The organism is Pseudomonas sp. NyZ201, assembly GCF_049860765.1.
In the GTDB taxonomy this organism is placed as follows: Bacteria; Pseudomonadota; Gammaproteobacteria; order Pseudomonadales; family Pseudomonadaceae; genus Aquipseudomonas; species Aquipseudomonas bharatica.
Genome location: NZ_CP187557.1, coordinates 2138125 through 2190000 on the forward strand (window position 1 = coordinate 2138125; position 51876 = coordinate 2190000).

A 51876-nucleotide genomic window follows, 5' to 3' on the forward strand; every position below is an offset into this window, starting at 1 on the left:
TCGGTGGCGGCGATCGACTCGCTCAATACCATCGTCAACAGCGACGGGCATCTGAAGGCCTACAACACCGACTACATCGCGGTGCGGCACTTGATCGAGGCGCATGGGCTCGATCGCCAGTGGTCGCTGGCGTTGCGCGGCAGCGGCGGGATGGCCAAGGCGGTGGCCTGTGCGTTCCGGGATGCCGGGTTCAGCAATGGCACCATCGTCGCTCGCAATGAAGAGGCAGGGCGACGCCTGGCGGGGAATTGTGGTTATGAGTGGCGGGCGGAGGTCGGGGATCTGCGTCCGGCGTTGCTGGTGAACGTGACGCCGATCGGCATGGCCGGTGGTGTGGAGGCGCAGGAACTGGCGTTTTCCGAAGCGCTGATCGATGCCGCCCGGGTGGTCTTCGATGTCGTGGCGATGCCGGCGCGCACGCCCTTGATCCTGGCCGCCGAGGCGCGCGGCAAGCGGGTGATCACCGGGCTGGAGGTGATTGCCTTGCAGGCGCTGGAGCAGTTCGTGCTGTATACCGGCGTGCGGCCGACGCGGGAACAGGTGGAACTGGCGGTGGCTTTCGCCCGGATTTAGAGGGTGCTCTTTCGGGCCTTATCGCTGGCAAGCCAGCTCACACAGTGTCCGCGGCGCAGCTCAGATCCCCGTGGGAGCTGTCAGCGATGAGGTCAAAAAGAGCACCCCATCGCTGGCCAGCTTCTACAGGTAATGAGATTGACACTGAACCTTGTGGGAGCCGGCGTTGCCGGCGATGAGGCCGGTCGGATCAATTCATTGCTCTAGCCGTGCCAGGCGTTCTTCCAGTGCCGCAATCCGCGCTTCCAGGGCTTCGATGCGTTCCGCCGAAACCCCGCTGGCGACCCGCTCCGGCCCTTGCTGGCGCGCCGCCAGGATCGCTTCGATCTCGGCCGGGTCCCCCAGCGCATGGGTGTAGCGATCTTCCCGCTGCCCCGCCTGCTTCGGCACGTGCAGGGCCAGGTCCCGGGCAACCAGGCGCTCCAGCTGGTGCTGCACTTCATCGGTGTCGGCGAACTCATGCATGCGCTGGCTACGGGTCAGCAGTTCGTTCAGGGTCTGTGGCCCACGCAGGAACATCAGCCCCATCAGGATCAACTGTGCCGGCACCAGCTCCAGGGCCTTGTCCACCCGCTGTTCCCAGCGGTCGGCGCGGCTGCCCATCTGCAGGCGCACCAGGCCCTGGCCCTCGAGGTTGCGCAGGCTCTGGCCGATCTGGCCCTGGGTCAGGTTCATCACCGGTTCGCGGCTGGTTTTCTGGTTGCAGGCCAGCATCAGCGCATTAAGGGTCAGGGGATAGGTTTCCGGGCTGCTCGCCTGTTTCTCGATCAGCGAGCCGAGGATGCGCACTTCGGCGGGGGTGAATCGGGCAGTGGCGGAAGAATCGTGCTCGTCGGACATGGCCCTGTCTCTTTGCGTGAAAAGGGTCATAGCCTAGGGGCGCAGGCGGGTAAAACACAAGCGACCGATGGCTTGAGGCCATCGGTCGCGAACGGGATCAGGCGCGCCGGGCTTCGGCTTCGCAGGCCGCGGCGGTGAACAGCACGTCGGTGGAGGAGTTCAGCGCGGTCTCCGCCGAATCCTGGAGCACGCCGATGATGAAGCCCACGGCGACCACCTGCATGGCGACTTCGCTGGGAATGCCGAACAGGCTGCAGGCCAGCGGGATCAGCAGCAGCGAACCGCCGGCCACGCCCGAGGCCCCGCAGGCGCAGACTGCCGCGACCACGCTGAGCAGCACGGCGGTCGGCAGGTCGACGTTGATGCCCAGGGTATGCACGGCCGCCAGGGTCAGCACCGTGATGGTGATCGCCGCACCGGCCATGTTGATGGTGGCGCCGAGGGGAATGGACACCGAGTAGGTGTCTTCATGCAGGCCGAGCTTCTCGCTGAGGGCCAGGTTGACCGGGATGTTCGCCGCCGAACTGCGTGTAAAGAAGGCGGTAATCCCGCTTTCGCGCAGGCACAGCAGGGTCAGCGGGAACGGATTGCGGCGGATCTTCCACCACACGATCAGCGGGTTCATCACCAGGGCCACGAACAGCATGCAGCCGATCAGTACGGTCAGCAGGTGCAGGTAGCCGAGCAGCGCGTCGAGGCCCGACTGCGCCAGGGTCGAGGCCACCAGGCCGAAGATCCCCAGCGGGGCGAAGCGGATCACCACGCGCACGATCATGGTCACGCCGTTGGACAGGTCATCCAGCACGCTGCGGGTGGTGTTGCCCGAGTGACGCACGGCGATGCCCAGGCCGATGGCCCACACCAGGATGCCGATAAAGTTGCCGTTGACCAGGGCGTTGACCGGGTTGTCCACGGCACTGAGCAGCAGGCCCTGAAGCACTTCTGCAATGCCGCCGGGTGCACTCATCTGCGCTTCGCCGGTGTTCAGCACCAGGGTCGAGGGGAACAGCATGCTCGCCACCACCGCGACCACCGCTGCGCCGAAGGTGCCCCACAGGTACAGGGCGAGAATCGGCCGGATGTGGGTTTGCTGGCCCTGCTTGTGGTTGGCGATCGAGGCCATGACCAGCACGAACACCAGGATCGGCGCCACCGCCTTCAGGGCGCTGACGAAAACCTTGCCGACGAAGGCCAGGTTGGCCGCGACCCCTGGCGCGATCAACGCCAGGGCGATCCCGGCGACCAGGCCGATGACGATTTGCAGCACCAGGCTGGTGCGATTGAGCAGAGTGAGGACGGGCAGCATAAGGGTTGTTTCTCGGTCTTGGCAGACGCCGGCAAGGCCGGCCGGAAAAAGGGCGGAACTCTAGCATAGAGTGCCTGCCCCAACCCAAGGTGCCGTCCGGCGGTAGGTCTGCCGGCGCTGTCGCTGTTACCATGCGCGGCCGTTTCGAGCCGACGCGCTCACCGTTGGAGCCTGGATGTTCTTGCCCATTCTGTTGCTGGCCGCGGCCGGTTTCACCGTATTGACCACCGAATTCCTTATTGTCGGCCTGTTGCCGGGGATCGCTCGCGACCTGGGCGTCAGCGTGCCCCGTGCCGGATTGCTGGTGACCCTGTTCGCCTTCACCGTGGCCGCTTGCGGCCCCTTCCTGACCGCCTGGTGCGCGCGTTTCCAGCGCAAGCGCCTGTTCGTCGGGGTGTTGCTGCTGTTCGCTGCGTCCAACCTGCTGGCAGCGCTGGCGCCGAACTACTGGGTGATGGCGCTGGCGCGGCTGGTTCCGGCCCTGGGGCTGCCGGTGTTCTGGTCGCTGGCCAGCGAAACGGCGGTGGATATCGTCGGCCCGGCCTATGCCGGTCGGGCGATCAGCAAGATCAGCTTCGGCGTGGTCTGCGCCATGGTCTTCGGCATTCCCCTTGGTACGCTGCTGGGGGATGCCTGGGGCTGGCGCGCCGCTTTCGGCGTGCTGGCCCTGCTGGCATTGGCCAAGGCCCTGTTACTGTGGCGCTTTCTGCCGCATACCCCGCGCAAGAGCGAGGCCACCTCGCTGCGCAGCCAGTTTGGCGTGCTGCGCGGGCGCCTGCTGCAAGGGCATGTGCTGTTGTCGGTGCTGGTGTTCAGCGGCATGTTCACCGCCTACACCTACCTGGCAGACCTGCTGGAGCGCCTGGCCGGCTTCGACGGCAAGCTGGTCGGCTGGTACCTGATGGGCTTCGGTGCGGTGGGCCTGATTGGCAACAGCCTGGGGGGGCGGGCGGCTGATCGTCATCCGTTGCTGGCGTCGGCAGGCTTCAGCGCGCTGCTGGTGATCGCCTTGCTGGTGGTGGTACCGGCGATCGGCTCGCCGGTCGGCCTGATCCTGGCCCTGGCCTTGTGGGGCTCGACCCAGGCGGCGCTGTTCCTGGTCAGTCATGTCCGGGTGATCAAGGCTTCACCCTCGGCACCGGCTTTCGGCGCCTCGTTGAATATCGCCGGGGGCAACCTTGGCATTGGCCTGGGCGCAGTGATCGGCGGCCTGGTGATCGATCATCTGGGCCTGGGCAGTGTCGGTCAGGTCGCCGCGCTGCTGATCGGCCTGTCGGTGGCCCTGGCCCTGTGGCTGAGCCGCTTCAAGCCAGTGGCCAGTTGAACAGCTCGCGGCGCGCACCCTCGGTGATGGCGACGATGCCCGGATGCTTGACCTTGCGCTCCACCGAGATGGCATAGAACGACTCGGTCACCGCGTCGGTCTGGCCGATCAGTTCGACGCCGTACTGCCGACACACCTCCTCGGCAATCACGCTGGGCGCGATGAATATGCCGCTGCCGGACTTGCCGAAGGCCTGCATCAGCGCGCTGTCATCGAATTCACCGACGATCCGCGGCTGCAATTGCTGCTCGGCGAACCAGCGCAGCAGGCGGTTGCGCACCATGGTCTCCTGGCCGGGAATCAGCAACGGCGCGTGCTGCAGGCAGGCGGGGAAGGGCAGCGGCTGGCGCCCGGCCAGTTCCGGGGTGGCGAGAAAGCTGATGCCGCACTCGCCCAGTTTCTGGCTATAGCCCTTGATGTCCAGGTGGCCGGGCATCGGGCTGTCGGAAATCACCAGGTCCAGGCGCTGGATCGCCAGGTCGGCGAGCAGGCGCTCCAGCTTGTCTTCGCGGCAACTGATGCGCAGCGGTTCGGCCAGTTCCATGGTCGGGGCGATCAACCGGTAGACAATGGACTTGGGCACCACGTCGGCCACCCCGACGCGGAACAGCACCTGCTGCTCGTTGGGTTGTGCGCGCAGCATGGCTTCCAGCTCGCCGCCGATCTGGAACATCTGCTCGGCGTAGGACAACGCCTGGCGCCCGGTCTCCGTCAGCTCCAACTGGCGCCCGACCCGCTGGAACAGCTCGATGCCATAGGTCTGCTCGAGCAGGCTGATCTGCCCGCTGATGGTCTGTGGCGTCAGGTTCAGCTGTTCGCAGGCGCGCACGATACTGCCGGTGCGGGCCACGACCCAGAAGTAATGGAGCTGGCGGTAATTGAGCACGGCAAATCCCGATTCGAAAAAACAGAAGTATAACCGCTGAAAATACGAATTTTTCTGAAGTTTTCCGCTCTCTAGAATGCCTCCCATTGCGGCGCCATGTTTCGCGCGCCGATGCCATTGCAGTGAGGACGACATGCTCTATCTCAAATCCATTGGTACACCGCTGGTGCTGGTCATGGCCCTGTTCGCCCTGGGTGGCTGCGAACAGGCTGAAAAATCCGCCCAGCAGATGCTCAACCAGGCGGCCGAATCGGCCAAGCAGGCCATCGACAAGACCAACGAAGCGGCCCAGCAGGCGCTGAGCGAAGCCACCGGTTCGGAAAAAACCGACAAGGAAGACAGCAAGGACGCCGACGGCCAGAAAATCTGACCTATTTTTCAATAACCCCCTCTCAGGACCTGATTCATGGAATACCTGCTGGAACTCGCTGCAAGCCCGACCGCCTGGGTCGCCCTGGCCACCCTGGTGGCGATGGAGATCGTCCTTGGTATCGACAACCTCATCTTCATTTCCATCCTGACCAACAAGCTGCCCGTGGAGTACCGCTCCAAGGCCCGCCGCATCGGCATCTCCATGGCCCTGGTGATGCGCCTGGCGCTGCTGAGCACCGTGGCCTGGATCGTGCAGCTCACCGAGCCGGTGATCGACATCCTCGGCAAGAGCTTCTCGTGGAAGGACATGATCCTGATCGCCGGCGGCCTGTTCCTGCTGTGGAAAGCCACCAAGGAAATCCATGAGAGCGTGGATCCACGGGCCAAGGAAGAATCGGCAGCCTCGTCTACCATTACCCTGGGCTTTGCAGCGGCCATCGGTCAGATCCTGTTGCTGGACATCGTCTTCTCCATCGACAGCATCATCACTGCCGTGGGCATGACCGAACACCTGCCGATCATGATCATTGCGGTAATCAGTGCCGTGATCGTGATGCTGGTAGCCGCCGACCCGCTGGCCAAGTTCATCAACGACAACCCGACCGTGGTGATGCTGGCACTGGGCTTCCTGATCATGATCGGCATGACCCTGATCGCCGAAGGTTTCGGTGCCCATGTGCCGAAAGGCTACGTGTATGCAGCGATGGCGTTCTCCACCGCGATCGAGGTACTCAACATCATGTCGCGCAGGGCTCGCCAGCGCCGTGAGGCCAGCGAGGGTTGATCAACCGGATCTGTTGCGTGCTGTAGTTTGGGGGCTCCTTCGGGAGCCCCTTTTTTATGGGCAGGCGGCTGGCGGATCAGTGCGCGTTGGCGTGACGCCGGCCAGCCCGGCGATGGGCTGGTGCGGCAGGCCTGGTCGCTGCATGCGGATCCTGGTGGTGCAAATGGTGGCGGCGGGCGATTCGCAGTACACCCCACAACATGGCAGCGGCTACGCTCAGCCAGGCTGCGATCAACATGAAGATAGCCATGGTCAGGCTCATGGGTGCCTCCTTCTTCAGTACAGGCGGGACCTGTAACTCAGACACCTGATAAGTCTAGACGGTCAGTTATTTCAGGCTATTGACCGAAGGTCCAAGTGCTAGACCGCTTTGTTCCAAGCCCGGCGCGGGCTATACCGATGCCGTCCGTCGGCCTATGATCGGCCCTTTGACCCTGTCGAGCGAGGACCCATGCCGATCCTTTCCATTGCCCCGCGCCGCCTGATGCTGGCCTTTCTCCTGGCCGCCGGCCTGGCCGGGTGTGCCAGCCAGCCGTCTTCCGAACTCAGGCAATTGCCCCAGCGGGTCGAGCTGAGTTCCGTGCCGTTCTTCCGTGGCAACGCCGACCAGAGTGCCCCGATGGCGCTGGCTGCGTTGCTGTCGCAGCAGGGCGTGCGGGTGACGCCGGGGCTGCTGGGCCTGCCGAAACAAGCCGAAAAGCTCCAGGCCGGGGTTGAGACCACGGCGCGTCAGTACGGCATGCTGGTCTATCCGCTGGATCACAGCCTGGCCGCGCTGCTGAGCCAGGTCGCCGCGGGCTATCCGGTGCTGGTGCGTTTCCAGGAGGGCTCGGCCTTCTGGAGCGAGCCGCGCTACGGGCTGCTGGTGGGCTTCGATCGGTATAAGCAACGGGTATTGCTGCGTGCGGGCAATAGCCGAAGGCTGCTGATGGACTTCGATGCGTTCGAGTCGGCGTGGAAGAAAGAGGGCAGTTGGGCGGTGCTGGTGCAGCAGCCAAGGCAGTTGCCGGCCGGGGTGGATCGGCAGCGCTGGTTGAAGGCGGCCAATGACCTGGCCCAGGCGGGGCAGGAGCAGGCGGCGCGGCAGGCGGTCGAGGCGATCGGGCGCTGAGCCTTGTGTTGCTCTTGAGGGCCGCATCGCTGGCAAGCCAGCTCCTAGAACGAAGCATAACTCTTTGATTTGCAGGGACCGTGTGGGAGCGGGTTCACCCGCGATTGCTATTGTGAATTCACTACCGCAATCGCGGGTAAACCCGCTCCCACAGGGTACGCGTCGTGCTTTGGAACTGTTCTCTGCGCGACAGCGCAGCCCGAAAGGCTGGGCGGACTCCCACAGTGTTGGGAGCTGGCTTGCCAGCGATAGGGCCGGGACTGACAGCAGGGATAAACCTGCTGCCAGCAGCAATTAAACCCCCAGGCGATCCCGCAGGCTGTAGTACCAGGCGCCGATCGCACTGAACGGCACGCGGAACATCTGGCCACCCGGGAACGGGTAGTGCGGCAGCTCGGCAAAGGCATCGAAACGCTCGGCCTGGCCACGCAGCGCCTCGGCCAGTACCTTGCCGGCCAGGTGGGTGTAGGTCACGCCGTGGCCGCTGCAGCCTTGCGAGTAGTAGATGTTGTCGCCAATCCGGCCAACCTGCGGCAGGCGCGACAGGGTCAGGAGGAAGTTGCCGGTCCAGGCGAAGTCGATCTTCACGTCCTTCAACTGCGGGAAGGCCTTGAGCATCTTCGGCCGGATGATCGCTTCGATGTTCGCCGGGTCACGCGCGCCGTAGACCACGCCGCCGCCGAAGATCAGGCGCTTGTCGCTGGTCAGGCGGTAGTAGTCGAGCAGGTAGTTGCAGTCCTCGACGCAGTAGTCCTGCGGCAGCAGGGTACGCGCCAGTTCGTCGCTCAGCGGTTCGGTGGTGATCACCTGGGTGCCGCAGGGCATGGACTTGGCCGCCAGCTCCGGGACCAGGCCACCGAGGTAGGCGTTGCCGGCGACGATGATGAACTTGGCCCGCACGCGGCCGTTGGGCGTATGCACCACCGGGTTGGCGCCGCGCTCGATGCGCACGGCTGGGGATTGTTCGTAGATCTTGCCGCCCAGGGATTCCACGGCGGCGGCTTCGCCCAGCGCCAGGTTCAGCGGGTGGATATGACCGCCGCTCATGTCCAGCATGCCGCCGACATAGTTATCGCAGGCCACCACTTCGCGGATGCGCTTCTGGTCCATCAGTTCCAGCTGGGTGTGGCCGAAGCGTTCCCACAGTCGCTTCTGCGATTCCAGGTGGCCCATCTGCTTGCTGGTCAGGGCGGCGAACACGCCACCGTCCTTCAGGTCGCACTGGATGTTGTACTTGGCGACGCGCTCGCGAATGATGCGCCCGCCTTCGAAGGCCATCTGCCCCAGCAGTTGAGCCTGGCGCGGGCCGACGGTGCGTTCGATGACATCGATGTCGCGGCTGTAGCTGTTGACGATCTGCCCGCCATTGCGGCCAGACGCACCGAAGCCGACCTTGGCGGCTTCCAGTACGGTGACGCTGAACCCGTTCTCCAGCAGGAACAGGGCGCTGGACAGGCCGGTGTAGCCGGCACCGATCACGCAGACATCGGTCTGCACTTCTTCCTGCAGGGCGGGGCGCTGGGGTACCGGATTGGCCGAGGCGGCGTAATAGGATTGTGGGTAGGCGATGGTGGCCATGCGCGGTGAACCTCTAAACGATGACTTTGTAGTTGTGTGTTTTGTATTTTTTACGGATGCGCCAATCCTATCAACAATAATAAACACCCGCCAGCCGGGCTGACGAAATCCGCTAAAGCCGGCCCCAAGCCTCAAGCGTAAGTAAAAAATTTCTATTATTCAGTGGTTTAGGCGAAAAAAACGTTGACACACCTTGTCGAAAGCGTAGAATGCCGCCTCACAGCAGGCACATAGCTCAGTTGGTTAGAGCACCACCTTGACATGGTGGGGGTCGTTGGTTCGAGTCCAATTGTGCCTACCAAACACCACCGCTCCTGTTGGCGGTCAAGCAGAAAGGGCGATCCGAGAGGGTCGCCCTTTCTGCTTTCGCTGTGTCTGCCCGAGCCGTCCCGGCTTCACGCGGCCCGCTCAACCCACGCGTGATCGCTCCACTCGAAGACCGCGGATTCGTCAGCCTTCGCGTCTGGCTCGACGACCACCGGCCCGAAGCGGACCTGAACAGAGGCGCAGTAACAGGCGCGCATCGCTACATCCGCCGGCCCGGGCACAGCCTCCAGGCCCTTCTTCTCCCAGTTGGCGACCGTCTGCACATCGACGCGCAGCAGGGCTGCCAGTTCGCTCTGGACCAGGCCCTGCTCCTTCCTCAGGAAGCGAAACTGATGCCCGGACATCGGCGTGGTCTGGCCGAGAATGTCTACTGCAATGGCCCGGTGCAGGCCATCGATGTCTTCGATGACCACACCACCCCCATACGAGGTTTCCACCATCTTGTAGCCATTCTTCAGGAAGATCCCGTTCAGGCCGCAGCCGGTATATTCGTACATCTCAAATCTCCCATACGGTAATGGCGAAAAGCTCGCCAGGGATTGCGACCGGCTTTACAGCCGCTACGACGCAGACGATATCCCGTGGCGCCGGTTCGCTCATGCGGAACTCGAAGCTCTGGTGTCCTGCGTTGTAGAACGGTCCGCGGACGATGGATCCACGACGCAGGCAGGACAGTACCTCGACCGTCGACACCCCGCGCTGCTCCATTCGCTGCAGGCAATGCCCCGTGAACACGACCCTGGCCGAATCCCTGGCCAATGCGTGAACGAATTCCTCGAGCTGTTGCTTCGTCCATAAAGGCTGACGGCTCATTTCGGTTACCTATAATTTTTATAGGTTGCGCTATGGTAATGCGCAACCTGGGTTCGTCAATTGGTAGCTGATTGATGGCCAATGTTCTTCGCAGAAGGGATGAGCATCGACCGCCGACGAGACTCAGGCGAAACGATTTCCCTGGGCAAGCGCTGTGCTGGATCAAAAAGTAACCAGGGGCCGGGCGGCCTGTGTTGAGTTTTCCTTGTCTGCCGCCACGCGCTTTTTGAAGTCGCTGATTCTTTTGCAGATTTTCTTCAATCTTGCAGTTGACAGCCTCAGCCAAGTGCGTAGAATGCCGCCCCACAGCAGGCACATAGCTCAGTTGGTTAGAGCACCACCTTGACATGGTGGGGGTCGTTGGTTCGAGTCCAATTGTGCCTACCAAACATAACCGCTCCTGTTGGCGGTACAGCGAAAAGGGCGACCCGAAAGGGTCGCCCTTTTTGCTTTTCGCGTTTCGGACACGACACGAATCGTCGTCGGCCATTTCGATAATCTGCCTGACGAAGCGTTAAGCAAGGAGTGAACGATGACGGGGTTCGACCTGCGAGTACTGCGCGACGCACGCCATGTACTGGTTTTCACCGGTGCCGGCGTTTCGGCGAGCAGTGGCATTCCGACCTTTCGCGATGCCCTGGGCGGTTTATGGAGCCGCTACGACCCGGCCAGTCTGGCTACCGCCGACGCCTTTCGCCAGGATCCGGCGCTGGTCTGGGGCTGGTATCAATGGCGGCGGGCCCAGGTGTTGGCCGCCAGGCCCAATCCGGCGCATCTTGCCATCGCCGAACTGGCTCGCCGGGTGCCGCGCCTGACCCTGGTGACCCAGAATGTCGATGATCTGCACGAGCGAGCCGGGTCCCAGGAGGTAATCCATCTGCACGGCAGTCTGCATGCGCCGCGTTGTTTTGCCTGTGCCCGGGCCTATGCCGGCAGCGATGCCGAGCCGGCACGGGTCGAGGAGGGCGAGCGCATCGAGCCGCCTCGTTGCCTGCGTTGCAATGGCAGGATCCGCCCCGGTGTGGTCTGGTTCGGCGAGGCGTTGCCCGAGCGGCCTTGGCGTGAGGCGCTGGCCGCCGCGAGGGCGTGCGACCTGCTACTGGTGGTCGGTACTTCCGGCCTGGTGATGCCTGCTGCGCAGATTCCCCAGGTGGCCCGACAGAATGGTGCCAGGGTGGTGCAGGTCAATCTCGACGCGGAGCCGGCAGACGGGGCAACGACCTTCAGCCTGATAGGTGACGCGGCAGAGATCCTGCCGCGCCTGCTTTCGCAAATGGCTGATGATCAGGCCGGCCCGTAGGCCGCCGCTGCTCGTTGCAGGGTCCCGGCAATCTGCTGGCGCAGGGCGGGTGGCTCGTGCACCACCAAGGCATCGCCCAGCGACAGGATCCACCAGTGCAGTTGCCAGGTATTGGTCACCGTGGCGCTCAGGTGGAAACCGTCCTCGACTTCCTCCAACTGCATGTCGCTGCTCAGTGGCGTTTCGCGGATCAGCCGGGCCTGGTGCTCGCTGACCCAGGCCTGCAAGCGGATTTTCTCTGGTTTGCCGAACTGCAGGGCATCGCTGTCGAGGTAGGCCTGCAGTTCGAAGGAATCCAGGCCCCGGCAGGATGAATCGAGCAAGACGGCGTTGCGGAACCGGTGCACGGCGAACTGGCGAACATCGGTATAGGGCTCGGCGGTGGCGATCAGGTAGGTGATCAGGCCGCGCTGCACGATTGCCAGTGGATTGAGGGTCAGTTCGCTGAGCTTGTCGTTATGCGCTGAATAATACTGGCACTGCACCTGCCGTTCGCTGATCAATGCCTGCTGCAGCGGCTCGAGGATCCGTGCCTGGACCTGGGGTGCCTGCAGATTGAAATCCGGCCGCACGCTGGCCACCTTGTCCGGCCAGCGTGCGGCCGGATTACCGTCGCCCAGGCCCTTGAGCTTGGCCCGGGCGTGTTCGAAGCGTGGTTCCAGCACGCTCAGCATGCTCCCCGGCAAAAGTGGGCGAACCGCATCCTCGACCAGGGCGAGGCTGACCGCTTCGGTCAGGGTGATGCCTTGCAACTCCACATTAACGCCTGGCTTCCAGTACCAGCCGAAGGGCGTGCCGCCATCGTTACATTGCAACGGAAAGACTATCGAGAGGTCGCGCAGGTCCCGTTCGATACTGCGCCGACTGATGCTGTACCCTGCGGCGGTGAGGCGCGCCAGCAGTTCGCTGACGGTGATGCCGGGCGGGCGTTTGGGCAGTTGTTGCAGCAGTTCCCATTGTCGATTGAGGGCGCTGTGGGTCTTGGCGGAAGGCACCTGGATCATCCTTGTGGGGTCGGGGCTGGCCTTTGGCTAGCAATCAAGCGGGCGAGTTTCTGCCGATCCGCAGCCCCTCGCAAGCATTAGTTGGTCCAGGCGGCGAACCCGATCGGGCGTTGCCGGGCCGCGGGTTTCAGTTGGCATTCGGCACGCAGTGCACTGGCCAGCCCGGCGGCGCTGGCAAAGGGTCTGAAGCGCGCACGGCGGGCGACCAGGGCGAAATCTCCCGGCGTCAGGCAGGTTTCGTCGAGCAGGCCCTGCACGGCGCGGCCACCGGTATCCTTCAGGCCAAGGGCTTTAAGGTGTGCAGCGAACAGGTTGCGGATCTGCATCGGGTTCAGATAGCCGAAATGTACCTTGAGATCGAAGCGGCGCAGCGAGGCTTCGTCGAGGTCGGACATCAGGTTGGTCGAGGCGATGAACAGTCCGCTGTAGCTTTCCATTTGCGTGAGCATTTCGTTCACAGCGGTGATTTCCCAACTCTGCCGGGCCTTGCGTCGATCCCTGAGAAAACTGTCGACCTCGTCCAGCAGCAACACCGCGTCTTCCTGGCGGGCCCGTTCAAAGGCATCGGCCAGGTTCTTCTCAGTGCTGCCGACGTAGGGCGAGACCAGGTCGGATACGCGCTTGACCATCAGCGGCTTGCCCAGCTCGCGGGCCAGCCAGTGGCCGAGTGCGGTCTTGCCGGTGCCTGGTGGCCCGTAGAAGCACAGGCGGGCCTGGGAGTGGGCCTGCAGGCCGCTGACCAGGCCGTCGAGTGCCAGGTCGGTGTTGATCAACTGTGGCGAATAGAAGGGCGGCAAGCCTTGCTCGTCGGGCTGCAGCCGCTCGAAACCCTGGGCCTTGAGGGTGCTGTCGACGATGCTGCGAACGGCGTTGTCCAGCGGCTTTCCGGCGCGTTGGGCGAGGCTGCGTCCCACCCGTATCGCCCGCTCCAGCACGGCCGGAGTCATCTGCTCGTGGCTGCACAGGTGCTCGACCAGTTCGTCGCCCAGCTTGCCGCCGCTGCATTCGCGCAACAGCTTGCGACGTTGCGCCAAAGGCGGGTTGGGCACTTCGATGACCAGGTCGAAACGACGGATATGCGCGGCGTCCATCGCTTCGATGCTGTTGCTCAGCCAGAAGCAGGGCAGGGCGTTTTCTTCCAGCATGCGGTTGATCCAGCCTTTCTGCGAGCGGCTGCCGGCTTCGGGGCTGGCGTGGTGGAAAATGTCCTCGATCTCGTCGAGTACCAGCAGCGCCCTCTGCGAACGCAGCACGCTGTCGGCCGCCCGCAGCGAGCACAGGCGCTGACGGGCCTGGACGGGGTCTCCGTGCTTGTCGGTGCAGGCCACCTCGTACAGCACGCAGCCGAGGTTCCTTGCGATCAGCCGGCTCAATTGGGTCTTGCCGGTGCCGGGAGGACCGTAGAGCAGAATGTTGACCCCTTGGCGCCGCTGGGCCAGGGACTTTTCCAGATAGCGTTCGGCAATGCCCAGCGAGTGCTTCAGATGGCTGTAGTGCTCGGCGTTCAGGTTCCCCGGCGGGCTGGGGCGGAAGGCGTAGGCGAACAGCTCCAGGGGCTGGCCCTGGCTGAAACGCAGCAGGCCGGGCAGCTCGGTATTGCTGATCGACAGCATCGAACTCAGGGCCATTGCTGCACGGTTGACGGTGCCCAGCTCGAGCAGGCCGCTGCGCATCAGGGTGCTGCCCCGTGCCAGGCAGGCTTCCACGGTCGGCAGATCAAGCCCGAGCAGGACCGACAGCACTTTCATGGTCCGATTGATGCCCAGCAGGCCCAGTTGGTCGGTAGCATCGCTCAGGGTGGGGTCGCAGAACATCAATACGCAGAAACCGAGGATGCGCAACTCGGCCTCGTTCAGCCCCAGCAACCCGGCCAACGCCGCCAGGTTGTTGCCCAGTCGGTCCGGGTAGGCTGGTTGCGGGTGCTGCGCGTGGAAGGTGCGCGCGCTCCTGCGCAGGGCGGCCAGTACCCGTGCCGTATCGAAGGTGTCGTCCTCGGCCCATTTCTGCAGGCCCAGTTCATGGGCCAGCTCATAGTCGTTGAAACCGTGACGGGTGATGAAGTTGCGGTGTCCGCCCAGTTCCAGCAGCAGCTGGTAGCTCCATCTCAGGGACAACGGGCAGGTATCGGCGACGCGCAGGCTGGTGCGGCCGAGGGGGTTGAAACAGGTCGCCATGTCGACTTCTCCTGAGGCTGTGGGCGCGCAGGATGGGCCAGGGGATGGTCACAATGTGTCGTCAGGGGGATGGAGGGATGAGGCGGGGCAAGACCGGCGCAGATTGCTCTTCGGAAGGAAAAGAGGAACGGCCCACGATCGAGCCGCTCGCAAAGGGAAATCAGGGGACGCGGATCAACTCGACGCCACTCTGCACCAGCTCGAAGCGATCTTCGCCCAGGTGGTTGACCCGATCGCCGATAGCCAGGCGATAGGTGGTAATCGGTAACGAGGCGGCACTTCCATCGGCCTGCAGGGTGGCTTCCTGAAACTCATGCACGGGATAGATGCGTCCTTCGGCGTCCCTGGCATGAAATTGCCCGACCAGTACTGCTGTCATTTCGGTTATGACCTCTGAAAAAAATGATCTGCGTGGTTCATAGACCGTACCGGTCCGTAGGAAGTTTTGTAGGACCAGGAAAAAAACCTCCCGCCACTCGTCCATCATCTATAACTGTCTATTCCCTAATTCACGCAGATGGTGGTGCTCATGAGTCAGGTTTATACGGTTGCGGTGCTGGTCGGCAGCCTGCGCAAGGCGTCCTTGAATCGCAAAGTGGCCCAGGCCCTGGGTGAGCTGGCGCCGTCGAGCCTGAAGCTGAAGATCGTCGAGATCGGCGAGCTGCCGTTGTACAACGAAGATATCGACGTTGATCCGCCGGCGGCATACAAGGCTTTCCGCGAGCAGATCAAGGACACCCAAGGGCTGCTGTTCGTCACCCCGGAGTACAACCGCTCGGTGCCGGGGGCCTTGAAGAACGCCATCGACGTGGGTTCGCGGCCTTACGGGCAGAGCGTGTTCAGCGGCAAGCCGGGAGCGGTGATCAGCGTGTCGCCGGGAGCGGTGGGCGGGTTCGGTGCCAACCATCATCTGCGTCAGTCCCTGGTGTTCCTCGATGTGCCATGCATGCAGCAACCGGAGGCCTATGTGGGCGGTGCGGGGAGCCTGTTCGACGAGCAGGGGAAACTGTCGGAGAAATCCCGGCCGTTCCTGCAGGGGTTCATCGACAGTTATGCCAAGTGGGTCGCCAGGCACCAGGGCTGAGTGTTCGGGGCCGCCAGGTTGGCACTGCACGCTTGAATCTGGCGTAAGATGCCGGCACCGGCATGACCCAAGGCGAACCCCTGTTGAACACGGCGAAAGACACCATCTCCATGCAATTGGTGCGCGAAGCACTGCTGCAAAGCTGCCCGCCGGGGGCTGCAACCGCCGAGGTACTGGGCCGGGTCGGTATCGACCCGGCCCGGCTCGATCTGCCCGATGCCCGCGTCCCGGCCAGCGCCTATGCCCGGCTCTGGCGCTTGCTGGCGCGACGCTGCAACGACGAGTTCTTCTGCATGGACCCGCGCGGACTGCGCAGCGGCAGCCTGGCCTTCATCTGTCGCTCGTCCATGGCCCAGCCCACGGTGGGCGCTGCGCTGGCCTCGGCCCTGGAATTCCTGACCCTGACATTCGAACACCTGCATCCGGTGCTGGTGCGCCAGCAGAGCCTGGCCGAGATCGTGATCGGCGAGCCACAGCAGGAGGCGCGCCGGCCCTTCACCTATTTCACCTTCTGGATGATCGTGCACGGCGTGGCCTGCTGGCTGGCCGGGCGGCGCATCCCGATCCTGGCCATCGAGCTGCGCTGCGCCGAACCGGATTTCTGCGATGACTACCGGGTGATGTTCTCGCAGAACCTGCAGTTTTCGCGACCGCGCACGCGGATGATCTTCGCCGCCGATTGCCTCGACCTGCCGGTCAAGCGCAGTGCCGAGGAATTGCAGCGGTTCCTGGCCCAGGCGCCCGGCAACATCCTGGTCAAGTACCGCGATCCGGACAGCCTGGCGCGGCGCATCAAGGACGACCTGCGCCAGCGCCCGGCTGCGCAGTGGCCGGAAACCGAAACCCTGGCCCGGCACCTGTGCATCTCCGCCTCGACCTTGCGCCGCCGGCTGGCCGACGAAGGGCAGACTTACCAGGCACTCAAGGACAGCGTGCGCAAGGAGCTGGCGATCGGCTGGCTGGCGCAAGCGGACCTGGGCTTTGCCGAGATTGCCGAACGCCTGGGCTTTGCCGATGTGAGCTCGTTCCACAAGGCGTTCCGCAAGTGGTCGGGAAGCAGTCCAGGGCATTATCGGACGCTGGTGTTGGCCAGCGCCTGACGGGGTGTACTTCCTTCAGCGATCAGCCGGTGTCCAGGGCCTGTTCGGTGAAAGCCGGTTCATGCGTTCCAGATAATCGCCTTCCGGTGAGCCATGGTCTTGCTCGACTTCCAGCAGGATTGGCCAAACCAGTCATCCACATTGATAACTTTGACCATTGCCGCGACCCGGCACCGGGGCGACTATTTCCAGACCTTCGAATTCCTTCCAAAAACAACAATGGGGAGTCTGGCGAATGCGTGAGTACAGCGCGGCAGTACGTTCTTTCAATTACCAGCAGACAGCCCGGGCGGCACTGGCAGGCAGTCTCGAGGCGCTCAACGCCTGCGTCGAGTGCTGCGACCGGCACGCCGATGGCGAAGCCGTCGCGCTGTACTGGGAGGGCCGCGACGGCCAGAGCGCCAGCTACCGTTTCGATGAATTGCGCGACCAGGCGGCGCGCTTCGCCAGCGTCCTCAAGGCCCAGGGCGTCGGCCCTGGCGATCGGGTCGCCGGGCTGCTGCCACGCACCGTCGAGTTGCTGGTTACCGTACTGGCCACCTGGCGCCTGGGTGCGGTCTACCAGCCCCTGTTCACCGCGTTCGGACCCAAGGCGGTCGAACACCGCCTGCATGCGTCGGGAGCCAAGGTGGTGGTCACCGATGCGAACAACCGGGCCAAGCTGGACGAAGTCGAGCAGTGTCCCGCCATCATCTGCGTCAATGCCGCCCAGGTCAGTGGCGATGTGGATTTCCACGCTGCGCTGAATGCCACCACCCAGGCTTGCGACCCGGTATTGCTGCCCGGCGAAGCGCCGTTCCTGCTGATGTTCACCTCCGGCACCACCGGGCCGGCCAAGCCACTGGAAGTGCCGCTGCGCGCCATCGTTGCCTTCCAGGGTTATATGCGCGATGCCATCGACCTGCGTCCCGAGGACGCCTTCTGGAACCTTGCCGATCCGGGCTGGGCCTATGGCCTGTACTACGCGGTCACCGGGCCATTGTCCCTGGGCCATGCCACGACCTTTTTCGACGGGCCGTTCAGCGTCGAGAGCACCTGCCGGGTGATCGACAAATACCGCATCACCAACCTCGCCGGTTCGCCCACCGCCTATCGCATGCTGATCGCCGCCGGCGCGGCATTCTCCGCACCGATCAAGGGGCGCCTGCGGGTGGTCAGCAGCGCCGGCGAGCCGCTCAATCCGGAGGTGATCCGCTGGTTCCGCGACGAGCTGGAGGTAACCATCCATGACCACTACGGCCAGACCGAACTGGGCATGGTGCTGTGCAACCACCACGGCCTGGAACACAACGTTCATCCGGGATCGGCCGGTTATGCCGTGCCCGGTCACCGCATCGTCGTGCTTGGCGAGCAGCACGAGGAACTGCCGGCCGGCCAGCCGGGCATCCTCGCCGTGGATCGCGAGCAGTCGCCGCTGTGCTGGTTCGCTGGCTACCACGGCTTGCCGACCAAGGCCTTCGTCGGCAAGTACTACCTCAGCGGCGACACCGTCGAGCTGAACCCGGATGGCAGCATCAGCTTTGTCGGGCGCAGCGACGACGTGATCACCACCTCGGGCTATCGGGTCGGCCCCTTCGACGTCGAGAGCGCCTTGATCGAGCATCCGGCGGTGATCGAAGCGGCGGTGATCGGCAAGCCCGATCCGGAGCGCACCGAACTGATCAAGGCCTTCGTCGTACTCGGCGCCGGCCAGCAGGGCAGCGAAGAGCTGGCCGAAGCCCTGCGCCAGCACGTACGCAAGCGCCTCTACGCCCACGCCTATCCCCGTGAAATCGAATTCGTCAGCGAGCTGCCCAAGACCCCGAGCGGCAAGCTGCAGCGTTTCATCCTGCGCAACCAGGAAATCGCCCTTCAACAAGCGGCGCAACAAGCCCACAAGGCCAGCGCCTGAGGAAAGCCAAGCATGCAAATCGCCAATCACAACTTCATCGTCACCGGCGCCGCCTCCGGGCTGGGTGCGGCCACCGCCGAAATGCTCGTCCAGGCCGGCGCCCGGGTAATGCTGGTGGACCTCAATGCCGAGGCTGTCGCCGCCAGGGCCGCCAGCCTTGGCGAACAGGCCCGGCATGCGGTAGCCGATATCAGCCAGGAAGGCGCGGCCAAGGCCGCCGTGGATGCTGCGCTCGCCGCCTTCGGCAGCCTGCACGGGCTGGTCAACTGCGCCGGCATCGTCGGTGCCGAGAAGGTCCTGGGCCGCAACGGTCCCCATGGCCTGGACAGCTTCGCCCGGGTCATCAACGTCAACCTGATCGGCAGCTTCAACATGCTGCGACTGGCTGCGGCGGCCATGGCCGAAGGCGCGCCGTCGGAGGAGGGCGAGCGCGGGGTGATCATCAACACTGCATCCATCGCCGCCTTCGACGGCCAGATCGGCCAGGCCGCCTATGCCGCCTCCAAAGGCGCCGTCGCCAGCCTGACCCTGCCTGCCGCGCGCGAACTGGCGCGCTTCGGCATCCGTGTGATGACCATTGCCCCGGGCATCTTCGAAACCCCGATGATGGCCGGGATGACCGAGGAGGTCCGTGCCTCGCTGTCCGCCGGGGTACCGTTCCCGCCACGCCTGGGCCGCCCGGCCGAGTACGCTGCGCTGGCCCGCCACATCATTGAAAACAGCATGCTCAACGGCGAGACCATCCGTCTCGACGGCGCGTTGCGCATGGCTGCGAAATAAGGAGTCGAACATGAACCAGGATCCGATCGTCATCGTCAGCGCCGTGCGCACCCCGATGGGTGGCCTGCAGGGCGACCTCAAGAGCCTGACCGCGCCGCAACTGGGCGCCGCGGCGATCCGCGCCGCCGTCGAGCGTGCCGGCATCCAGCCCGGCAGCGTCGAGCAGGTGCTGTTCGGTTGCGTACTGCCTGCCGGCCTCGGCCAGGCTCCGGCGCGCCAGGCTGCGCTGGGGGCCGGCCTGGACAAGGGCACCACCTGCACCACCCTGAACAAGATGTGCGGCTCCGGCATGCAGGCGGCGATCATGGCCCACGACCTGCTGCTGGCCGGCAGTGCCGATGTGGTTGTCGCTGGCGGCATGGAAAGCATGTCCAACGCCCCGTACCTGCTGGACAAGGCCCGCAGCGGCTATCGCATGGGCCACGGCAGGATCATCGACCATATGTTCCTCGACGGTCTCGAGGACGCCTACGACAAGGGTCGCCTGATGGGCACCTTCGCCGAGGACTGTGCCGAGGCCAACGACTTCAGTCGCCAGGCCCAGGACGATTTCGCCATCGCCTCGCTGACCCGCGCCCAGCAGGCGATCAAGGACGGCAGTTTCGCCGCGGAGATCGTTCCGGTAGAGGTCACGGTGGGCAAGGACAAGGTGCTGATCAGCGATGACGAGCAGCCGCCCAAGGCGCGCCTGGACAAGATCGCGCAACTCAAGCCGGCGTTCCGCGACGGGGGCACCGTGACTGCGGCCAACTCCAGCTCGATCTCCGACGGCGCCGCGGCGCTGGTGCTGATGCGCCGCTCCCGGGCCGAAGCGCTGGGCCTCAAGCCGCTGGCGGTCATCCATGGTCACGCCGCCTTCGCCGACACGCCCTCGCTGTACCCCACCGCGCCGATCGGTGCCATCGAGAAGCTGCTCGCACGCACCGGCTGGGACCTGGGCGATGTCGATCTGTTCGAGATCAACGAAGCCTTTGCCGTGGTGACCCTGGTCGCGATGAAGACGCTCGGGCTGCCACACGAGAAGGTCAACGTCCACGGCGGTGCCTGTGCCCTCGGCCATCCGATCGGCGCGTCAGGCGCGCGGATCCTGGTGACCTTGCTGTCCGCCCTGCGCCAGAAAGGCAAGCGCCGCGGTGTGGCGGCGATCTGCATTGGCGGTGGCGAGGCCACGGCCATGGCTGTCGAGATCCTGGATTGAGGTGCGCCATGCTGGTTAACGACGAGCAACAACAGATCGCCGATGCTGCCCGGCAGTTCGCCCAGGAGCGCCTGCGGCCATTCGCCGAGCAATGGAGTCGCGAGCATCGTTTCCCGAAGGAGGCGATGGCCGAGATGGCCGATATGGGCTTCTTCGGCATGCTGGTGCCGGAGCAGTGGGGCGGTTGCGATACCGGCTACCTGTCCTATGCCATGGCCCTGGAGGAAGTCGCCGCCGGTGACGGCGCCTGCTCCACCATCATGAGCGTGCACAACTCGGTGGGCTGCGTGCCGATCCTCAAGTTCGGCAACGAGCAGCAGAAGGAGCGGTTCCTCACTCCGCTGGCGAGCGGTGCCATGCTCGGCGCCTTCGCCCTGACCGAACCCCAGGCCGGCTCCGATGCCAGCAGCCTGAAGACCCGCGCCCGTCGCGATGGCGACCACTACGTGATCAACGGCTGCAAGCAGTTCATCACCTCCGGCAGCAATGCCGGGCTGGTGATCGTCTTTGCCGTTACCGATCCGGCTGCGGGCAAGCGCGGGATCAGCGCCTTCCTGGTTCCCACCGACAGCCCCGGCTACCAGGTCGCGAGGGTCGAGGACAAGCTCGGCCAGCACGCATCCGACACCTGCCAGATCGTCTTCGACGAGGTGCGCGTGCCGCTGGCCAACCGCCTGGGCGAGGAAGGCGAAGGCTACAGGATCGCCCTGGCCAACCTGGAGGGCGGGCGCATCGGCATTGCCGCGCAATCGGTGGGCATGGCCCGCGCCGCGTTCGAAGTGGCCCGGGACTATGCCCGCGAGCGCGAGAGTTTCGGCAAGCCGCTGATCGAGCACCAGGCCGTGGCCTTCCGCCTGGCCGACATGGCCACCCGGATTGCCGTGGCGCGGCAGATGGTGCATCACGCGGCTGCCCTGCGCGATGCCGGTCGGGCGGCGCTGGTCGAAGCGTCCATGGCCAAGCTTTTCGCCTCGGAAATGGCCGAAAAGGTCTGTTCGGATGCCTTGCAGACCCTCGGCGGATATGGCTATCTGAGTGACTTTCCGCTGGAGCGGATCTACCGCGATGTGCGGGTCTGCCAGATCTACGAAGGCACCAGCGACATTCAGCGCATGGTGATTGCGCGCAATCTTTGAAGGGAGCAGCTCATGACATTCGAAACCATCCTCGTCGAAACCCGTGGCAAGGTCGGCCTGATTACCCTGAACCGGCCCCAGGCGCTGAACGCCCTGAACCGCCAGATCATCGGCGAACTGAACCAGGCGCTGGACGCCTACGAGGCCGATGCCAACATCGGTTGCATCGTCCTCACCGGTTCGGCCAAGGCCTTTGCCGCTGGCGCCGACATCAAGGAAATGGCCGAGCTGACCTACCCGCAGATCTACCTCGACGACCTGTTCAGCGACAGTGACCGCGTGGCCAACCGGCGCAAGCCGATCATCGCGGCGGTGTCCGGCTTTGCCCTGGGCGGCGGTTGCGAGCTGGCGCTGATGTGCGACTTCATCCTGGCTGCCGACAACGCCAAGTTCGGCCAGCCGGAGATCAACCTCGGCGTGTTGCCGGGCATGGGCGGCACCCAGCGCCTGACCCGCGCGGTGGGCAAGGCCAAGGCCATGGAGCTGTGCCTGACCGGCCGCCTGATGGGCGCCGAGGAAGCCGAGCGGGCTGGCGTGGTGGCGCGGATCGTGCCCCAGGCCGAGCTGCTGGACGAAGCGCTGAAAGTAGCGGCGGTGATCGCCAGCAAGTCGGTACCGGTGTCGATGATGGTCAAGGAGTCGGTGAACCGCGCCTTCGAAGTGAGCCTGTCGGAAGGCGTGCGCTTCGAGCGCCGGGTGTTCCACGCGGCATTCGCCACCGAAGACCAGAAGGAAGGCATGGCGGCATTCATTGCCAAGCGTGAGGCGCAGTTCAAGGACCGTTGATTTCCGCTGAAAGTACCGGCGATGAGGTCGGCACTGCCAACGTTGTTGTCGGATAGGGCCTCATCGCTGGGAAGCCAGCTCCTATTGGGATAGCGCCTGTGGGAGCTGGCTTGCCAGCGATGAGGCCATCAGCCGCAACCACCCAAGCAAGATCTACCACCGTCATGCCAATGCATACGATTGAAATGCTGCTTCCCTCCAGCCCAAGGAAGCGCACCCATGACCCCAACCCCATCACCCCTCGGCCAACTGGCCCTGAACTCCCCCCTCTGCGGCCCCATCGCCCAGCGTTTCGCCCGGCGTCCCTCGCTGCGTGACGTGGCCTGGTGCCTGATCTTCGAGCAGGCCTACCTGCGCGGCTTTGCCGAGCCCGATCCCTCGGCGCTGCTGTTGTATCGGACCGATGCCAAGGGCATGGAACAGGTCGAGGACCTGGCCGACATCCTGATCGAATGCTTCTGCACTGGCGCCTTGCTCAGCCTCGACGCCGACAGCGATTACCTGAGTTTCTACAAGGGCGCGGAAACCCCGTTCCGCAGCAAGGTCGAAGCCGCCGATATCCAGGCGCTGATCAACGAAAGCGCGCGCTACCTGCTGTCCACTTACCAGCAGGCGCTGTACGAGTACTGGAACTTCAGCCGCGACGGCGAGGGCAGTCCGCTGTTGTGGATGGCTGGCCATCTGCAGCAGCAATGCCGCGAAGTCGTAGAGGAACTGTTCCACAACGGTGGCCTGGACAGCCTTGAGGCGGCGACCGCAAGGATCATCATCAACTTTCCGCGAGCGCAGGACCGAGCGCTGTTGCACAACCTGGTCGAAGTGAAGATCAGCCTGCTCGCGCAGGTTCTGTGCGTTGAACAGGGCCTGGATCCGGAACTGGCCAGTGCGATCCTGCTGGAGCGCGAGGTCAGCCAGTTGCAGCGCACGATGGCCCTGGTTTTCAGCCTGAGCGGGTCGATCTATCGCTTCGAGTCGCGTACGGCCCTGCGTGGCTCGCTGGTCAATCGCTGTCCGGACAGAACAGGGCCGCAGGTTTTGCGCCAGTACACGGCACCCGGCTCGGTGTTCGTGTCCCAGGCCCTTCTGTTGCGCGAGCAGCAGCAGGAGCTTGTTGCCGCATTGGCACGCCTGCCGGCGCTGCCGGGCATGAGCGCCGGCCAGTCGCTGCAACTGCGTCTGGATGAAGCCAGCTCGCTGCTCGGCATCTGCCAGGCCAACCAGCGCGAGATGCGCCAGCGCTTGCGCCTGCAATTGCCGGACTGGCTGGCCAAGGCCGGCGAGGATCAGCGCCGTGATTACGCCGGGCGCCTGCTGCGCATGGCGTGGCTGCGGCAGGATGAGGACGACAGGTCCTTCCTCGACGGCGTGCCCGACGCGTTCGATTTCGCCCGCCAGCAGCTGCATGACGCCATGCTCACCGACCATCCCCATGATCCGTTACCGGATCTGGATGACCTGGAACTGGTCAACAGGCAGGTGACCGGGGCCGCTGGCGGCAGTGGTGGCAGCGTGGTGCCCCAGGGCGAGGAAAAGATCGTGCGCCTGACGCCGATGCAGTTCGCCCTGGCCAACCTGGCGGTGTTGCAGGCCGGCACCGTGAGCCTGCACAGCCTCAGTGGTGCGAAGTTGCCGCAGTGGCTGACGGTGGATTATCTCAAGGGCCTGGTGACGCGCCTGGATGTGGGAGGACACTATCCCGAGCTGCTGCGGCGCGTCCTGCTCGACGATGCCGACGAGCGCAGGCCGCGCCAGCAACGCTTCATCCAGCAGATCTGCGAGCAGATGCCGCTGCTGGCGCTGGAAACCCGCCTGCGTGATCCGGCATCGCTCAGCGCGCAGAGCGTGAAGCGGGTGGACAGCCTGTTCCGCCCCGAACTGCCGTCCGCAGCACCGGTGGCGCTGCGGCCGCTGTCGTTCATCGCTCGTTCCGGCGCCACGCCGGATATCGCCGGCAACGCCTGGTTGATCGAAGCACCGACCATCGGTGAAGGCCCTTGCCTGTTGTATCGCCCCTTGCACCGTGAGCCGTTGCGCGAGTACGCCAGCCGCGCGGAGTTCTTCAAGGCCCTGTGCGCAGCGGGAGCCCTGCAGGACGACATTCTCGAGCGCCTGGTACCGGCGCGCCGAGCGGTCTACGCCCATGGTGGTTTTGCCGAGCCGCACATCGTGCGCTTCTTCCCTGGTGACGAATTCTCCATGATCAGCGTGCCGGCGCTGGCCAAGCTGGGCGAGGCGGTGCTGCACGGCAATGTACCCGAGCAGTTGTATCAGTCCTGCGCCCAGGAGCTGATTGCCCGGGCGCAGCGGGAAACCCTGTCTACCAGCGAAAGTCGCTGGCTGGGCTACCAGGAGCTGGGCTGGCTGATGCTGAACACCATTTTGCCGTTCTTCAATGGGCCACTGGTCAAGGCGGCCTGGATGCTGCCGCTGTTTTCCAGCCTGCGTGGGGTACTGGCGCAGGACAAGGGCGCTGGCCAGCCCGGTGACCTGCAGCAGTTGCTCCTGAGCCTGGCGTTGCTGCTGCTGCCGGAAAGCGAACCCGGCTTGCCGCGCGACACCACGACAGCCCCGGACGGGGACAGCGAGGCGGTGAGCATCGAGCCGAGCAAGACCGAGCTGCCGCAGGCGCCCCGCTGGTCGCGTTTCGGCTGGGGCAGCACCGACCTGACCGTGGCCCAGCGCGAGGCACTGTCCGGTTTTCGCAGCGAGGTCAGCGTGGACAAGCTCGGTACGCCGATGGGGCCGGGACTCCATCATGGGCTTTATCAATACCAGCAGCAGTGGCTGGGCCTGATCGACGGGGTGATCTATCGGTTGTCCTTCACCGAGGATGGTCCGCGCCTGATCGATGCCGCCGGCAAGCTCGGCCCCTGGGTACGCAGCGACGCCGGCGGGAACTGGCGGCTGGACTTCGGCCTGCGTCTGCGCGGCGGCATGCCGGTCAACCGGCGCATTGCGCAGCTGCGTGAAAGCAATCGGCAACGCATCCTCCAGTTGGAAGAGAACCACGCCCGCTTGCTCGGGCAACGGGTCAGCCTTTCCGAGCAGGTCCAGGCAGACCTGGATGAAGCCGCGCGCCAGCAATATCCGACCAAGGACCATCTTCAGGTCTATCACGATCACCTGGGCCAGCTGGACGCCGTGCTGGTGTCATTCGACGACAACCTGCGCCAACTGCAGCAGTTGAAACCGCAGCCCGAGTTCAAGCGCATGCATTCACGCAACCTTTACGACCGTGCCGGTGTCCAGGCGCAACTGGCCTATGTGCTGCACGCGCGCTTCAGCGACAACCACGCCATCATGCGCGATATGCGTCCGGCCGGTTCGCCCCAGGAAGAACAGTCGCCGGAGCATGTGGAAAAGCTCGCGCGCATGATGGAGGCGTGTCGCAAGTCCCAGGAGGAGGTCGATGGCATCCTGGCCTGCCATGCGGTGATCGCCGATATGCGCAAGCAGTTGCGCGACATTCTCCCCGGCGGGCCGCAACTGGCGGACAAGACCCACGGCCTGTTGACCACCGAGCCGAGCTTGCGGGCATGGAAATCGGTCGACCTGAGCCTGCGTGCCGCGACCATTCTCGACATCGAAAAAAGCAGCGACTACAAGCTGCTCTACCGTGCCTTGCTGGCGGCGCGCACCGGCCTGAGCATGCGCGATGCGCTGGATGTGAAGGAGACGTTCACCGAGGCCGAGGAGGTGGAGGTTCTCGACAGTGTGGTCAGCCGTCTGCGCTTTGCCCTTGATACATCGCGCCTGTACCAGGCTCTGCCACGAGGTCCCGGCGGTGCGGAACTGCTGCAGGTGTTCATCGACGATCTGGAAAGCCTGCATCGCGAGGCTCAGGAGGAACTGGCCACGCACCTGCAACTGCTGCCGGGGCGCAGCGATGCGGCGCCCCGGCCGGCGTCGAACAAGCGCAAGCAGGTCCTGATCCGCACCCGCAACCGCGGCGTGGTGGTCGGTTCGCGACGCAAGGCCGAGGGCGGTCGCCCGGAGTCCGTGGTGGTGGTCGATCCCATCGACAACAGTGAACTGGATCGCTACGAGGAAACCTCCGAACCTGGTGTCTGGCAGCCGGTCAGCGAAGTCCGCGGCGAAGCGCCGGCACCGACGCCAGCGAGCCTGGCCACGCTGATCAAGCGCTCGACGCCGTTGCTCAACAATGCCGAACGCAAGATTGCCAAGGTCCGCAGCCAGGCGAAGACGGCAACGGTGGGGGCTGATATCGAGGACATCCTGATCCAGGAAGCGCGTCCGCTGGATGCCCTGGTCCAGCAGATACAGGATGCGCTCACCCGGGAAAACGCCACGGATGACTCTGCCGACGGGATCGATGCGGCGCGCCAGTCGGCGGCCCTGACGGCCAAGGCGAAGCTGATGCGTGACGAGGGCCGGCGCCTGCGGGTGGAGATCCTCAAGAAGCAGGCACCGACGGTGGGGCAGGTGGCCTGGCTGCTGGAGCAGCAGGAAATCAGCATTGCCCGGGAAGGCGAGCGGGTCGCGCTGGCCAGGCGCAAGGGCTTTCCCCAGGACTACCTGCAGGAGTTCGTGGTCAATGACAAGGACGGTAAGCCGCTGTGGTACGCGCATTTCCACTACGCCAGCGCCGATGCCCAGGTCGGTGATTTCACCGCGGCACACCTGAAGACCCGCGAGCAGCGTTATGACCGCGGACCGCAGGTGATGGCATCGCAGAGCAACCAGGCGATCATCGAGGTGTATCGCAGCCGGATCGACAAGAGCAGTGCGCAGAAGTTGTTCCTGAGCCTGTAGTGCTGGCGCGACTCGGACCCTGTGGGCGGGTTCATCGGGACGCCGAACCGCCGCGATTACGATGGTGGATTCGCCACCGTAATCGCGGGTGAACCCGCTCCCACAGGACACGCGGTGCGCCTTCTTTTTCTACGACCAAATGACTAGCCCATCCCTGCCAAGTGCTGATTCGTTGCTCCGCCGCGCCTGACTAAGATCCAGTCACTGCCCGTCATCCACGACGGGCGCCGCTCAGCAGAGGCCCTGAACCATGATCTACGCAGCTCCCGGCAGCCCGGATGCCATCGTTTCCTTCAAACCCCGCTACGGCAACTACATTGGCGGCGAGTTCGTCCAGCCGCTGAGCGGCCAGTACTTCAGCAACACCTCGCCGGTGAACGGCCAGCTCATCGCCGAATTCCCCCGCTCCAACGCCCAGGACATCGACAAGGCCCTGGACGCCGCCCATGCCGCTGCCGATGCATGGGGCCGCACCTCCGTACAGGACCGTTCCAACATCCTGTTGAAAATCGCCGACCGCATCGAACAGAACCTCGAAGTCCTGGCCCTGGCCGAGACCTGGGACAACGGCAAGGCCATCCGCGAAACCCTCAACGCCGACGTGCCCCTGGCTGCCGACCATTTCCGTTACTTCGCCGGTTGCATCCGCGCCCAGGAGGGCAGCGCCGCCGAGATCAACGACAACACCGCCGCCTATCACTTCCATGAGCCGCTGGGCGTGGTCGGGCAGATCATCCCGTGGAACTTCCCGCTGCTGATGGCCGCCTGGAAACTCGCCCCGGCCCTGGCCGCCGGCAACTGCATCGTGCTCAAGCCGGCCGAACAGACGCCGCTGTCAATCACCGTGTTCATCGAGCTGGTCGGCGACCTGTTGCCCCCAGGCGTGCTGAACATCGTCCAGGGCTTCGGTCGCGAAGCCGGCGAAGCCCTGGCCACCAGCAAGCGCATCGCCAAGATCGCCTTCACCGGTTCCACTCCGGTGGGCTCGCACATCATGAAGTGCGCAGCGGAGAACATCATCCCGTCCACCGTCGAGCTGGGCGGCAAGTCGCCGAACATTTTCTTCGAAGACATCATGCAGGCCGAGCCTTCGTTCATCGAGAAGGCCGCCGAAGGGCTGGTCCTGGCTTTCTTCAACCAGGGCGAAGTGTGCACCTGCCCGTCCCGTGCGCTGGTCCAGGAATCCATCTACCCGCAGTTCATGCAGGAGGTGTTGAAGAAGGTGAAGCAGATCAAGCGCGGCAACCCGCTGGACACCGAAACCATGGTCGGCGCCCAGGCGTCCGAGCAGCAGTACGACAAGATCCTGTCCTACCTGCAGATCGCCCGCGACGAAGGCGCCGAGATCCTCACCGGCGGCAACGCCGAGCAGCTGGCCGGCGACCTGTCCAGCGGCTACTACATCCAGCCGACCCTGCTCAAGGGCCACAACGGCATGCGTGTGTTCCAGGAAGAGATCTTCGGCCCTGTGGTCGGCGTCACCACCTTCAAGGACGAAGCCGAAGCCCTGGCCATCGCCAACGACACCGAGTTCGGCCTCGGTGCCGGCGTCTGGACCCGCGACATCAACCGTGCCTACCGCATGGGCCGCGCAATCAAGGCCGGTCGCGTCTGGACCAACTGCTACCATCTGTACCCGGCGCATGCCGCGTTCGGTGGCTACAAGAAATCCGGTGTCGGCCGCGAGACCCACAAGATGATGCTCGACCACTACCAGCAGACCAAAAACCTGCTGGTCAGCTACGACATCAATCCTTTGGGCTTCTTCTAAAGCACACCGCGCCTCCTCGTGGGAGCGGGTTCATCGGAACGCCGAACCGCCGCGATTGCGATAGTGGATTCACCGACGCTATCGCGGGTAAACCCGCTCCCAAAGAGTCCGCGTCGTGCTTCAAGACTGTTCCAAAGTAGTATTCGACCCGCACCGGAAACGGTGTATCACTAGACGCACCGCCAGCCTGCGGTGCCAGAAGAGGATGGACCTATGTGGAAAAAGCCTGCGTTCACTGATCTGCGTATCGGTTTCGAAGTGACCATGTACTTCGCCAACCGTTGATCCTCCTGGCGCCGGCCGGCTCTCGAGACGGCCGGCGCCGCCTTTGCCTTACCCTCTCTTTGCTTTAGGCTGGCGCTAACTTAAAAAAACAAGAAGGCGTTGCATGAGCCCGAATCTGAGCCAGTTGCGCAAGTTCGTTTCCCCCGAAATCATCTTTGGTGCCGGCTGCCGCCAGCACGTCGCCAATTACGCCCGGACCTTCGGCGCGCGCAAGGTGCTGCTGGTCAGCGACCCCGGCGTCATCGCCGCCGGCTGGGTCGCCGATGTCGAGGCCAGCCTGCAGGCCCAGGGCATCGATTACGTGCTGTACAGCCAGGTGTCGCCCAACCCGCGGGTGGAAGAGGTGATGGACGGCGCCGAGCGCTACCGTGCCGAGCAGTGCGACGTGATCGTCGCCGTTGGCGGCGGCAGCCCCATGGACTGCGCCAAGGGCATCGGTATTGTGGTCGCCCATGGCCGGCACATCCTCGAGTTCGAAGGGGTCGACACCATCCGCGTGCCCAGCCCGCCCTTGATCCTGATCCCGACCACTGCCGGCACGTCGGCGGACGTTTCGCAGTTCGTGATCATTTCCAACCAGCAGGAACGCATGAAGTTCTCCATCGTCAGCAAGGCGGTGGTGCCCGATGTGTCGCTGATCGACCCGGAAACCACCCTGAGCATGGACCCGTTCCTCTCCGCCTGTACCGGCATCGACGCACTGGTGCATGCCATCGAGGCGTTCGTCTCCACCGGCCACGGGCCGTTGACCGATACCCACGCCCTGGAAGCCATGCGCCTGATCGACGGCAACCTGGTGCAGATGATCGCCAACCCTTCGGACATTGCCCTGCGCGAGTCGATCATGCTCGGCAGCATGCAGGCCGGGCTGGCGTTCTCCAATGCGATCCTTGGCGCGGTGCATGCGATGTCCCACAGCCTCGGCGGCTTCCTCGACCTGCCCCATGGATTGTGCAATGCGGTGCTGGTGGAGCACGTGGTGGCGTTCAACTACAGTGCGGCGCCGGAGCGCTTCAAGGTGATCGCCGAAACCTTCGGCATCGATTGCCGCGGCCTCAGCCATAACCAGATCCGCCAGCGCCTGGTCGAGCACCTGATCGCCCTGAAGCGGGCCGTGGGCTTCCATGAAACCCTGGGCCTGCATGGCGTCAGCGGCAGCGACATTCCATTCCTCTCGCAACACGCCATGGACGACCCGTGCATCCTCACCAACCCTCGTGCCTCGAGCCAGCGTGATGTCGAGGTGGTCTATGGCGAGGCCCTCTGAGCCGGGCTCCGACGCCCTGGCCGGATTGCTCGGGCTGAGCAACCACACGGTCCGCAAGAGCCACTACCCGGAGCTGGCGGCGCGCCTCGACGAGCTGGAAACCGAGCGCAACCGCTACACCTGGCTGTTCGAGCATGCCGTGCACGGGATTTTCCAGGCCAGCCTGGAAGATGGCCTGCGCGCGGCCAACCCGGCCATGGCGCGGATGCTGGGCTACGCCGATCCGCAGCAGTTGCTGCTGGCGCGCACCGACCTGGCCGGGCATCTGTTCATTGGCGGCCAGCAGGAACTGATGCACATCGCCGAGCAACTGCAGCGCGAGCGGGCGCTGCTGGGGTACGAGACCCGCTTGCAACGCAAGGACGGCAGCGCCATCGATGTGCTGATGAACCTGCTCCTGCGTCCGGACGAAGAGGGCGTAGTCGAGGGTTTCGTCGCCGATATCACCGAGCGCAAGCTCAGCCAGGAACGCCTGCAACAGCTCAATGACGAACTGGAGCAGCGCGTTGCCGAGCGTACCAACCAGTTGATCGAGGCCCGGGATGCTGCCCAGGCCGCCAACCGCAGCAAGGACAAGTATCTGGCTGCGGCCAGTCACGACCTGCTGCAGCCATTGAATGCGGCGCGGCTGCTGATTTCCACGTTGCGCGAGCGCAGCCTGCCGGCTGCCGAGCACGTACTGGTGGAACGCGCGCACCAGGCGCTGGAGGGCGCGGAAGACCTGCTGACCGATCTGCTGGATATTTCTCGCCTCGACCAGGCGGCAATCAAGCCTGACCTGGATCTGTACCACCTCGACGAACTGCTCGGCCCCCTGGCTTCCGAGTTCCAGCCGGTGGCCGAAGCGGCCGGGCTGGGCCTGCGGGTACGCAGTGGTGCCTGGATGATCCGCAGTGACATCCGCCTGCTGACGCGGATCCTGCGCAACTTCCTCAGCAATGCCTGCCGCTATACCGAGCGGGGCGGCATCCTCCTTGGCGCCCGGCGGCGTGGCCAGGTGCTGCGCCTGGAAGTGTGGGACAGCGGCCGGGGCATCGCGGCCGACCGCCTGGAGTCGATCTTTCTCGAATTCAACCAGCTCGACGTCGGCCGTGCTGCCGATCGCAAAGGCGTCGGCCTGGGGCTAGCGATCGTCGAGCGCATCGCACGCATCCTCGACTGCCAGGTACGGGTGCGTTCCTGGCCGGGGCGCGGCTCGGTGTTCAGCATCGATGTGCCCTTATCGCGGGAAGCCCCGCGCCCCGTGGTCGCACCCGGGGTGCCATTGCCCGCCCTGGGCGATCCGCTGCCGGGTCGCCGTCTGCTGGTACTGGATAACGAGACCGCCATCCTCGAGAGCATGGCCGCGCTGCTCGGCCAATGGGGCTGCGAAGTATTCACCGCCACCGACCGTGAGACAGCCTTGCAGGTGTTGCAGGGCAGGGCGCCGGAGCTGGTCCTGGCAGACTTCCACCTGGATCATGGTGTAACCGGATGTGAAGTCGTACGTGACCTGCGCAAGCACTTCGGCGTGGCGATCGCCGCAGTGATGATCACTGCCGACCGCAGCGACCAGAGCCGTCGGGCCATGCAGCGGCTTGGCGCGCCGCTGCTGAACAAACCGGTGAAACCGGGCAAGTTGCGCGCGGTGCTCAGCCAATTGCTCGGATAAGCGGGCGTTGCCGTGCTTCACGCACGCCAGGATTTTTTGCTATAAACGCTGCCCCCGCACCATGCTTGCGAGGGATAAGGGGCTTTTCGGACAAAACCGCAGTCATTTCTGTTGCCCGGCATGAGGCTCGGCCTTAGACTGCCGCCCCCCATGAACTGAGTGCCGACTGGTGCTTGAAGAATTTCGCTGCTGGCGATGCGTTCGCCGCGGCACCCGATTCGTCTAAATGCACGTACATTTTTATTAGAGATATCAATGACAAAGGAAAAGTTGCTGGCCATGCCGGCCGATGACTACATGAACGCCGAGCAATTGGCCTTCTTCGCCGATCTGCTCAAGCAGATGAAAGTGGAGACCCAGGAGCGCATCGAGCAGAGCCGTGTAACCATCGAAAGCCTGGACTCGCCTGCCGATCCTGCCGATGCCGCCTCGGTCGAAGAAGAGCGTCACTGGCTGGTCAACGCCATCGAGCGTGACCAGCGCCTGCTGCCGCAGTTGGAAATGGCCCTGGGCCGTATCGCCGACGACAGCTTCGGCTGGTGCGACGACAGCGGCGAGCCGATCGGCCTCAAGCGCCTGCTGATCAGCCCGACCACCAAGTACTGCATCGAGGCGCAGGAGCGTCACGAGCAACTGGACAAGCATCTGCGCCAGGTCTGATCGACACGTCTGGTCGACCCTTGCATACCAAAGCCCCGGGCCACGCACCCGGGGCTTTCGTTTTCGCGCGGGCGAAAAGCGGCGGGCAGTTGTCCTGTATCAAGGCCGGATCGGGTTACGCCCAAGGAAGCATGGCTAATGGCGTTGTAGTGGCGTTTAATGACGCAACAATAACAACGGGGAGCCACAGTCATGATGCGAGAAGGATCTCTACCCGCCGCGCTGGCACCAGCGGAACCCTCGGCCCGGGGTGCCCGTGGCTGGTCCGGTGTGGTGCTGCAAAGCCTGGTATTGGTGGTGGTGCTGGCGGCCATGGCATTCGCCGGCATTTCGTTCTGGTTCTGCCTGCCGCTGGCCTTGCTGGTGTTGTGGCTGCCGCACCTGCGCAGCCGGCCGCAGCCGGCTCAGGTGGCCGTGCACGACCCGCTCACCGAGCTGACCCGCGACCTGGCCCAGGTCACCAGTCATAACGCGCTGTCGGCGGCCGGCGTGTCCTATTCGGTCAGGCAACTGGCGGACAAGCTGCAATCGCAGTTGTCTTCCGCGGCACAGATCGTCAATAGCGCCGAAGTCATGATCGGCACCGAGAAAGTCACTTCCCAGCTCAGTCGCGAGGCGCTGGTGGCCGCCCAGCAAGCCCATGAAAGCAGCGCTGCGGGGCGCCTGGTACTGGCCGATTCGATCCAGCTCATGCACCTGCTCAGTTCGCGCGCCAATGCCAGCCGCGAACTGATCGAAGCGCTGCACCAGCGCAGCGAGGATATCGCCCGGGTCACCCTGGTGATCCAGGCCATCGCCAGCCAGACCAACCTGCTCGCGCTCAATGCCGCCATCGAGGCCGCCCGTGCCGGCGAACACGGACGCGGTTTCGCCGTGGTCGCCGATGAGGTCCGCGGCCTGGCGGGTCGTACGGCCAGCGCCACCGAGGAAGTGGGGGTGATGGTCGCCGATATCCAGCAGCGTACTGCCCAGGTGGTAGAGCAGATCCGCGGGCTGTCGGATGACCTGCACACTGGCGTTGCCCAGGTCGAGCACACCGGCGAGCAACTGGATGCCATTGCCGGGCTGGCGGCGGGTGTCGAGCAGCAGATTACCGAGATCGCCGGTGGTACCGAAACCACCCGTACCCAGCTCGACAGCCTGTTCCAGGCGGTGGAGCAGATGCGCGGCGACCTGGCCATCAGCGACCAGCAGACCCAGCGCCTGGCCCAGGCCGCCGTGCAGATGGAAGGGCAGGCGGAGAACATCAGCGAGCGCCTGGCCGAGGTCGGGCTGGATGACTATCACCAGCGGGTCTTCGACCTGGCCCTGCGTGGCGCCCGGCAGATCGCCGAGCGCTTCGAGGCGGATATCCGCGAGGGCCGGATCAGTCATGATGATCTGTTCGACCGTCAGTACCAGGTGTTGCCCGGCACCCGGCCGGCGCGTTATCGCACCCGTTTCGACCAGTACACCGACCAGGTCCTGCCGGCTATCCAGGAGCCATTGCTGCGCGAACACGAGGGCTTGATCTATGCGATCGCCTGTACCCAGCAGGGCTACGTGCCGACCCACAACAATGCCTTCAACCAGCCACTGACCGGGGACGAGGCCACCGACACTGCGCACAACCGCAGCAAGCGCAAGTTCGACGACCGCACCGGTATTCGTTGCGGGAGCCATCAGCAGCGCCTGCTGTTGCAGACCTACACCCGGGACACCGGCGAGCTGATGCATGACCTGTCGGTACCGATCAAGGTCGATGGCCGGCATTGGGGCGGGCTGCGGCTGGGGTATCGACCGGAGAAGATGCCGGGAACTCGTTAGTCTTGAGGGACCTATCGCTGGCTTGCCAGCGATGAGGCCCTCAAGAACACCACATTAATCCCCTCCTGTAAGAACCCCAACAACAGAAATTTCTCACCTGCAAACAGCACACACCCCTCGACGGGTTTCCGTGTTTTCGTGCATATTCGCTTCCCTGTGCGGTAAGCCATTCGCTTTCCGACGCTACGAGGCGATCTTCAATTGATCGCCTTGCACCGCGAAGGAGCGGTGAAACACGGAATTTTCACCGCGCGATGTCGGTCAGACGTTCGCTATCAAGCCGTATCCGGCATGGGAAAGTGTGATTTCCCACAAGGTGCGACGCCTCCGGGCCGCTACTTATTGGCGCCAACTCATTAGTCTTTCGAACTTCGAATTAATGAAGTACGGCATGCCCGTGGGAGCTTTTCTTCACGGGTGTCAGTGTGATCTCGGTTTTGAGGAATTTTCTTTGGCAGTCACCAATCTGGATATGCACGCCCTGTTCGTGCTGGGAGATCTTCGCGGCAAGCTGGTCAAGCAATTCCAGTCGCCGTTCGTTTACATCACCGAGCAAAGCCCCGAGGGCCTGTACATGGCCGAGGTCGAGACCGCCGACGCGCTGGTGGTCGATGACAAGCAGCGCCTGGAACTGAAGGTCGGTGACCACTTCCGCGCCGCCGTCCTGCCAAGCCGCGAAGGCGGCAAGCTGGAAATCCGCTTCCGCGAAATCAAGCAGACCATCTACGGCTTGGGCGAATACGCCTTCGTCAGCGTTCCGGAAGGCGAGGGCATCGTCTTCCGTGAAGGGCGTGCGGTCATGATGGTGTTCGCGGCCCACGCGCGCATCAGCGAAGGGCTGTCCAAGACCCTCAAGGCGGCCACGGCCAAGGTTGCCAAGTGGCGCAAGGGCGAGCTGACCTTCAAGGCCAGCGAGTGAGTCGCCGCGAGTTCCATGAGCGCCATCAGGCTCGCGCCGAAGATCAGGCGCGGCAGTGGCTGGCACGGCGTGAGGAATTGCAGGAGCAGTGGCTGACCTGGGTCGCCGGGCAGCTTTACCAGCTCCAGCCCGCGCAATACGCGGCGATGGTCAGGCGCGAGCTGCAGCGCCTGACCGAGGGGCAGTGACGGGCGTCACTCCTGCTCGCGACTGCTGACCTCGCCGGGCACGTCCTCGCCGGCCATGCGCTTGCGAAACAGCGCGGTGCGGGCCAGCAGGAGCGTGGTCACCGGCACGGTGATCGACAGCAGGATCGGAATCAGCCAGGCATGCAGCACCGGCGTCTCCTTCAGCGCGGAAAAATACAGGATCGAGGCCAGCGCCACGCACCAGGCACCGAGGGTCGAAGCCAGGGCAGGCGGGTGCATGCGCTGGAAGAAATCCTTCAGGCGCAGGATGCCGATGGCCCCGGTCAGGGCGAACAGGCTGCTGGTCAGGATCAGCGCGGCTACCACGATTTCCAGCCAGAACGGCAATACCGGAGCGGTCATTCGATCACCTCGCCGCGCAGAAGGAACTTGGCCAGGGCGAACGAGCCGACGAAGCCGAACAGGGCGATCAGCAGCGCACCCTCGAAATAGGTATCGCTGGCGTAGCGGATACCCAGCACCAGCATCATCAGCATCCCCAGCATGTACAGATAGTCCAGGGCCAGCACCCGGTCCTGGGCCGACGGGCCGCGGAACACCCGGACCAGGGTCACGGCCATGGCGATGGTGAAGATGAACAGGCTGGCGATGATGGCATTGGCAAGCAGGCCGGTCATTCGAAGATCTCCATCAACGGGCGTTCATAGGTGTGCTTGAAGTGCTCGATGAAGCGGGCCTCGTCGTCCAGGTCGAACACATGCAGCAGCAGTACGCTGCGATCCAGGGCCAGTTCGGACCACACCGTACCGGGGATCACCGTGGTGATCATCGACAGTGCTGCCAGGCCATGGGCATCGCGCAGGTCCAGGGGAATATGCACGAAGCGCGAGCGCGGTGGCTTGCGACCCATGCGCCAGACGCTGCGGAACACGTCCAGGTTGGATACCAGCACATCCAGGCCCACCCGCAGTACCAGGCGGATCACCGCCCCCGGATTGCGGATATGCGCGCTCAACGGGCGCAAGGGCCGCATCAGCAGCGGTGCGAGGATGCCCAGGAGCAGGCCGAGGATGATGTTGCCCGGGCTGATCGAAAGGTTCAGCACCAGCCACAGGACGAACAGGGCCAGGGACAGAAGCGGGGCGGGGAGCAATCGTTTCATGGTTGAACCTGCCCGAGGCTTTCAAGGGTGGTGGGGCCCGGAATCGGCCGCGTACCGAGCACCGCTTCCACGTATACGCCCGGATCCTTGAGGCTGGCGGCGGTATCCTGGGCATAGCGCATCAAGGGTTCGGCCCACAGGCTGAGCACCACGCAAAGGCTGAGCAGGGCGACGATCGGCATGCATTCGTACAGGCGCAGCAACGGCGAGGGGCGCTCCTCCGGCTTCCAGAAGCGCTGCACGCCCAGGCGCACCAAGGCGATGAGCGAGGCCATGCCGGAAAGGATCAGCAAGGCCAGCAGCGCCCAGCCGCTGGCCGGCAGCGGTGCTTCGGCCGGCACGCCCATGCCCGAGGGGTTGAACAGGGCGGTGATCAGGCTGAACTTGCCGACGAAGCCGGACAGCGGCGGCATGCCGATGATCAGCAGCGCACAGGCGATAAAGCTGAAACCGAGGAAGGCCATGGTCCAGGGGATCACCTGGCCGACCACGGCCTTCTGCTCGTCATCGAGGTTGGTGCCCTTGGGTGGCTGCAGCGACTCCAGCGGCGACGGCATGGCATCGGCATCGTCGTCCAGCGGCAGCTCGTTGGCCGAACGCGAGCGTTCGATCAGCTCGGCCAGGAGGAACAGCGCGCACAGGGCCAGGGTCGAGCTGACCAGGTAGAACAGCGCCGCCGAGATCAGCGCGGTCTGGCCAAAACCGATCGCCGCCAGCAGGGTGCCGGCCGAGACCAGGATGCTCAGGCTGGCCATGCGCTCCAGGCGCTGCGCAGCAAGGATCGACACGGCCGCGCAGGCCAGGGTGGCGAGGCCGCCGTAGACCAGCCACTGTCCGCCGAAGAAGGCCGAGGCGCCGGCTTGCTCGGAGAACAACAGGGTCCACAGGCGCAGGACGGTGTAGAAGCCGACCTTGGTCATGATGGCGAACAACGCCGCCACCGGCGCGCTGGCCGAGGAGTAGGCCGGTACCAGCCAGAAATTCAGCGGCCAGATGCCGGCCTTGGCGAGGAAGGCGATGGCCAGGATCGCCGCGCCGGCATGCAGCAGGCCGCGATCGGCCTCCGGCACCTGGGGAATCTTCATCGCCAGGTCGGCCATGTTCAGGGTGCCGGTGACCCCGTAAAGCATGGCGGCGCCGATCAGGAACAGCGACGAGGCGAACAGGTTGATGGCGATGTAATGCAGGCCGGCCTTGACCCGCGAGCGCCCCGAACCGTGCAGCAGCAGGCCGTAGGACGCCGCCAGCAGCACCTCGAAGAACACGAACAGGTTGAACAGGTCGCCGGTGAGGAAGGCGCCGTACAGGCCCATGAGCTGGATCTGGAACAGTGCGTGGAAGCTGGCGCCGGCGCGGTCCCAGCGGGCCAGGGCGAAGAGCAGGGCACTGGTGCCGACGACGCCGGTGAGCACCAGCATCAGCGCGGCCAGGCGATCCAGCACCAGGACGATGCCGAACGGCGCCGCCCAGTTGCCCGGCAAGTAGACACCGATGGAGGTGGCCTGGCCCTGGTCCCTGACCCACAGCAGCAAGGCAATGGCGATGCCCAGCCCGGTCAGGGTCGATAACAGGTTGATCCGCGCCTTCAGTGGCCGGCGTTTTTCCCCGAGCAACAGCAGCAGGGCTGCGGTCAGCAGCGGCAGGAGAATGGGCGCGACTATCAGTTGTTGCATCCCGCTCATTCCTTGGGCTCCCGTCCGTCGACATGGTCGGTACCGGTGAAACCGCGGGACGCCAGCAGTACCACGAGGAACAGCGCGGTCATGGCGAAACTGATGACGATCGCGGTCAGTACCAGGGCCTGGGGCAGCGGGTCGGTGTAGTTGAGCAGGTCCTGGGGCACGCCGTCCTTGATGATCGGCTCCTTGCCGATGAACAGGCTGCCCATGCTGAAGATGAACAGGTTGACCCCGTAGGACAGCAGGCACAGCCCCATGATCACCTGGTAGGTCCGTGGCCGCAGGATCAGCCAGACCCCGGAGGCGGCGAGAACGCCGATGGCGATCGCGATGACTTCTTCCATCAGGCGGCTCCCTCTGCTGTGGTGGATTTCGGTAGCGGCCGGTGCGCACGCACCGACTGGTGGGCGAGGGCGGTGAGGATCAGCAGGGTCGAGCCGACCACCACGGTGAACACCCCGACATCGAAGAACAGCGCACTGGCGATGTGCAGGTCACCCAGCAGCGGCAGGTGCAGATGTGCGGTATGGGTAGTGAGGAACGGGTAGCCGAACAGCAGCGCACCGACACCGGTCAGGACTGCGCAGAGCAGCCCGGTGCCCATCCAGCGCAAGGGCCGCAGGCTCATCTGCGCCTCGACCCATTGGGTGCCGGCAACCATGTACTGGAGGATGAACGCCACCGACATCACCAGGCCGGCAACGAAACCGCCGCCCGGCTGGTTGTGGCCGCGCATGAACAGGTACATCGACACCAGCATGGCCATCGGCAGCACCAGGCGGGCGAGTACCGCCGGGACCATCATGAAGCCCAGGGCGGTGTCCTCGGCATGTCGCGGGTTGACCAGGTCGGTGACCATGTCGGGTGCCAGCGAGCGCTGCTGCGCCGGCAACTGGATGCTCTCGCGCGGCGGACGGAAACGTCGCAGCAGGGCGAAGACCGCCAGGGCCACGGCCACCAGCACGGTGATCTCGCCAAGGGTATCGAAGCCCCGGAAGTCCACCAGCATGACGTTGACCACGTTGGTCCCGCCGCCTTCCGGCAGGGCGCGGCTGAGGTAGAAGGAGGAGATGAAGTTGGGTGTCGGACGGGTCAGCATGGCGTACGACAGCACCGCCATGCCGCCGCCCACCAGCACCGCCAGGACCAGGTCGCGCAGACGCCGCAGGCGCGCCCGCTCCTGGGAGCCGGCAAGTGGCGACACGCCCTCGATCCGCCGTGGCAGCCAGCGCAGGCCGAGGAGGATCAGCACGGTGGTGACCACTTCGACTACCAACTGGGTCAGCGCCAGGTCCGGGGCGGAGAACCAGACGAAGGTAATGCAGGTCATCAGGCCGCAGACCCCGACCATGATCAGCGCAGCGAGACGGTGGTACTTGGCCTGCCAGGCGGCACCGATGGCGCAGGCAATGGCGATCAGCCAGAGCATGACGAACACCCCGGAGCCCGGGATCTTCGGCCGGTTGCCCCAGCTCAGGCCGTGGGCCAGCAGCGGCAGCATGCCCGCCACCAGGGCGGCGAGGACCAGCATGAACAGCTGCTTCTGCAGGCGCCGGGTGGTGAAGATCCGCTCGATGCCGCGGGCGGTACGCATCAGCAGGACCTGGCCGCGTTCGAACAGGCGCTTGCCATTGAAACGCTCGATCAGCGGCGGATAAGTGAAGCGGCCCTGCCGGAGCTGGCTGCGCAGGGCCAGATAGAGCAGCACCCCGCCGCACATGGCGATAAGGCTCATGATCAGGGGGGCGTTCCAGCCGTGCCAGACCGCCAGGCTGTACTCCGGCAGCTCGCCGCCGACAACCGGCAGGGCGGCGGCGGCCAGCAGCGGACCGACCGACTGCGCCGGGAAGACGCCGACCACCAGGCAGGTCAGTACCAGCAACTCGACCGGCGCGCGCATCCAGCGCGGTGGTTCGTGCGGGGTATGCGGCAGGTCGGTGGCGGTGGGGCCGAAGAACACGTCGACGGTGAAGCGCAGCGCGTAGGCGACGCTGAAGGTTCCGGCCAGCGTGGCGATCACCGGCAGGGTGGTCTCGACCCAGGCGGTGGAGGAGATGAACACGGTCTCGGCGAAGAACATCTCCTTGGACAGGAATCCGTTCATCAAGGGCACGCCGGCCATCGAGGCGCTGGCGACCATGGCCAGGGTCGCGGTGAACGGAATCAGGCGGAACAGGCCACTCAACTTGCGGATATCACGGGTACCGCTTTCATGGTCGATGATGCCCGCCGCCATGAACAGCGAAGCCTTGAAGGTGGCATGGTTGAGAATGTGGAACACCGCGGCCACCGCCGCCAGCGGACTGTTCAGGCCCAGCAGCAAGGTGATCAGGCCGAGGTGGCTGATGGTCGAGTAGGCCAGCAGGCCCTTGAGGTCGTTCTGGAACATCGCCGCGTAGGCGCCGAGCAGCAAGGTGCAGGCCCCGGCGCCGCCAACGATCCAGAACCACTCGTCGGTGCCGGACAGCACCGGCCACAGCCGCGCCAGAAGGAAGACCCCGGCCTTGACCATGGTTGCAGAGTGCAGGTAGGCGGACACCGGCGTGGGCGCTGCCATCGCGTGGGGCAGCCAGAAATGGAAGGGGAATTGCGCGCTCTTGCTCAGGGCACCGAGCAGGATCAGCGGCAGCAGCACCGGGTACAGGGCGTGGCCACGGATGACATCGCCGGCAGCCAGGACCTTGTCCAGGTCGTAGCTGCCGACCACATGGCCGAGCAGGATCACCCCGGCCAGCAGGCACAGGCCGCCGGCCCCGGTCACCATCAAGGCCATGTAGGCGCCGCGGCGGGCGTCGGCGCGATGATGCCAGTAGCCGATCAGCAGGAAGGAGAACAGGCTGGTCAGTTCCCAGAAGAACACGATCTGGATCAGGTTGCCGGAAATCACCAGGCCGAGCATCGCGCCCATGAAGGCCAGGAAGAAGGCGAAGAAGCGTGGCACAGGGTCCTGGGGCGACATGTAGTAGCGCGCATACAGCGACACCAGGGTGCCGATGCCCATCACCAGCAGCGAGAACAGCCAGGCGAAGCCGTCCATGCGCAGAACGATGTTGAGTCCCATGCTCGGCAGCCAGAGGATCTCCTCGCGGATCACCCCGCCATCGGCGATCTGCGGATACAGCATGGCCACCTGCACCGTGCCGATCAGGGCGACGATGCCGGCCAGCAGCGACTCCGAGTTGCGTGCGTTGTGCGGCAGCACACCGGCCACACAGCTCCCCACGAATGGCAGAAGCAGTAGAACTATCAAGGACATAGATATCTAATCTGCGGAAATTTGCAGGGAATCATACGTGCCGCTCCGGTGATCACCAACCGGCAAGCTGTCGCAGAATCCTACAAGAATTGTAAGAAAAAGCTTTTTTCTTATAACAGTTTCCGCAAGACGAGCGCGCTGTTTCCTTAAATACCGGTATCAGCTTCCTTCCCGTCGGCGGCACTTGTCGCCGGTTTATCTTCCTTGCGTCCGGGCCTGAGTTCGCTCACGATCACCGCGATTACGATCAGCAAACCGCCCAGCAGTGCGAGGCCGGGCAAACGATCACCGGCGATACGTCCGACAATCCCGGCCCAGACCGGTTCCCCCGCGTAGATCAGCGTAGCGCGGGTCGGCGAAACCGACTTCTGCGCCCAGTTCATCGCGACCTGGATAATCGCGCTCATGGCGCCCAGGCCGATGGCGGCGCCGAGCAACAGCCAGGAGAAGTCCGGCAGGCGCTCCTGGGTCGGCACCACCAGCATGAACGACAGGGCGGAGGCGGTAGCCAGCTGCACCACGGTGACACGGCGCACATCTACGCTGCCAGCGTAGTGGCCGATAAGGATGATTTCCGCAGCGATGGCCACGGCGCTGACCAGAGTGGCGACCTCCCCGGGGCTGAAATGCACCGCGCCGCCGCTTGGCCCGGCCAGCAGCATCAACCCGGTAAAAGCCAGGGCGATGCCGATGCTTGGCATCAGGCCGGGGCGGCGGCCCAGCACCAGCCATTGCAGGATCGGTACGAAGGGCACGTAGAGTGCGGTGATGAAGGCCGACTGGCTGCTGCTGATGGTTTGCAGGCCCACGGTTTGCAGGCCGTAGCCGAGCATGATCGCGACACCGATGAGCACCCCTGCCTTTAGCTCGCGCAGGGTAAGGCCCGGCAGCGAGCGGAAGCAGAACAGTCCGACGAAGAAAGCGGCAGCAGCAAAACGCAGGCCGACGAAAAACATCGGGCCACTGACCGTCATCACCTTGTGCACGATCAGGAAAGTGCCACCCCAGAGCATGGTGATGAACACCAGCACCAGTTCCGCCTTGCTCAGGCGAAAGGTCGGGGAGGGACGCACGGAGGTATTGGTAGTCATGGCTTGCACGCGAGAAATGAAGGCGCCGCACAGTGCGTGCGGCAAAAGTGGGCAGTATACTGCGCAAATTCTCTTCGGTGAGTACTTTCGGTGAATACTTTCTGTGAATAGTTCAGTGGATAAAGATTCCAACCGCGCCTCGGTTCTCCAGCACGTCAGCCAGAACGTGCGGCGCCTGCGGCATGTCCGCGGCTTGAGCCAGAGTGCCCTGGCCGAGAACTCCGGCGTCAGCCGACGCATGCTGGTGGCTATCGAGGCCGGGGAAAAGAACGTCAGCCTGTCGACCCTCGACCTGATCGCCGAAGCCCTGGGCGTGGCGTTCGCCGACCTGATCAAGGCCGCGGACAACCGCGACTCCAGCCGCATCAACGAGCTGGCCTGGGCCGGCGAGCATGCCGGCAGCAAGGCGGTGCTGCTGGCCAGCACTCCGGCCCGGCGCGAAGTCGAGCTGTGGGAGTGGCGCCTGGAGCCCGGCGAGTTCTACAAGACCAATGCCGACCCGGAAGGCTTCAGCGAGCAGATCTTCGTGTTCGAGGGCTGCCTGACCCTTTTGATCGACGACGAGGCGCGGGCGCTGGCTGCCGGCGAGTTTTTCACCTATGCCAGCAACCGCACCCACGGCTATCGCAATGATGGCGCGGTGGCCACGCGCTTCGTGCGCAACGTGGTGATCTGACTCAGGCCTCGAGCCATTGCGCGGTGGAAATGACCCGGGCGTAGGCGAAAGCCAGCGAAGCCATGTAGGCCGCATGGGCCTGGGCCGCAGGGACGGTCACGCCATTGAACTCCAGGTCACGGGTGGCGCAGGCATCGTGCAGGACCGTGACCGTGTAGCCGAGGTCGGCGGCGGCACGCGTGGCAGCGTCGATGCACATATGGCTCATGCTGCCGACCACGGTCAGTTCGCTGATGCGGTGTTCTTCCAGCAGGCCGGGCAGCGGGGTGTCGAGAAAAGCGTTGACCTTGTGCTTGAGCACTACCGGCTCATTGTCCCGGGGCGTCAGTTTCGCGTGGATCTTCGCGCCTTGCGAACCGGGAGCGAAGAAGGGCGCATCGGCGGATTCGAATTCATGCTTCACATGAATCACCAGGTCGCCCTGCGCCCGTGCCCTTTCCAGGGCTTTCGCCGCATTGTCGGCCGCAAGGTCGGCGTTGGCCAGGGGCCATTTGCCACCCGGGAAGTAATCGTTCTGGATATCGATGATGACCAGGGCTTTGCTGCTCATGTGGTTTCCTCGTTGATGGCAGTGGTGGGGCCGTGGCTGATAGTTATAGGCTTGCCCGGCGCCGTTGCGGATTGGCGCGACCGACAATTTCACGGGAAAAACTGACAATGAGCCGGGACGGCGAAATCATCGAGATCGGCATCCTGGTCTATCCCGGGGCGCAGTTGGCGGCTGTGCACGGGCTGACCGATCTGTTCAGCGTGGCCAATCGTCTGGCGGCCGACCTGGGCCTTGCACAGCGTGCGCCGCTGCGGGTCTGCCACTGGCAGGAGGATGCAGAAGGCGCACTGGTGGTGAGCCATGACAGCCACCTGCTGCCCGGCCATCAGCTGCGGGTGATGATCGTGCCTCCCAGCCTGACCCAGGAACCGACCGCTGAACTGCTCGAGCGCTACCGCGAGCAGTTGCGCAACTGGCACGGCGATGGCGCCCTGCTGGCGTCGATCTGCGTCGGGGTATTCTTCATTGCCGCCAGCGGTGTGCTGGACGGACGTTCAGCCACTACGCACTGGAACTTTGCCCAATCCCTGGCCGAGCGCTTCCCGCGGATAAAGGTCGAGGCCAACCTGCCGCTGCTGGAAGACGGTGACGTGATCACCAGCGCCGGGTTGATGGCCTGGACCGAGGTTGGCTTGAAACTGGTGGAGCGCTACCTCGGGCCAACCCTGGCCGCGGAAACCGCACGCTTTCTCGCGGTGGAACCGGTGCGGATCAAGCCAGCCGGGAGTACTTTCAGCCCGCGCCTGGATCATGGCGACGAAGCGGTGCTCAAGGTCCAGCACTGGTTGCAGAGCACCGGCGCACGGGAAGTCAGCGTGGCGGTCATGGCCGATTGCGCCGGGCTCGAAGAGCGTACGTTCCTGCGCCGCTTTCGCAGCGCCACCGGACTGAAACCCACCGAGTACTGCCAGCAGGTCAGGGTGGGCCGTGCCTGCCGGATGCTGGAATTCACCCGGCGCAGCATCGACCAGATCGCCTGGGGCGTGGGCTACCAGGACCCAGGCGCGTTTCGCAAGGTGTTCCATAAGGTCACGGGACTGGCGCCAAGTGATTACCGGCGGCGTGTGACGCAGGCCGGGCGATCTCAGGAATACCAGGGCGAGTGATGCGGATAACGGTCCAGCCGCGCCCCGATCACCATTTCGCTGATCCAGGCCGTCAACAACGCACTGTAGGCCTTCTGGCTCCGGTCACTGGAGAGCGCATGATCGGCACCGTCGACGATCCGGTGCGTCAGCGAATGAGCGCAGACGAACGCCGAGCGATAGCTCATCAAGGTGGTGTGTGGCACATAGTCATCGGTTTCCGACTCCACCAGCAGGACGTCCCCGGCGAATTCTGCGCAGGCAGCCAGGGCGCGGTTGTCGCCAGGGCCCAGGGTCATCAGCCGGTATTGCGACAGGCGTTGCCGATCGAGCGCCTGCTTCGGCAGGCTCCATTCATCGTCCCAGTACAGCGCCGGAACCCGTAGCGCCAGCCATTTCACCGGTCGCTGGCGGGTCAGCAGGGTGGCCAGGTAACCACCGTAGCTGCTGCCGATCACCGCGATCGAGCTGGTATCCACCGCCGGGTGGCTGACCAGCTTGTCGTAGGCTGCCAGAAGGTCCGCCAGGTTTTGCTCGCGGGTTACGCTGCGCCGCTGGCTTTCGGTCTTCTCATGGCCGCGCAGATCGAAGGTCATGCACACGCAGCCCAGCCCGGTGATGTGCTTGGCGCGCGCCAGGTCCCGCTGCTGGCTGCCACCCCAGCCGTGCACGAAGAGAATCCCGGGGACCTTGGGGCTCGGGCTGAGCAGGGTACCGGCGATGGTTTCGCCGTCGACGGGAATGTCCAGGCTTTCGCTATGGATGGTCATAGTCGCGGATCCTCGCGTATTTGCAGATTCGTCCGACTTCAAGGTCGTCCCCCTGATAGAAAAGCGTGGCGTCCCCGGGCAGCACGGCATCACCGAACACTTCATGGGTGGAGGCGCGTACGCGCTGTAGCGCCGGGTCATCGGCGAAGGCGCGCAGGGCCAGCAGTTCGGCGCTGCTGGCGCCGCCGATGCGCCAGGATTGTTCGAGTACACCACTGTGCACATGGCCCGCGGCGGTCAGGCCGCGCGCGACGTCGTAGTTGCGGCGGGAGGCAAGAAAGCCTGGAAAGCTGGCGATGGCGGCCTGCTCATAGGCCTGCGCCTGGGTGATCGCCAGGCGCAGGGGCTGGTCCAGTTCAAGTTGCAGCAGGCGCTCGTAATCGCCGCGTACCACAACCAGGTCCGATCCGCCGTAGACCGATTCGCCCTGATGATCAAGGGTGCAATGCTGGACGCCGTAATAGCTGCTAACGATCCCGGCGACTTGTACCTGGCCGACACTGAAGGTTTCGACATCCGTCAGGTTTTCTTCGAGCACCAGCCCCCAGAGGGCAAGTTCGTCGTTGTCCAGTTGGCTCAGTTCGGGTTCCAGCTCGGCTGCACTTGCAATCACTTTCTGCCCGCGGCCGGCCGTTGCGCGTACCGGTTTGAGTCGCAAGGGACCATCGCGCAGCAGCAGCGTGGCGGCGGCCCTGGCATCGGCGATGCTGAACACCGTGTAGCCCTTGAGCAGCGCCCTGCCTGCCTGACGGGCGAACTCGTCGGTCCAACCGTTGGGATACTGTGCGCCGGCGGGCAACGGATGGGAGATGGCCTTCGTCGCCATGTACGGATGGGCTACCAGGCCACCGAAGAAATCGTCGGTCGAGCGGATGCCCAGTTGTCCATAACGGCGAGGGTCGATCAGGGTCGCGGTGGGCAGGTAGTAGAGATCCTCTTCCTCGTCCGTGGGCGATGCAACCACTTCGGTATGCAGGAGGGCGGCCAGATGCTCGGCCAATTTACGGTGTACGGCACGTTCATGCTCTGGCGTGCGTTCCCGGGTATCGAGCAATAGCACGCCGTGCTTGCGGTCGGTCCGGCGGGGCATGGCGGATGCTCCAGTCAGCGTAGATATTTGTTCTGAAGGCCTGGATGGTCGAGAAGTTCACTGGGTAAAGAGGTATGAAATTATGGTTATATAAATATGAAAATTGATAATTATTGGTTCTATGTGGTTTGAGGCACTATCTCTGGACAGGATTCGGAAAGCACGACGCTTTCCGGGGCGACAACTGCAAGAGAGCCTTGAACCATGGAAAAACTGCCGCTGTATTTCGACTATGCCGCCACGACACCCGTCGACGAGCGAGTCATCGACGTGATGGTCAAGTGCCTGGGTGTGTCCGGTACGTTCGGCAATCCCGCTTCGAGTTCACATCGCTACGGTCAGCAGGCGCGCGAAGCCGTGGAGCTGGCGCGCTTGCAGGTAGCAACGCTGATCGGCGCACGTCCCGAGCAGCTTGTGTGGACCTCCGGCGCGACCGAGTCGAACAATCTCGCCATCAAGGGGTTGGCTCAAGGACGGCAGGGCGGTCACATCGTTACCAGTTGCATCGAGCACAAGGCGGTGCTGGATACCGCGCGGCAGTTGCAGGACGCGGGTTTCGAGGTCACTTACCTGAAGCCGGATGGCAAAGGGCTGATCACGCCACAGGCGGTAGCCGCTGCTCTGCGCCCTGATACGTTCCTGGTGTCCCTGATGCTGGTGAACAATGAGCTCGGTACGCTCAATGATGTCGAGCGCATCGGTGAGGTGGTACGAGAGCGGGGTGCATTGCTGCATGTCGATTGCGCCCAGGCGGCGGGCAAGGTCGGGATCGATCTGGCGCGGTGGCCGGTGGACCTGGCTTCGTTTTCCGCACACAAGGTCTATGGGCCCAAGGGCATCGGTGCGCTGTATGTCGGCGAGCGGGCTCGTACACTGCTGCAGGCGCAGATGCATGGTGGCGGTCACGAAGGCGGGCTGCGCTCCGGGACGCTGGCGACCCACCAGATCGCCGCGATGGGGGCGGCCTTTGCCCTGGCTGGTGAAGTGCAGCGAGAAGAGCTGGATCGCATCCGATGTTTGCGTGAGCGGCTTCTTACAAGGCTGCGGGATATTTCCGGCTTACTGGTAAACGGCAGCCTCGAACAGTCCATTCCCCACACCCTCAGCCTGACCTTTGGCGGCGACTCGCTGGATCTATCCGAACTGGCGAAAACCCTGGCATTTTCTTCCACGTCGGCCTGCAATTCCGGGAGTTCAGCACCCTCCCATGTGTTGCTGGCATTGGGGCATGATGCCTATCTGGCGGGACAGACCATACGCTTGAGCCTGGGGCGTTTCACCCGCGTGTCGGACGTTGATCAGGCTGTAGCGGCCATCCATGCAGCGCTGCATCCTGCGCCCTTCTGGGGTGTTGCCCGGGGCTGAGCCCTGCTCCATTATCAGCGGCCTGGAATACAGGCCGTAGTGATGAAAGGAGCGAGCATGAACAGTCAACCGACACCGCAGGATGCGGTCAGGGCGCGCGTGGCGCAGATGCGCCAGGTGATGCGCAACGAAGGGGTCGATGCACTGCTGGTGCCTTCTGCCGATCCCCATCTTTCCGAATACCTGCCGGGATACTGGCAGGGCCGCAAATGGCTGTCCGGATTTCAGGGGTCGGTCGGAACCTTGGTGCTGACCGCCGACTTTGCCGGGCTGTGGGCCGATAGCCGCTATTGGGAGCAGGCCACCCAGGAACTGGCCGGTACCGGGATCGAACTGGTCAAGCTGCAACCTGGCAGGCCGGGGCCGCTGGAATGGCTGGCGGACAACACCCCGGCCAACGGTGCGGTGGCCGCAGACGGTGCAGTCATGGCGTTGGCGTCTGCTCGGCAATTGCAAGAGCGCCTGCAGGCGCGCAAGGTTCGCTTGCTGCTGGACAAGGATCTGCTGGGACAGATCTGGCCGGACCGTCCGGCGTTGCCGGCCAGTCCGGTGTATGCACATTTGCCACCCTATGCCTCGCAGGGGCGTCGCGAGAAGCTGGCCGCCTTGCGCCAGACGCTGGCCGAGCGAGGCGCCGACTGGCATTTCCTCGCCACCCTCGACGATATCGCCTGGTTGTTCAATCTGCGCGGTAGCGATGTTTCCTACAACCCGGTATTCGTTTCCTTCGCCCTGATCGGCCAGGAGGCTGCGATTCTGTTCGTCGCCCAGAGCAAGGTGGATGCGTCGCTGCGCGACACGCTTGCCGCCGATGGGGTCGAATTGCGTGATTACAGCGAGGTTGCCGCCGGTCTTGCCGGGATCGCGGCGGACAGCCGGGTGTTGCTGGATCCGGCGAAGGTGACCAGTGGTCTTCTGGCCAATCTGTGTGAGGGCGTGCGGTTGGTCGAAGGTATCAACCCTACGACCCTGGCCAAGTCGCGCAAGAGCGATGCGGACCTCGCGCATATCCGCCGAACCATGGAGCATGACGGCGCTGCGCTGTGCGAGTTCTTCGCATGGCTCGAGACGGCCCAGGGACGCGAGGTGGTCACCGAAGTCGATATCGATGTGCAACTGACGGCGGCGCGTGCCCGGCGTCCGGATTTCGTCTGCCTGAGTTTTGCCACCATCGCGGCGTTCAACGCCAATGGCGCGATGCCGCATTACCATGCCACCCCGGAGGCTTTCGCACGGATCGAAGGCGATGGCCTGCTTCTGATCGACTCGGGCGGGCAGTATCTTGGCGGAACCACCGATATCACCCGCATGGTGCCGATCGGTACCCCGAGCCATGAGCAGAAACTGGACTGCACCCGTGTGCTCAAGGGCATGATCGCCCTATCGCGGGCCCGGTTTCCCCGAGGCATTCCCTCGCCGCTACTGGATGCGATCGCGCGCGCGCCGTTGTGGGCTGAACATATCGATTACGGGCACGGCACCGGGCACGGGGTCGGCTACTTCATGAATGTCCACGAAGGACCGCAGAGCATTGCCTATCAGGCCGCCGTAACGCCTCACACGGCGATGCAGGCCGGGATGATTACCTCGATCGAGCCCGGAACCTATCGTCCCGGGCAGTGGGGCGTGCGCATCGAGAACCTGGTGATAAACCGGGAGTCGGGCAAGAGCGCGTTTGGCGATTTCCTGGAATTCGAAACCTTGACGCTGTGTCCGATCGACACCCGTTGCCTGTTGATCGACCAGCTTGGCAGCGAGGATGCCGCGTGGCTCGACGCCTACCATGCCGAGGTTCGTCGACGTCTGGAACCGCTGCTCGACGGTGCTGCTCTGCAATGGTTGCACGAAAGAACCCGGGCTATCGGTTGAGTGAAGCAATAAAGGCAAAGGGCAACCTTCTGGTTGCCCTTTCTTATTTACAGATGACGATCATGCTGCGGCTGGTATAGCCGGCAGGGTTGATGCCGAATGGATAATCTCCCGGCTCTTCGTCGTTGTCCCCGGATCTGGCAATCACCTTGTAGCCTTTCGTGCCACAGGAGGTTTCCGCCTTGCTGTAGCACTTGTTCCAGGAAGAGGAAAGGCCGGAGCAGTTGATGTGCAGCCCTTTCTTGCCACGCTTGACCTGATCCTTCGCGGTTGCTGCGCAACCTGCGACTGCGAGGATAGCTAGTATGAGCAGAATTCGTTTCATTCCTGTCCTTAACGCTGCGCGGGTCTGTGCCCGTGTTCGTTCCAGTTGCACCTTCCTGATGCTCGTTCGTCCCTGCGTCGAGTGAAAAATTCAAAATATGACACAGGGCACAGTTAAACAGGCCCGATTGGCTCGCACAATCATTTGCGGCCATTCGAATGAAAGTATTTCTCAATCAGTCTGCCGCTACCGGTGGAGGAGCGTCCTTGCGCATCGACAGGGTTGCGCCCACCGATGCCGTAATGATCGCACCGATCGCCAGCCACTGGGACACGCTCAGTACTTCGCTGAGGAAAACCAGGCCGCACAGAGCGCCAATGGCGGGTTCGATGCTCATCAGGGTGCCGAACGTACGCGCCGGCAGGCGAGTCAGCGCGACCATTTCCAGGCTGTAGGGCAGGGCGGTGGAGAGAATCGCTACGCCGAGGGCGACAGGGATCAGCGCCGGATCGAGCAAGGCGCTGCCTGCCTTGACGATGCCGATAGGAGCCACGAACAGCGCGGCAATCACCACTCCGAGCGCTGCGGTCTGGATTCCGTTCTCGGCCCCGGCCTTTTGTCCGTAAAGAATGTACAGCGCCCAGCAGAGCCCTGCGCCCAATGCGAATCCGACACCGGTGAGGTCCAGGCTTGCCCCGGTTTCACCAACCGGGATTAATAGCAACAGACCGATGACCGCCAGGCCGATCCAGAGGAAGTCCACCGGGCGTCGCGAAGCATACAGCGCCACCGCCAGCGGCCCGGTGAACTCCAGGGCAACGGCAATGCCCAGCGGAACCGTCTGCAGCGACATATAAAAGAGGAAGTTCATCCCGCCCAGGGATGCTCCGTAGATGATCACGCTTTTCAGAGTGCTCGCGCTCAGCTTCGCCCGCCATGGTCGCAGCAACAGCAGCATGATCACGCTGGCGAACAGCAAGCGCAGGGTCGTGGTACCTTCCGGGCCGATCAGAGGAAACATGCTTTTGGCCAGCGATGCACCGGACTGGATCGAAGCCATGGCAATGAGCAGTACGCCGACGGGGAACAAGGTAGCGGCTAGGCTGCGGGTCTGGGTGTTCATCGAGGCAGGGCGTTCCTTAATAGTAAAAGGTACGAACATTCGTACCGGCTGCCTATGATGCTAAACACCCCTGGCGATGAGCAATATATTGCGCAGTTTTCTTTTTCGCTGTGCGTTTCAAATTAAAGCTTGACGCTGGATTCAATCTCTCTATAATTCGCCCCACTTCCGGCGCAGTCGAAAAGGAAAACTCCTTGAGATTCAACGAGTTAGAAGTTTCAGGTAGTATCGGAAGTACTTCGGTCTT

General features: G+C 64.1%; 47 protein-coding genes, 2 tRNA genes and 1 pseudogene (1 of these 50 only partly in view). 28 read left to right on the forward strand and 22 right to left on the reverse strand.

Annotation, left to right across the window (positions count from 1 at the left end; genetic code table 11):
- On the forward strand, nucleotides 1–573 hold the 3' portion of the coding sequence (locus ACPFMA_RS09540) for a shikimate 5-dehydrogenase (protein WP_064303856.1). Its footprint begins 240 nt before the window's first position; 573 of the gene's 813 nt are visible here — the last part of the coding sequence; its start codon lies off the left edge, out of view; it ends in the stop codon at nucleotides 571–573.
- A gap of 195 nt (nucleotides 574–768) precedes the next feature.
- Here the strand turns inward: ACPFMA_RS09540 and ACPFMA_RS09545 are convergent, their stop codons facing one another.
- Both ACPFMA_RS09545 and sstT read right to left on the reverse strand, forming a co-directional pair.
- Nucleotides 769–1413 carry a YceH family protein gene (locus ACPFMA_RS09545; RefSeq protein WP_420058954.1) on the reverse strand — a complete coding sequence of 215 codons (645 nt, stop codon included), beginning with the start codon at nucleotides 1411–1413 and terminating at the stop codon, nucleotides 769–771.
- Nucleotides 1414–1510: 97 nt separating this feature from the next.
- A complete protein-coding gene (sstT, locus tag ACPFMA_RS09550) occupies nucleotides 1511–2719 on the reverse strand; it encodes a serine/threonine transporter SstT (protein ID WP_420058955.1) in 1209 nt (402 codons plus the stop codon).
- 175 nt (nucleotides 2720–2894) lie between these two features.
- Here sstT and ACPFMA_RS09555 point away from each other — a divergent pair, with 175 nt between their 5' ends.
- Nucleotides 2895–4043 carry an MFS transporter gene (locus ACPFMA_RS09555; RefSeq protein ID WP_425930064.1) on the forward strand — a complete coding sequence of 383 codons (1149 nt, stop codon included), beginning with the start codon at nucleotides 2895–2897 and terminating at the stop codon, nucleotides 4041–4043.
- Here ACPFMA_RS09555 and nhaR read toward each other — a convergent pair.
- Nucleotides 4024–4929, reverse strand: coding sequence for a transcriptional activator NhaR (nhaR, locus tag ACPFMA_RS09560; RefSeq protein WP_009394618.1), 906 nt, complete (start codon nucleotides 4927–4929; stop codon nucleotides 4024–4026). The genes ACPFMA_RS09555 and nhaR overlap by 20 nt on opposite strands.
- A 133-nt stretch (nucleotides 4930–5062) precedes the next feature.
- Here nhaR and ACPFMA_RS09565 point away from each other — a divergent pair, with 133 nt between their 5' ends.
- On the forward strand, nucleotides 5063–5299 hold the full coding sequence (locus tag ACPFMA_RS09565; protein ID WP_009394620.1) for a hypothetical protein: 237 nt from the start codon (nucleotides 5063–5065) through the stop codon (nucleotides 5297–5299).
- Between the two features lie 36 nt (nucleotides 5300–5335).
- Nucleotides 5336–6085 (forward strand): TerC family protein, encoded by a 750-nt coding sequence (locus ACPFMA_RS09570; RefSeq protein WP_425930065.1) that lies wholly within the window; start codon nucleotides 5336–5338, stop codon nucleotides 6083–6085.
- Between the two features lie 76 nt (nucleotides 6086–6161).
- On the opposite strand, the gene ACPFMA_RS09575 is transcribed toward ACPFMA_RS09570, so the two are convergent.
- Complete coding sequence (locus tag ACPFMA_RS09575; protein ID WP_009394625.1) at nucleotides 6162–6347, reverse strand: hypothetical protein; 186 nt, start codon at nucleotides 6345–6347, stop codon at nucleotides 6162–6164.
- A gap of 189 nt (nucleotides 6348–6536) precedes the next feature.
- Here ACPFMA_RS09575 and ACPFMA_RS09580 point away from each other — a divergent pair, with 189 nt between their 5' ends.
- Nucleotides 6537–7196 (forward strand): peptidase C39 family protein, encoded by a 660-nt coding sequence (locus tag ACPFMA_RS09580; RefSeq protein ID WP_425930066.1) that lies wholly within the window; start codon nucleotides 6537–6539, stop codon nucleotides 7194–7196.
- Nucleotides 7197–7490: 294 nt separating this feature from the next.
- On the opposite strand, the gene ACPFMA_RS09585 is transcribed toward ACPFMA_RS09580, so the two are convergent.
- The gene (locus ACPFMA_RS09585) at nucleotides 7491–8774 is read right to left on the reverse strand and encodes an NAD(P)/FAD-dependent oxidoreductase (RefSeq protein ID WP_009394629.1); all 1284 of its coding nucleotides are present in this window, start codon (nucleotides 8772–8774) and stop codon (nucleotides 7491–7493) included.
- A gap of 224 nt (nucleotides 8775–8998) precedes the next feature.
- Between ACPFMA_RS09585 and ACPFMA_RS09590 the strand changes: the two genes are divergently transcribed.
- Nucleotides 8999–9075, forward strand: a tRNA-Val gene (locus tag ACPFMA_RS09590).
- Between the two features lie 94 nt (nucleotides 9076–9169).
- Here the strand turns inward: ACPFMA_RS09590 and ACPFMA_RS09595 are convergent.
- Together ACPFMA_RS09595 and ACPFMA_RS09600 are read right to left on the reverse strand one after the other, a co-directional pair.
- Nucleotides 9170–9598 carry a helix-turn-helix domain-containing protein gene (locus ACPFMA_RS09595; RefSeq protein ID WP_009394630.1) on the reverse strand — a complete coding sequence of 143 codons (429 nt, stop codon included), beginning with the start codon at nucleotides 9596–9598 and terminating at the stop codon, nucleotides 9170–9172.
- A 1-nt stretch (nucleotide 9599) separates the two neighbouring features.
- Entirely contained in the window at nucleotides 9600–9914 is a 315-nt protein-coding gene (locus ACPFMA_RS09600; RefSeq protein WP_009394635.1) for a DUF4258 domain-containing protein, read from the reverse strand.
- A 310-nt stretch (nucleotides 9915–10224) separates the two neighbouring features.
- Between ACPFMA_RS09600 and ACPFMA_RS09605 the strand changes: the two genes are divergently transcribed.
- Together ACPFMA_RS09605 and ACPFMA_RS09610 are read left to right on the forward strand one after the other, a co-directional pair.
- Nucleotides 10225–10301: transfer RNA gene (locus ACPFMA_RS09605), tRNA-Val, on the forward strand.
- A 145-nt stretch (nucleotides 10302–10446) separates the two neighbouring features.
- Entirely contained in the window at nucleotides 10447–11214 is a 768-nt protein-coding gene (locus tag ACPFMA_RS09610; RefSeq protein ID WP_064303850.1) for an SIR2 family NAD-dependent protein deacylase, read from the forward strand.
- Here the strand turns inward: ACPFMA_RS09610 and ACPFMA_RS09615 are convergent.
- The 3 genes from ACPFMA_RS09615 to ACPFMA_RS09625 all read right to left on the reverse strand — a co-directional run bounded on the left by ACPFMA_RS09615 (nucleotide 11199) and on the right by ACPFMA_RS09625 (nucleotide 14771).
- Nucleotides 11199–12209, reverse strand: a complete 1011-nt coding sequence (locus ACPFMA_RS09615; protein ID WP_420058959.1) for a helix-turn-helix transcriptional regulator — start codon at nucleotides 12207–12209, stop codon at nucleotides 11199–11201. The genes ACPFMA_RS09610 and ACPFMA_RS09615 overlap by 16 nt on opposite strands.
- 86 nt (nucleotides 12210–12295) lie before the next feature.
- Nucleotides 12296–14392: an AAA family ATPase gene (locus ACPFMA_RS09620; protein WP_420058960.1), complete on the reverse strand. Its 2097-nt coding sequence runs from the start codon at nucleotides 14390–14392 to the stop codon at nucleotides 12296–12298.
- Between the two features lie 160 nt (nucleotides 14393–14552).
- Nucleotides 14553–14771, reverse strand: a complete 219-nt coding sequence (locus ACPFMA_RS09625) for a hypothetical protein (protein WP_009394644.1) — start codon at nucleotides 14769–14771, stop codon at nucleotides 14553–14555.
- A gap of 150 nt (nucleotides 14772–14921) precedes the next feature.
- Here ACPFMA_RS09625 and ACPFMA_RS09630 point away from each other — a divergent pair, with 150 nt between their 5' ends.
- The 16 genes and pseudogenes from ACPFMA_RS09630 to ACPFMA_RS09705 all read left to right on the forward strand — a co-directional run bounded on the left by ACPFMA_RS09630 (nucleotide 14922) and on the right by ACPFMA_RS09705 (nucleotide 35687).
- Entirely contained in the window at nucleotides 14922–15476 is a 555-nt protein-coding gene (locus ACPFMA_RS09630; RefSeq protein ID WP_009394646.1) for an NADPH-dependent FMN reductase, read from the forward strand.
- A 62-nt stretch (nucleotides 15477–15538) separates the two neighbouring features.
- Nucleotides 15539–16576, forward strand: a complete 1038-nt coding sequence (locus ACPFMA_RS09635; protein ID WP_420058961.1) for an AraC family transcriptional regulator — start codon at nucleotides 15539–15541, stop codon at nucleotides 16574–16576.
- A gap of 235 nt (nucleotides 16577–16811) precedes the next feature.
- Nucleotides 16812–18467: an AMP-binding protein gene (locus ACPFMA_RS09640; RefSeq protein WP_425930067.1), complete on the forward strand. Its 1656-nt coding sequence runs from the start codon at nucleotides 16812–16814 to the stop codon at nucleotides 18465–18467.
- 12 nt (nucleotides 18468–18479) lie between these two features.
- Nucleotides 18480–19247 (forward strand): SDR family NAD(P)-dependent oxidoreductase, encoded by a 768-nt coding sequence (locus ACPFMA_RS09645; protein WP_425930068.1) that lies wholly within the window; start codon nucleotides 18480–18482, stop codon nucleotides 19245–19247.
- Between the two features lie 10 nt (nucleotides 19248–19257).
- On the forward strand, nucleotides 19258–20445 hold the full coding sequence (locus ACPFMA_RS09650) for an acetyl-CoA C-acyltransferase (RefSeq protein ID WP_064303845.1): 1188 nt from the start codon (nucleotides 19258–19260) through the stop codon (nucleotides 20443–20445).
- A gap of 8 nt (nucleotides 20446–20453) precedes the next feature.
- Complete coding sequence (locus ACPFMA_RS09655) at nucleotides 20454–21581, forward strand: acyl-CoA dehydrogenase (protein WP_420058964.1); 1128 nt, start codon at nucleotides 20454–20456, stop codon at nucleotides 21579–21581.
- 12 nt (nucleotides 21582–21593) lie between these two features.
- Nucleotides 21594–22367, forward strand: a complete 774-nt coding sequence (locus tag ACPFMA_RS09660) for an enoyl-CoA hydratase (RefSeq protein ID WP_009394659.1) — start codon at nucleotides 21594–21596, stop codon at nucleotides 22365–22367.
- A gap of 219 nt (nucleotides 22368–22586) precedes the next feature.
- Nucleotides 22587–27140 carry a dermonecrotic toxin domain-containing protein gene (locus ACPFMA_RS09665; protein ID WP_425930069.1) on the forward strand — a complete coding sequence of 1518 codons (4554 nt, stop codon included), beginning with the start codon at nucleotides 22587–22589 and terminating at the stop codon, nucleotides 27138–27140.
- Nucleotides 27141–27390: 250 nt separating this feature from the next.
- Entirely contained in the window at nucleotides 27391–28911 is a 1521-nt protein-coding gene (exaC, locus tag ACPFMA_RS09670) for an acetaldehyde dehydrogenase ExaC (RefSeq protein WP_064303842.1), read from the forward strand.
- Between the two features lie 213 nt (nucleotides 28912–29124).
- Nucleotides 29125–29196: a pyrroloquinoline quinone precursor peptide PqqA gene (gene pqqA, locus ACPFMA_RS09675; protein WP_009394664.1), complete on the forward strand. Its 72-nt coding sequence runs from the start codon at nucleotides 29125–29127 to the stop codon at nucleotides 29194–29196.
- 103 nt (nucleotides 29197–29299) lie between these two features.
- Nucleotides 29300–30463, forward strand: a complete 1164-nt coding sequence (gene ercA / locus ACPFMA_RS09680; RefSeq protein WP_425930070.1) for an alcohol dehydrogenase-like regulatory protein ErcA — start codon at nucleotides 29300–29302, stop codon at nucleotides 30461–30463.
- The gene (locus ACPFMA_RS09685; protein WP_425930071.1) at nucleotides 30447–32114 is read left to right on the forward strand and encodes a hybrid sensor histidine kinase/response regulator; all 1668 of its coding nucleotides are present in this window, start codon (nucleotides 30447–30449) and stop codon (nucleotides 32112–32114) included. The genes ercA and ACPFMA_RS09685 overlap by 17 nt, the downstream gene beginning before the upstream one ends.
- A 255-nt stretch (nucleotides 32115–32369) precedes the next feature.
- Complete coding sequence (locus tag ACPFMA_RS09690) at nucleotides 32370–32774, forward strand: TraR/DksA family transcriptional regulator (RefSeq protein WP_064303839.1); 405 nt, start codon at nucleotides 32370–32372, stop codon at nucleotides 32772–32774.
- 759 nt (nucleotides 32775–33533) lie between these two features.
- A pseudogene (locus ACPFMA_RS09695) lies at nucleotides 33534–34580 on the forward strand (methyl-accepting chemotaxis protein); the annotation flags it as partial.
- A gap of 451 nt (nucleotides 34581–35031) precedes the next feature.
- A complete protein-coding gene (locus ACPFMA_RS09700; protein WP_420058967.1) occupies nucleotides 35032–35499 on the forward strand; it encodes a hypothetical protein in 468 nt (155 codons plus the stop codon).
- The gene (locus ACPFMA_RS09705; protein WP_420058968.1) at nucleotides 35496–35687 is read left to right on the forward strand and encodes a hypothetical protein; all 192 of its coding nucleotides are present in this window, start codon (nucleotides 35496–35498) and stop codon (nucleotides 35685–35687) included. The genes ACPFMA_RS09700 and ACPFMA_RS09705 overlap by 4 nt, the downstream gene beginning before the upstream one ends.
- A 6-nt stretch (nucleotides 35688–35693) precedes the next feature.
- On the opposite strand, the gene ACPFMA_RS09710 is transcribed toward ACPFMA_RS09705, so the two are convergent.
- The 7 genes from ACPFMA_RS09710 to ACPFMA_RS09740 all read right to left on the reverse strand — a co-directional run bounded on the left by ACPFMA_RS09710 (nucleotide 35694) and on the right by ACPFMA_RS09740 (nucleotide 42836).
- On the reverse strand, nucleotides 35694–36050 hold the full coding sequence (locus ACPFMA_RS09710) for a Na+/H+ antiporter subunit G (protein ID WP_009394675.1): 357 nt from the start codon (nucleotides 36048–36050) through the stop codon (nucleotides 35694–35696).
- On the reverse strand, nucleotides 36047–36325 hold the full coding sequence (locus ACPFMA_RS09715) for a K+/H+ antiporter subunit F (RefSeq protein ID WP_009394676.1): 279 nt from the start codon (nucleotides 36323–36325) through the stop codon (nucleotides 36047–36049). Before ACPFMA_RS09715 ends, ACPFMA_RS09710 begins: the two co-directional genes overlap by 4 nt.
- On the reverse strand, nucleotides 36322–36810 hold the full coding sequence (locus ACPFMA_RS09720) for a Na+/H+ antiporter subunit E (RefSeq protein WP_009394678.1): 489 nt from the start codon (nucleotides 36808–36810) through the stop codon (nucleotides 36322–36324). Before ACPFMA_RS09720 ends, ACPFMA_RS09715 begins: the two co-directional genes overlap by 4 nt.
- Nucleotides 36807–38492: a monovalent cation/H+ antiporter subunit D gene (locus tag ACPFMA_RS09725; RefSeq protein ID WP_420058970.1), complete on the reverse strand. Its 1686-nt coding sequence runs from the start codon at nucleotides 38490–38492 to the stop codon at nucleotides 36807–36809. Before ACPFMA_RS09725 ends, ACPFMA_RS09720 begins: the two co-directional genes overlap by 4 nt.
- Nucleotides 38489–38833 carry a Na+/H+ antiporter subunit C gene (locus ACPFMA_RS09730; protein WP_009394682.1) on the reverse strand — a complete coding sequence of 115 codons (345 nt, stop codon included), beginning with the start codon at nucleotides 38831–38833 and terminating at the stop codon, nucleotides 38489–38491. Before ACPFMA_RS09730 ends, ACPFMA_RS09725 begins: the two co-directional genes overlap by 4 nt.
- Nucleotides 38833–41745, reverse strand: coding sequence for a monovalent cation/H+ antiporter subunit A (locus ACPFMA_RS09735; protein WP_425930072.1), 2913 nt, complete (start codon nucleotides 41743–41745; stop codon nucleotides 38833–38835). The genes ACPFMA_RS09730 and ACPFMA_RS09735 overlap by 1 nt, the downstream gene beginning before the upstream one ends.
- Before the next feature lie 146 nt (nucleotides 41746–41891).
- A complete protein-coding gene (locus ACPFMA_RS09740; protein ID WP_420058972.1) occupies nucleotides 41892–42836 on the reverse strand; it encodes a DMT family transporter in 945 nt (314 codons plus the stop codon).
- Between the two features lie 115 nt (nucleotides 42837–42951).
- Between ACPFMA_RS09740 and ACPFMA_RS09745 the strand changes: the two genes are divergently transcribed.
- Nucleotides 42952–43512, forward strand: a complete 561-nt coding sequence (locus ACPFMA_RS09745; RefSeq protein ID WP_425930073.1) for a helix-turn-helix domain-containing protein — start codon at nucleotides 42952–42954, stop codon at nucleotides 43510–43512.
- A 1-nt stretch (nucleotide 43513) separates the two neighbouring features.
- Here the strand turns inward: ACPFMA_RS09745 and ACPFMA_RS09750 are convergent, their stop codons facing one another.
- The gene (locus tag ACPFMA_RS09750) at nucleotides 43514–44062 is read right to left on the reverse strand and encodes a cysteine hydrolase family protein (protein WP_064303831.1); all 549 of its coding nucleotides are present in this window, start codon (nucleotides 44060–44062) and stop codon (nucleotides 43514–43516) included.
- Nucleotides 44063–44169: 107 nt separating this feature from the next.
- On the opposite strand from ACPFMA_RS09750, the gene ACPFMA_RS09755 reads away from it, so the two are divergent.
- A complete protein-coding gene (locus ACPFMA_RS09755; RefSeq protein ID WP_425930074.1) occupies nucleotides 44170–45168 on the forward strand; it encodes a GlxA family transcriptional regulator in 999 nt (332 codons plus the stop codon).
- Here ACPFMA_RS09755 and ACPFMA_RS09760 read toward each other — a convergent pair.
- Together ACPFMA_RS09760 and ACPFMA_RS09765 are read right to left on the reverse strand one after the other, a co-directional pair.
- Entirely contained in the window at nucleotides 45147–45917 is a 771-nt protein-coding gene (locus ACPFMA_RS09760) for an alpha/beta hydrolase family protein (protein WP_009394690.1), read from the reverse strand. The two genes, ACPFMA_RS09755 and ACPFMA_RS09760, sit on opposite strands and share 22 nt — an antisense overlap.
- The gene (locus ACPFMA_RS09765; protein WP_425930075.1) at nucleotides 45904–47007 is read right to left on the reverse strand and encodes a DUF3182 family protein; all 1104 of its coding nucleotides are present in this window, start codon (nucleotides 47005–47007) and stop codon (nucleotides 45904–45906) included. Before ACPFMA_RS09765 ends, ACPFMA_RS09760 begins: the two co-directional genes overlap by 14 nt.
- 204 nt (nucleotides 47008–47211) lie before the next feature.
- On the opposite strand from ACPFMA_RS09765, the gene ACPFMA_RS09770 reads away from it, so the two are divergent.
- Both ACPFMA_RS09770 and ACPFMA_RS09775 read left to right on the forward strand, forming a co-directional pair.
- The gene (locus ACPFMA_RS09770) at nucleotides 47212–48372 is read left to right on the forward strand and encodes an aminotransferase class V-fold PLP-dependent enzyme (RefSeq protein WP_425930076.1); all 1161 of its coding nucleotides are present in this window, start codon (nucleotides 47212–47214) and stop codon (nucleotides 48370–48372) included.
- A 57-nt stretch (nucleotides 48373–48429) separates the two neighbouring features.
- Nucleotides 48430–50241: an aminopeptidase P family protein gene (locus ACPFMA_RS09775; protein ID WP_425930077.1), complete on the forward strand. Its 1812-nt coding sequence runs from the start codon at nucleotides 48430–48432 to the stop codon at nucleotides 50239–50241.
- Between the two features lie 43 nt (nucleotides 50242–50284).
- On the opposite strand, the gene ACPFMA_RS09780 is transcribed toward ACPFMA_RS09775, so the two are convergent.
- Both ACPFMA_RS09780 and rhtA read right to left on the reverse strand, forming a co-directional pair.
- Nucleotides 50285–50566, reverse strand: a complete 282-nt coding sequence (locus ACPFMA_RS09780) for a hypothetical protein (RefSeq protein ID WP_064303826.1) — start codon at nucleotides 50564–50566, stop codon at nucleotides 50285–50287.
- Nucleotides 50567–50741: 175 nt separating this feature from the next.
- The gene (gene rhtA, locus ACPFMA_RS09785) at nucleotides 50742–51629 is read right to left on the reverse strand and encodes a threonine/homoserine exporter RhtA (protein ID WP_425930078.1); all 888 of its coding nucleotides are present in this window, start codon (nucleotides 51627–51629) and stop codon (nucleotides 50742–50744) included.
- Nucleotides 51630–51876: the final 247 nt, after the last annotated feature.

Excerpts from the sequence above, each read along its gene's own strand:
- ACPFMA_RS09545 (WP_420058954.1), bottom strand. The coding sequence starts at position 1,413 with ATGTCCGACGAGCACGATTCTTCCGCCACTGCCCGATTCACCCCCGCC.
- sstT (WP_420058955.1), bottom strand. The coding sequence starts at position 2,719 with ATGCTGCCCGTCCTCACTCTGCTCAATCGCACCAGCCTGGTGCTGCAA.
- ACPFMA_RS09555 (WP_425930064.1), top strand. The coding sequence starts at position 2,895 with ATGTTCTTGCCCATTCTGTTGCTGGCCGCGGCCGGTTTCACCGTATTG.
- ACPFMA_RS09565 (WP_009394620.1), top strand. The coding sequence starts at position 5,063 with ATGCTCTATCTCAAATCCATTGGTACACCGCTGGTGCTGGTCATGGCC.
- ACPFMA_RS09570 (WP_425930065.1), top strand. The coding sequence starts at position 5,336 with ATGGAATACCTGCTGGAACTCGCTGCAAGCCCGACCGCCTGGGTCGCC.
- ACPFMA_RS09575 (WP_009394625.1), bottom strand. The coding sequence starts at position 6,347 with ATGAGCCTGACCATGGCTATCTTCATGTTGATCGCAGCCTGGCTGAGC.
- ACPFMA_RS09580 (WP_425930066.1), top strand. The coding sequence starts at position 6,537 with ATGCCGATCCTTTCCATTGCCCCGCGCCGCCTGATGCTGGCCTTTCTC.
- ACPFMA_RS09585 (WP_009394629.1), bottom strand. The coding sequence starts at position 8,774 with ATGGCCACCATCGCCTACCCACAATCCTATTACGCCGCCTCGGCCAAT.
- ACPFMA_RS09595 (WP_009394630.1), bottom strand. The coding sequence starts at position 9,598 with ATGTACGAATATACCGGCTGCGGCCTGAACGGGATCTTCCTGAAGAAT.
- ACPFMA_RS09600 (WP_009394635.1), bottom strand. The coding sequence starts at position 9,914 with ATGAGCCGTCAGCCTTTATGGACGAAGCAACAGCTCGAGGAATTCGTT.
- ACPFMA_RS09610 (WP_064303850.1), top strand. The coding sequence starts at position 10,447 with ATGACGGGGTTCGACCTGCGAGTACTGCGCGACGCACGCCATGTACTG.
- ACPFMA_RS09620 (WP_420058960.1), bottom strand. The coding sequence starts at position 14,392 with ATGGCGACCTGTTTCAACCCCCTCGGCCGCACCAGCCTGCGCGTCGCC.
- ACPFMA_RS09625 (WP_009394644.1), bottom strand. The coding sequence starts at position 14,771 with ATGACAGCAGTACTGGTCGGGCAATTTCATGCCAGGGACGCCGAAGGA.
- ACPFMA_RS09630 (WP_009394646.1), top strand. The coding sequence starts at position 14,922 with ATGAGTCAGGTTTATACGGTTGCGGTGCTGGTCGGCAGCCTGCGCAAG.
- ACPFMA_RS09635 (WP_420058961.1), top strand. The coding sequence starts at position 15,539 with ATGACCCAAGGCGAACCCCTGTTGAACACGGCGAAAGACACCATCTCC.
- ACPFMA_RS09640 (WP_425930067.1), top strand. The coding sequence starts at position 16,812 with ATGCGTGAGTACAGCGCGGCAGTACGTTCTTTCAATTACCAGCAGACA.
- ACPFMA_RS09645 (WP_425930068.1), top strand. The coding sequence starts at position 18,480 with ATGCAAATCGCCAATCACAACTTCATCGTCACCGGCGCCGCCTCCGGG.
- ACPFMA_RS09650 (WP_064303845.1), top strand. The coding sequence starts at position 19,258 with ATGAACCAGGATCCGATCGTCATCGTCAGCGCCGTGCGCACCCCGATG.
- ACPFMA_RS09655 (WP_420058964.1), top strand. The coding sequence starts at position 20,454 with ATGCTGGTTAACGACGAGCAACAACAGATCGCCGATGCTGCCCGGCAG.
- ACPFMA_RS09660 (WP_009394659.1), top strand. The coding sequence starts at position 21,594 with ATGACATTCGAAACCATCCTCGTCGAAACCCGTGGCAAGGTCGGCCTG.
- ACPFMA_RS09665 (WP_425930069.1), top strand. The coding sequence starts at position 22,587 with ATGACCCCAACCCCATCACCCCTCGGCCAACTGGCCCTGAACTCCCCC.
- exaC (WP_064303842.1), top strand. The coding sequence starts at position 27,391 with ATGATCTACGCAGCTCCCGGCAGCCCGGATGCCATCGTTTCCTTCAAA.
- ercA (WP_425930070.1), top strand. The coding sequence starts at position 29,300 with ATGAGCCCGAATCTGAGCCAGTTGCGCAAGTTCGTTTCCCCCGAAATC.
- ACPFMA_RS09685 (WP_425930071.1), top strand. The coding sequence starts at position 30,447 with ATGGCGAGGCCCTCTGAGCCGGGCTCCGACGCCCTGGCCGGATTGCTC.
- ACPFMA_RS09690 (WP_064303839.1), top strand. The coding sequence starts at position 32,370 with ATGACAAAGGAAAAGTTGCTGGCCATGCCGGCCGATGACTACATGAAC.
- ACPFMA_RS09710 (WP_009394675.1), bottom strand. The coding sequence starts at position 36,050 with ATGACCGCTCCGGTATTGCCGTTCTGGCTGGAAATCGTGGTAGCCGCG.
- ACPFMA_RS09715 (WP_009394676.1), bottom strand. The coding sequence starts at position 36,325 with ATGACCGGCCTGCTTGCCAATGCCATCATCGCCAGCCTGTTCATCTTC.
- ACPFMA_RS09720 (WP_009394678.1), bottom strand. The coding sequence starts at position 36,810 with ATGAAACGATTGCTCCCCGCCCCGCTTCTGTCCCTGGCCCTGTTCGTC.
- ACPFMA_RS09725 (WP_420058970.1), bottom strand. The coding sequence starts at position 38,492 with ATGAGCGGGATGCAACAACTGATAGTCGCGCCCATTCTCCTGCCGCTG.
- ACPFMA_RS09730 (WP_009394682.1), bottom strand. The coding sequence starts at position 38,833 with ATGGAAGAAGTCATCGCGATCGCCATCGGCGTTCTCGCCGCCTCCGGG.
- ACPFMA_RS09735 (WP_425930072.1), bottom strand. The coding sequence starts at position 41,745 with ATGTCCTTGATAGTTCTACTGCTTCTGCCATTCGTGGGGAGCTGTGTG.
- ACPFMA_RS09740 (WP_420058972.1), bottom strand. The coding sequence starts at position 42,836 with ATGACTACCAATACCTCCGTGCGTCCCTCCCCGACCTTTCGCCTGAGC.
- ACPFMA_RS09750 (WP_064303831.1), bottom strand. The coding sequence starts at position 44,062 with ATGAGCAGCAAAGCCCTGGTCATCATCGATATCCAGAACGATTACTTC.
- ACPFMA_RS09755 (WP_425930074.1), top strand. The coding sequence starts at position 44,170 with ATGAGCCGGGACGGCGAAATCATCGAGATCGGCATCCTGGTCTATCCC.
- ACPFMA_RS09760 (WP_009394690.1), bottom strand. The coding sequence starts at position 45,917 with ATGACCATCCATAGCGAAAGCCTGGACATTCCCGTCGACGGCGAAACC.
- ACPFMA_RS09765 (WP_425930075.1), bottom strand. The coding sequence starts at position 47,007 with ATGCCCCGCCGGACCGACCGCAAGCACGGCGTGCTATTGCTCGATACC.
- ACPFMA_RS09770 (WP_425930076.1), top strand. The coding sequence starts at position 47,212 with ATGGAAAAACTGCCGCTGTATTTCGACTATGCCGCCACGACACCCGTC.
- ACPFMA_RS09775 (WP_425930077.1), top strand. The coding sequence starts at position 48,430 with ATGAACAGTCAACCGACACCGCAGGATGCGGTCAGGGCGCGCGTGGCG.
- ACPFMA_RS09780 (WP_064303826.1), bottom strand. The coding sequence starts at position 50,566 with ATGAAACGAATTCTGCTCATACTAGCTATCCTCGCAGTCGCAGGTTGC.
- rhtA (WP_425930078.1), bottom strand. The coding sequence starts at position 51,629 with ATGAACACCCAGACCCGCAGCCTAGCCGCTACCTTGTTCCCCGTCGGC.